Here is a 57,671-nt window from a genome sequence, read left to right as displayed (position 1 = left end):
ATGTTTATAGAAAACTATATTTTGGAGATTTAGAAGGTGATAATGTATATCACTTTACTTATGCTGATTTGGACAACAATAATCAACATTCTGACTCCATTAAAAAGAGCGATTATCCCGACAGATACTTTGTGTACTATGATTTAGCAAGTAACAGTGTGAAGAATTTGGAGCCTTCTAAGGCAGATTGGGATGTTGTCTTTACTAACTACTATACTTATGCAGCGGGTTACAATCCTATATTAAACCAAATGCAATGGCAGTATATGTCAGTTTCTGGTTCACTTCAAAAGAAGGGAGTAAAAGTAGCAAGAATAACTGATGTACACCCTGACTCTGCTTGGTCTGCCGTAAGAAATTTTTCCGAGAATATTGATAATATCGGATATGACTGGAAATTATTTAAAAACACTTATGTTTATGAAGACTCACTGTCTTTTGTGATTGACAACGGTGGTGATACGCTTTATTTATTGCATTTCAACAAATACGGTGGTTCTGCTAATGTGAGAATGAATTTTCAATTCCAAAAACAAGCAAAACCGTCAGGTCCTGTTGATGGAGTGGCAAGTATCTCATTGTCAAATGTTAGAACTTATCCAAATCCTGTAACTTCAACATTGTTTGTACAAACTGAACAAAATGCTCAGGTTGAGGTGTTAGACATGAACGGCAGAGTGCTTTTAAACTCAGTTATTAGCCCGGCTAACAACAAAATTGATATGTCTGCTCTGAACAATGGTTTGTACATACTCAGAGTCATCCAACAAAATGAAGTATTTACTTCAAAAATTATAAAAACGAATTGACAACTGATTGGTTAATAATTAATAAGATGAATGCAATGCGAGCCGTACAGAAATTGTGCGGCTTTGTTGCTTTATTTATATTTTTCAACCATACAGCCACTGCTAAATCAGTTGTGGACAAAGACTCGCTTACTCCTGCACAAGATACCATTCTAAACCCAATTGTCATTACCGGGCAAGGGAATAGTGTGCGAGCCAACCAAAGTATTGTCAAATTCAGAGTGCTTACGGGTGAGACTTTCAAACAAATGGCTGCTGTAAATTTGGGAGATTTGCTTGGCAGACAATCCAACATCAGGATTTCCAATGACAATATGCTTGGCAGTTCAGTATCATTACAAAATCTGTCAGGTCAGCAAATCAAATTTTTGGTGAACGGAATGCCCATCACCGGACGCGAGAACGGCAATATCAATCTCGACCAGATTAACTTAGAAGATGTAGATAGAATTGAAATTGTTGAAGGTCCAATGTCTGTTATCTATGGTACTGACGCACTTGGCGGAGTAATTAATGTTATTACAAAAAAGCCGGTTCTCAAGAAGACTTCTGCTACTGCATACAGCTATAACGAAAGTATTGGTAATATTAACATTGGTGCCTCGGCTGCACAACCTTTGGGTGAGAAAGCTGTCATTCTGGGCGGGCTTGCCCGAAATTTCTTTGCAGGAATTCCTACCGACAATGGAGAAAGAACCTATTTGTGGAAGCCCCGAGAACAATGGTTTGGTAACATCGGCTATTTTAGAGAATCCAAAAAAGCAACGTGGAATTTTCGCTCTGATTACTTGCATGAAACCTTACAAAACAAAGGGAATCTTGTGCTTACTCCCATATCTGCCTATGCTTTTGATGATTATTTTATTACCACCAGAGGGGTTCACAGTGTAAATACAATCTTCAATATCAGTCCCAAAATCAGGGTTGATATGATTAACGGAGTTTCACATTACAAAAGGGAAAAAAGAGTTTACAGAAAAGACATGGTTAGTCTGGAACAAAACCTCATTGATAATGTTGATGAGAACACCAATAATCTCTTTGTGAATGTGATGGCAAGGGCTGTTTTTAGCAATAGGAATAAAGGCAGAGTAAACTATCTTGCAGGTTATGATTTTAACTATGATTTGGCAATTGCAGACAGAATAGACGGAGACAAACTCAGCATGGGTGATTTTGCGGTTTTTGCTATGGTGGATTATAATTTTAATAGATATCTTAGAGTACGGCCGGGATTGCGCGTTGCCTATAATACGATTTTTACATCCCCTTTAACACCGTCTCTCAATATAATGTGGGAGCCAAATAAAAAATGGCAGGTGCGAGGCTCTTATGGCAACGGATTTAGAGCGCCCTCTCTCAAAGAACAGAAGCTTCTCTTTGTGGATATCAACCATAATATCAAAGGGAATCCTAATTTGACACCGGAGTTTTCTCACAACATTCAATTAGGCGCAAGTTTTAAAAACTCACATAATAAAGTTGCCTACTCTTTCGGAGCAAGTTCTTACTACAATGATGTACGTGATATGATAGGTTTGGTATTGATTGACAAAGCCCAAAACCTTTACTCTTATGAAAATTACGGGCGCTTCCAAGGTGGCGGGATGATGTTTGAACATAAATTATTTTACAAAAAACTTTATTTAGAAATGGCTGCAGGAGGAATGATTGTGCGAAACCAATTCAGTAGTCAAACCGGAAAAGATTATTATCTTACACCTGATATCACCGTGTCTGCAAGCTATGATATTAAGAAAACCGGTGTCAAAGCCGCATTGTTTCTCAAGCATAATGGCAAGTTTGTAAACTATATTATGAATGAACAAGGTGCTGTGAGCGAATATTTTTCAGGTGCAATGACTTTTATGGACTTCACACTTTCTAAAGGATTTTTTAAAGATAAGCTACAAGTTGTGAGCGGTGTTAAAAATATATTCAATGTACGCAATATTACCAATATCAATCCTTTTAATAGTTTTCACGGCAATGGTAGCAGTATGATGCTTTCTCCGGGACGTTCGTTTTTTATCAAAATTTCTTACACACTTTAAATGAAAATTCATTGCCGCATACTGATATTAAGCCCTTTGTTATTGCTGCTTAGCTCTTGTTTCAAAGAAGATAAACCCCTTACCCTGCCACAAACTGAGTCAGAGGTAATGTCGGTTTATATGGGTGATGCATATCAAAATCAATTGTTTTTCAAATTAGAAGATTTAACCTATTCCAAAAAAGACCTTAATGACTGGGATTTAGCTTTTGATAATATTACCAATCAGTTTAAGGTTGTTTCCAACTATGGTCGTAATATTTTTGTAGCACGCACCAATATTCATAACCGAAATGAACTGAATACAATCAAGCCGGCTCAGATTCCGCTCAAACAGTGGTTATATGATTTTCCTAATGGAAGCATTGATAGCAATGCCTTTGGCGATTGGACTAAATTGTACGGAAATAATATGCCTTATCATATCCTTGATATGGGGCGCAATCTCAGTGCGGCACAACGTTATTATTTTATCAAAGTACTTGAAGCCGATGAAACTCATTACAAAGTTGAATTAGGAAAATTGTCAAGTCCTGATTCTGCTCAAACCATTGATTTTGCGAGAAACAAAGACCGAAATTTTACTTATCTCAATATACGGAACGGACAGATTGCTACCGATTATGAACCGGATAACAATGAATGGGACTTTGTGTTTACACGCTATCGCTTTATTTTTTATATAGACCCCAACCCCACAGAACCATTCCCTTATCTTGTTACCGGTTGTTTGCTTAACCCTCACAATGTTTCAGTTTCTATAGATACTGTCATTGGTTATGACAAAATTAACTTAGCTGTTTGTCAACACAAAGATTACACAACTCGACAAGATATTATTGGATATGCTTGGAAGACCTTTGATTATACTGTCTCTTTTGATTATACCATGAATCCAAACACAGTCTATATTGTTAAAAATACTAAAGGGGATTATTACAAACTGCGCTTCCTCGATTTTTATAACGAAAACAAGCAAACCGGATATCCTAAGTTTGAAGTTGAAAGGGTGGTAAAATAAATTTTTGCTACTTCAATTCGCTTGCTTTTAGTAAAGTTGTAATATTTATTTTTATTAAATAACTTTTACTTGCTGTAATTATTTTTTTCTTTTTCCATTGTGCCACTTCGTTCTTGTGGCTTTGGTCGCTTGAGTTGCTTGTGTTTATTGTGTTATTTAGGATTGATGTTTGAAAATGCAAGTATTTTCAGGGATTCTGTTCAATATGATTTGTTTTTAGAGTGATTTAAGCAATATTGTTAGGGCAATATGTTTGTGTTATAGATTTAATTACTTTTGCTGAATATACCGTATTGATTATAAATATTAAATATGAAAAAATCATTTTTACAAATCGTATTTGTCTTCGGATTTTGCACACTGTTGACATTTCCTAATGTTAATGCACAAACCCAAGTTGCCGAACATAAATTCTCATTAGGAATGGGTGACGCTTCAGGTGATTATGAGGACAGAGGTAATGCCGTTGCAACAGACAAAGATGGCAATGTCTATATCACCGGCAGTTTCGAAAGCAAAGTTGATTTCGGGATAGACCCTAATAACCCGCCTTCACTACTTACACTTTCTTCGAATGGGGATAAAGATATATTTCTTGCAAAGTATGATAAGCTTGGCAATCTCATTTGGGCACGTAGTTTTGGAGATACGAAAACAGATGAAGGCTTGTCTGTGGCACTGGATGGAGATCAGAATGTAATTATCACGGGATATTTTATGGCAACTGTGGATTTTGACCCTTCCAATGGAAGTAATCTTACATCTAATGGAAAAAGAGATATTTTTATTGCAAAGTATAAACCGGACGGTTCTTTTATTTGGGCAAAAGGAATTGGTGATATAGAAGATGATGAGGGTCATTCTGTGGCAATTGATTCTAAAAATTCAATCATTGTAACCGGATATTTTAAGGAGAAACCTGATTTTGATCCTTCCAATGGCAACTATCTTGCATCCAATGGAGAAAGAGATATTTTTATAGCCAAATATGATGATGCAGGTACATATATTTGGGCATTTAATATAGGTTCAACATATGATGATGAAGGACACGGAGTAGCTATTGATTCAAAAGATAATATTATAATCACCGGCTACTTTATGGACAAAGCAGATTTTGATCCCTTGGGTTCAGGAAACTGGTTAAAAGCAGTGGATGACAAAGATATATTCATGGCTAAGTATGAAGATAATAGTAAACATGTCTGGTCTTTTGGTTTTGGGGATAAAGGACCTGAAGCAGGGACGTCTGTTGCTATTGATTCAAAAAACAATATTGCATTAACCGGTTTTTTTAGAGAAAAGGTAAACTTTGACCCTTATGGTTCCGGTGGCTATATTAGCAGTAATGGTGAGCAGGATATTTTCCTTGCTAAATATGATGAATTAGCTAAGTTATATTGGGTGTTTGGCTTTGGAGATGCCAAGTACGATGAAGGTCGTTCCGTTAAATTTGACCCTAAAGACAATATTTTGGTTGCCGGATTTTTTATGGGTTATGTTGACTTTGATCCGGATGGCACCAACAAGAGAACATTGAAAGGCAGGGGTAGTGACAATATATTTATGGCTAAATATGATTCGAAAGGATATATAAAATGGGCATACGATTTTGGGGATGAAAAATATAATCACGCTAATGGGATAACATCCGATGCAGACGGCAATGTATTTATCACCGGTGGATTCTCAGGTAAGATTGATATGAATGCGGATATTGACAAACGTGGAATTAATGTGCTTGTTAACTCTAATAAACCGATGGATATTTTCCTTGCCAAGTATGAACCTCACGCATTGCCAGATCCGTTTATTACTGAGTGGAAAGCAACCGCTGATGGTAAAATTACAATACCGACCAACGGCTCCGGGTACGATTATCATTATGTGATTTCGGACATGAGCGATATGGAGATTAGTCAGAATTTTACCATGCATCAAACCGGAAATTTTCAAATAAGTAATTTAGTGTCTGGACATACTTATAGAATAGAAATCACGGGTTTGTTCCCAAGAATTTATTTTAATAATACCGGAGATACATCTAAAATTACGAAAGTAACCCAATGGGGTAAAATAGATTGGAAGAGTTTTGAAAAGTCATTCTATGGTTGTTCAAAGATGGATGTTACAGCTATAGATACGCCATTATTGAAAAATGTTATTAATACTTCTTATATGTTTAGTGGTTGTACAACACTCAAAGGTATAGGCGCTAACTGGGCATGGCATACCAAAACGATTACCTCTATGATGTTTATGTTTAACAGTGCAAGTTCCTTCAATCAAAATATTGGTTCTTGGGATGTGTCAAATGTTGTAAATTTTATGTGGATGTTTGCCGGTGCAAGTTCCTTCAATCAAAATATTGGTTCTTGGGTTGTGTCAAAGGCAACTTCAATGGCAGCTATGTTCTACAATGCCACCTCCTTTAACCAAAATTTAGGTTCATGGAATGTATCAAATGTTGCTAATATGGGAGATATGTTTCGGGTAGCTAGTACTTTTAATCAAAATATAGGTTCATGGAATGTGTCAAAGGTTACTAATATGTCAAACATGTTTAACTCTGCAACTTCATTTAATCAGAATCTTGCTTCATGGGATGTATCTAAGGTAACGACCATGCAATCCATGTTTGCATTTGCCGGTGCTTTCAATCAAAATTTGGGTTCTTGGAATATTTCGTCTGTTGCAAACATGACAAGTATGTTGTCATCTTCAGGATTAGATTGTAATAATTATGCACAGACTCTTTACGGTTGGGCAAACGGTGGATATGCCCCAAGTACCATTTCATTAGGCGCGGCTTCTGTTAAATATCACCCGGCTGCTCAGACTTACAGGGATTATTTATCTGGCACAAAATCATGGTCAATCACTGATGGAGGCGCGAGTTCGGCTTGTTCTATCGGTGATTTCATTACAGAATGGACAGCCCCGGCTTCCGGTAATTTGACCATACCCACTACGGGAGCCGGTTATAATTATGATGTTTATTGGATGAATATGACCAATGCCGGTGTAGGCGATGGAATGGCTCTTAATCAGACAGGTAGCTACACCATGACAGGTTTGCAGAACGGAGATACGTATAAAGTATATATCATGGGTGATTTTCCTAGTATCTATTTTAATAGCACGGGAGATAAAGACAAAATTACCAAAGTTGCCCAATGGGGTAAAATAGATTGGAAGAGTTTTGATGGTGCTTTCCGTGGTTGTTCAAATTTAGATGTTACGGCAACAGATACACCATTATTGAAAAATGTTTCTAATGTTGAATTTATGTTTAGTGGATGTACTTCACTATTTGGTGTAGGAGCGAATTGGGCATGGCATACTACGAATGTGACTAATATGTTTGCAATGTTTGAAAGTGCACCTAACTTTAACCAAAATATTGGTTCATGGGATGTATCTAATGTGACAGATATGGCTGCAATGTTTAGTTATGCCAATTTCTTTAACCAAAACATAAGTGCATGGGATGTTTCTAAAGTGACTAATATGTATAGCATGTTTAATTCTGCCGCTGCTTTTAACCAAAACATAGGTGCATGGGATGTGTCTAATGTGACTGATATGTATGCAATGTTTAATTCTGCCACTGCTTTTAACCAAAACATAGGTGCATGGGATGTTTCTAAAGTGACTAACTTTCAGAATATGTTTACTGGTGCTAGTGGTTTTGACCAAAATTTAGGAAACTGGGATTTAAGCGGAATTGCACCCGGCACTCCTTATGCACCCTATTTTAATTTTTCCGGTATGGGTTGTGTCAATTATACCCTTACCTTGAGGGGTTGGGTAGCGGGGGGGACTGCCCCAAGCAATATAACATTGGAGGCTACAAGTATTACCTATTCTACTGTGTATGGAACTGCCGCGCACACCGCTTTGGTAACAGGTAAGTCTTGGTCTATCACTGATGGCGGTGCAGACCCCGCTTGTGTTAATGAATGGGTGGGGGTTACCAATTCTGACTGGGCGACAGCCTCAAATTGGATTTTTAAAACAGTTCCCGGCACAGGAGAAGATGTTAAATTCAGCGATACAGCACACTCCAACGTAGTCTTAGACAATAACAAAACTGTGGGTAAGGTGGACTTCAACGGAGCTGACAAGTTAATTGTGTTGGGCAATCATGACCTGACAGCAGGTTCTTTTGTAGGGTCGGATGCAAACAATTATGTAAAGACAAGCGGTACAGGTATAGTTAAAATGACGGTTGCAAATACAGCAACTGCCTTTTTCCCTATCGGCAAGTCTGCTTATAATCCCCTTGAAATTACCAATAATACAGGTTCAGGAGATGATTTTACTGCTAACATTATTGATGAGGTTTATTATGATGGTGCTGGTAATACGATTGTGACCGAGCCACACGTAAAACGTACATGGAATATAGGAAAAGCGAGTGCGAATGGAGGAAGTGGGGTAGATTTTAAATTGTATTGGAATGTAGGTGAGGAGTCTGTAGCAATTACTACTCCTACTTTGAACCATTTTAACTCAGTTACCATGCAATGGGAGATTGCAACTTCAGGCTCCGGTTCGCCTTCGGGAAAAACACTTACGCACACCGGATATACGGGCTCGTTTTCACCTTTTGCAATCGGTGAAAATGCAATTCCTTTGCCTATTGAACTCATTTCCTTTGATGCTGTTCCGGACTATCAACATAACAAAGTAAATCTTATGTGGCAAACTGCTCAAGAAGAAAACAACCAAGAGTTTAGAGTAATGAGAAGTGAAGATGGAGTATTTTGGGAACAAATTGGAGTGGTACAAGGTCATGGTAACAGCTATTCTCAAACCGACTATTCATTTATAGATAATACTCCAAATGTGATAAACTACTACCGACTTGTTCAAGTGGATTTGGATGGAAATACTACACGTAGTCCAATTCGTTTTGTGAATTTTAAACAAATACCCGGTCAAATTTTTAATGTCTATCCTAATCCGGTAAGTGGATTATTTACAATAGAAACCCAAGCCGAAAGCCAATACACGATTACAGATATTCAAGGAAGAATTTTATTAAATGGCGTTACGCAAAATGCAAAGACAAATATTGATATAACTTCTTTCTCCAATGGAATCTATTTCTTGAAGATAGACGGACAAGTTGTCAAAATTGTGAAGGAATAATAACAAAATACGCCAAAGTTAAAGGGCTGTCAGTTTTGACAGCCTTTTGTGTTTTTACACGTACTTATGTTCATAGTCCGTGTCTTTTTAGCCAATGGGTTAGTACAACTACACCCCAGAAGATATTCCAATTGTAGTTTGTTTTTCCTGATTTAAATTCATCAAAAGCTGTTTGCCACTTTTTAGCATCCAAAATATCCGTTTCTTTGAGCATGTAAATAGCGTCTTGCACGTAAGGACTAAGCTCGTTTCGAAGCCAATGATTCCAAGGTAAAACAAATCCCATCTTTTTTCTATTTACAATTTCCATTGGTAATAAATCGGACAGAGATGCTACTAATAGTGACTTAGGTTGTTTTGTCTTTGTTTTGTATGACTCAGGGAGGCTAAGGATATATTCGGCAAGTTGGGTATCCAGAAACGGAGCACGCGTGTCCAATGAGTGCGCGACACTCATCTGCGCGGTATCCCGCAATAGAATTGGAGTCATGTAGTAATTGAACTCTGCCAGCGATATATCACTGAGTATATTTTGTTTGTTTTTGAAAAACTTTTGTGCATTGATGACAGTACGATAACCATTTGCCATGTTTTTGCAATCATCCTTACTCATTAAACTTCTAAATACACCATAAATACTTGCTAAATCAGGTTTGGACAATGAAAGTAACTCTATTGTTTTCTTCTTTCGCATAGTGGAATTATGTCCCAATTGACTCATGAGCATTTTTTTGATAAAAGTGGGCATGCAGTAGAGATATCTCTGTGTTGGTTTGATTTTGCTAAAAATGGGATATCCGCAGAAAAGTTCATCACCTCCCAAACCCGATAATCCGATATCAATGCCGGCTCTCTTGGCTGCTTGTGCAACCATGTAGGTGTTTGCACCGTCCATACTTGGAAAAGCATAAGCATTCAGTATGTTGTCAATTTCTTCCAAAAAAATGTCAGGTTTTAGTCTGATTTCTTCGTGTTTTGTATTGAATTTTTGCGCAACAATTTTTGCGTAATGCGCTTCTGAAAAATTACTTTCATCAAACCCGATATTCACAGTTCTGATTTGCCCTTGTGTGCACTCTCTTGCTGCAGCGGTAATGGCGGTGGAGTCAATGCCGCCCGATAAGAAGATTCCGGTCTTTGCGTCAGTTTCAAAATTTTTGCTAACCGAATCAATAAACAGATTTTTGATTTTGATTTTGCTTGTTTCATAGTTGTCCTCTGTTGTCTGAGTGGAAAGGGGCTGCCAGTAAGGGGTGAAATCAAAAATAAAATTGGAGAATAATGCACTATTTGCAGGAGGAAAGTTTTTGACATTGCGTACAAACGTGTTTTCATCCATTATGGTTCCAAACCTGAAATATTCAGGAAGTCTATCTTTGGCAAATACCGGTTGAAAAAGTCCGGATGCTAATAATCCTTTGATTGTGGAAGAAAAAGCAAAAATGTTTTCATTCAGAAAGTAATATAATGGAGCCATGCCAAACCTGTCACGAGCAATAAAAAGTTCGTACTCCTTTTTGTCAGCAATTGCAAAAGCAACCTTACCCTCAAGGTGCTCTGTCATGCTTGCACCCCAATGGTTGTATGCTGCAATTAAGGTTTCAGCGTCAGAATCCGATTGAAATTCATAATCCGTGAGTTGTTTTCTAAGTGACTTACCATTCAAAAGATGACCATCAGTCACCACAGTATATCTACCGTCTGCGATTGCCGATTCCATTGGGTGCTTGCCAATTTGCGAAATACCCATATTCTGAAAAATCCATGAATTGTACTTGTCTCTTTCACCGTTTCCAATGGCTTGATTCATTTTGAAGAGTATATCTTCGGAGATACTTTCAAGTCCAAATTTGTATATACCGTTAATTCCGCTCACAATTGATTTTGTTTTAAAACTACGCAAATATTCACAAACAGAAATGGATCTAGGGTGTTAATTCGAGCTTATTTTGTTGTTTTTCAGCCACTTTGTAAGCACTATCAGCCCCCAGAAAATATTCCAATTATAGCTTTGTCTTCCTCTTTTAAAATCATCAAAGGCTGATTGCCATTCCTTTGCATTCAGCAAATGGGTTGATTGCAGCGTTTGAATCGCATCTTGGACATACGTTGCAAGTTCATTCTTGAGCCATTGTTCCCAAGGGAGTACAAAGCCCATTTTCTTTCTGTGGATGATTTCAGAGGGCAGTAGGTCATGCAGAGATTCTACCAGCAAAGATTTTTGGACAGCCGTTTTTGTCTTATAAGCATCCGGTAATGTAAGCACAAATTCCACTAATTTATGGTCAAGGAAAGGTACTCTTACTTCCAGCGCATGTTTCATACTCATTTGGTCGGTGTCGCGCAACAAAACCGGTTGTAAATAATGGTAATATTCAGCAAGTGTAATCTTGTCAATAGTGCCACATTTTTGAGTAAAAAATTTAGGGTTGACAATTGCCTGAATATTTCCGGTAAGTCGCATACAATCGCGTTTGCTCATTATACTTCTAAATGTCTCATAGACTTGCGCTTCGTCAGGGTTGTTAAGAGCGAGCAAGTCTCCCATTTTTTTATTTCTTACTTTAGGATTGGCTTTGAGCAGCAGACTTCCGACTTTGCGCAATGGGGTAGGGAGCTTATGCAGTTTTTGCAATGTGGGTTGTAATTGTTTGAAAACCGGATATCCTCCAAATAACTCATCTCCTCCTAAACCTGAAAGTGCCATGGTAATTCCCGCTTTGCGTGTTGCTTGCGAGACTATATAGGTGTTAGCACCGTCAACACTCGGATGGTCGTATGATTGCAGAATATGATCAATTTCTTCCAGAAACAGATTTGGACTTAATTTGATTTCAGTGTGATGTGTGCCAAATCTTTTGGCTACTTGTTTGGCGTAATAGGATTCGGAAAAAGCGGCTTCTGCAAAACAGATATTGAATGTGTTAGATGCTCCCGACAAACAAGTGCTCATAGCTGCAGTAACAGCTGTTGAGTCAATGCCACCCGAAAGGAATGCCCCGAAGGGAACATCTGCCACCAAGCGTTTCTCTACTGCTTGCAAAAAAAGTTCGCGCACTTCTTTCTTGGCGTGTGCATAGCTGATTTCAGTATTGGTTTCCAATGCTGGAGCCCAATAGTTTTGGATGGTCATTGCATTACCGGAAATTTGAGCGAAAGAGGCGGGGCTGAGCATCTTTACTTCTTTGAGTAAAGTATCGTCTCCGGCAATGGTGCCTGAACGGAAAAAGGTACTCAACATATTTTTGTCTAACTGTGGTGTAAAAAGCTTGCTCGCAATCAAGCCTCTGATTTCAGATGAGAAAATGATGTAGTTATTGGTTCGGTAGTAGTATATAGGTTTGATTCCCAGTCTATCGCGAGCAATGAAGAGACTGTTGTCGGCTTTGTCAAAAATGGCAAATGCAAACATTCCTTCAAGGTGTTCCAACATTTGTTTTCCCCATTTGGCGTATGCTGCTAACAATACTTCAGAGTCGGTCGATGTTTTGAAAGGGTAGTCCGCAAGAAGAGATTTGATTTTTTGGTAATTGTAGATTTCACCATTAAATATTAAAACAAACCTATTGTCAGCGCTGAACATAGGTTGATTGCCGGATTCGCTCAAATCGATGATGGAAAGCCGGACATGTCCAAATCCAACTTGGTCTTTTACAAATACGCCACTATTGTCCGGTCCTCTGTGAACAATCGCATTGTTCATTTCTTTTATGACCTGCTCTTCGACAGTACCTGAAGTGAAGTAATATATTCCGTTTATTCCGCACATGGCGCTTGTGTTATGAGTTGTAATAAGGTTTGACTCCAGCCCTCGGGATTGATTTTTTGTGACAAATAAACACTGTGTGCTGACATAGTATTGTATTGTTCTTGGCTCATGGCAGCCATTTGTAACAACTTTTCTTTTAGCATATCAATGTTTCCGGGTAGAAATGTGTATCCGTTTTTCCCTTCTTCCAAAAATGCAGAGGCTGCGCCAACGGCTGAACTTAGCAATAATGGGAATCCTGCGGCTGCAAATTCATGTGCCACCACAGCCCAAGGCTCAAATAAGCTCGGCAAAATAAAAAAGCTACAATCTTTCAGATATTTTCCCATGTCTGCTGGTTGTACAAAACCGATGTGTTGAATGCTTGGATGTTTTATTCTGTTATCAAAACCTTCGCCTGTGCCCAAGCACCATAATTCCCATTCTTTTAATTCGCCTGCTTCTTTCAGTTGTGCAAATGCTGCCCATAAGTTTTCTAAACCTTTTGCAGGAATATAACGTGCCACACAAATAAATCTTTTGGGAAAACCAAGCGACTTAGCCTCCTTAGATTCCTGATTAAATTTGCCAAAAAGTACTGTATCGCCACAATAATAACCGGTCTTGATTTGATTCTCTTTGAAGCCGATTTGCAAGGCATAGTCTTTTTGGGGTAAACCCGGTACCCATGTTTTGTTAAATGTTCGGTGGATAGTTAAGGGTGCGACAAGACTCAAAATACGTTGTTTGAAAATTCCTTTCCAATGATTGTCCATCACCAACACAACCGGGATTTTTTTGTAAAATAGACGGCAAACTGCAAGGTAGTCTTTGTCTATCCATCCGGAACATAGGATTGCATCGGGCGAAAGTTCTTGGACAAACGATGCCAAAGTGGTTTTATTAAAATCCTTTCTGTTGTAAAAATGCAGTTGTTGCTCATTTTCAAACTCAAAAGGGGCTTCTACATTCACAGGATATTTAATCAGATGAATCTCTGCTTGCTTTTGCTGTTGAAGAAAAAAGCGTAATGATGCTGTAACGTACTGTGCAATTTCGGTATAGAGAATGAGGATTTTCACCGTGCGAATCTGGGTTGCAAATGTAGAAAGTATTAAGGATTTGTTATGTTCAAACAGCTTACAAATTCAATATTGTAATTTAGATAATTGTGTTCAATGTATAATTGTAAAACATGAATGCAATCAACCTTGCCGAATTGCACTTATAGTCAAGATTGCATTCCTCTATTATTGCTCCATGATTTAATGGGCGGAACTAATAATACTACTAATAAAGTATTGATTACGCCTAACAAAGCACCGGTCAATACATCTTCTGTAAAGTGCATTCCATTATATATTCTCGAAATTCCTGCTAATAGTGCTAACACAAAACAAAGTACATAAACGCTTGATTTATTAACCAATAAAGCCAAAAAGAACAATCCTGCAAATGCTGTGTAAGTGTGACCGGACGGGAATGACTGCCAATAGTTCATAGTCTGGTAGGGAGAAAAGTGTACTGTTGCAATTTTGTCAATAAAATACTGTGCAGGACGTGGAGTGTTGGTAAACACAAAATTTTTTAGTATAAAAGAGGTAAGGGCATTCGAGGCAAAAACGAGCATAATATTTAGTGTTTGTGGGCGAAATTTTAACCAAACAGAGGCGATAACAAATACAATCATAGGCCATTCGCCCAATTGAGTCATAGAGAAGAAAAATAAATCTGTTACTTGTCCACCAAATCCATTGATTGTATAAAATGTTTGTTCTTTGCCCACAACCCAATACCATGTCCATCCAATGAGCTGACAAACAATGAAAAAGAAAAAAAAAGGATTGCGTACAGAGCTTTTGAGCGTAGGTGTCATTCAGTATCGTGAGCAAAAATAGAGTTTTAATTTTGTCAAGTCATCATATTTCCTTTAAATTGCACCCAAAAGGAGGAAGGATGAGCGAAAGAGTAAAACTAGAAATGGAATTTTTGATTAATTCAGCTCCGGCAGTATTGTATAATTACATCAGTACTGCTTCCGGTTTGTCCGAATGGTTTGCAGACAAAGTAACAGTCAAAGGCTCAGATTCTATGTTTTTTTTGTGGAATGATGAAGGCGAAAGAGAGGCTAGAATATTGAAAAAAGTTCTCAATAAGTTGATAAGATTGACTTGGTTAGATGATAATAAATCGGAGTATTGGGAAATGGAAATCCGCAAAGGGGAGTTAACCGAAGATATTCTGCTGTACGTTACTGAGTTTGTAGATTCCGGTGAAGAGGATGAAATCAGAGAGCTGTGGTCTAGTCAAATTGATGATTTAAAAGAATTGCTGGGAGTTAATTAGTTATATTTCTTGAAAAAGTTAAATACACTGATTCTCAAATCGTTTATAGGTCCCTTTGTGGCTACCTTTTGTATTTCGATGTTCCTTTTTCTCATGCAATTTCTGTGGAAGTATATTGATGAATTTGTGGGGAAAGGTCTTGAATGGCATGTGTTTGCAAGACTTCTGTTTTTTGCAATGGCAGATTTGATTCCGTTTGCGCTGCCTTTGGCGGTGTTACTGTCTTCTATTATGACTTATGGAAACCTGGCTGAAACTTCGGAATTAGTTGCCATCAAAGCTGCCGGAATTTCGCTCAGAAAAGCACTTACACCCAGTTTCGTTGTGATGATTTTTCTTTCCTTACTTACCTTTTATTCTTCCAATATTATTATCCCCAAGGCTAATCTAGAGTTCAAAACATTGCTTTGGGATGTACGCGAAAAAAAACCTGCATTTAATATTAAGGAAGGGGTGTTCTATAGCGAGATTGAAAATTTTTCAATAAAGGTCTCAAAAAAAGAGAGTGACAATCAAACTGTTCGAAATATCATTATTTATGAAAAACAACCGGATAACCCCATGTTAAATGTAATACGTGCAGAATGGGGTGTGATGAAGTTAGCGGATAATGAACGCGCGCTGTTGTTCACGCTTTATAATGGTGTTAGATATGAAGAAATGACCGGTTCACAAGACTATTATAGAACCCGCCCACACAACATTATGAAATTCGCAAAGCAAGTGATGGCGTTTGACCTGTCTCAATTAGATCTCAAAAAGACCGAAAAAGACCTTTACAAGGGTAATTACAGATTTTTAAACATTGTTGAACTCAAAAATGAGATTGATTCATTAAACAAAGATATTTTGCTAAGCCGACAACTATATGCTAAATATGTGAAACCATATTTTGGATTGTATAACGTCAATTACACAGGCAGGGACTCATCTACCGGACTAAGTGAAGCCACAATCATCGAAAATTTTCCAAAAGGCAAACAGAGTAATCTTATTAATACCGCCATGGAGAATGTTCGCAATATCAAAAGTATGGTTGAATCTAATCAGAGCAGTTTGTCCGAACAAAATACCGAAGTGCTGAAATATGAGGTAGAGCGACAAAAGAAGTACACTTTGGCAGCTGTTATACTCGTGTTGTTTTTTCTTGCCGCACCTTTAGGGGCAATAATCAGAAGGGGAGGGCTGGGTATGCCCATGGTGGTTTCTATTCTGTTTTTTATACTTTATTATGTGATTAATATGATTGGTGAAAAAATGGCGAGGGAGGGTATTGTGAATGTATGGTTTGGAACATGGCTCTCTACGTTGGCATTATTTCCGATTGCAGCTTGGATTTATTATAAAGCTGCACAAGATGCAGCACTTTTTGAGGGTGGTTTCTTCAATAATTTAGCCAATAAACTGCGTTTTAGAAAAAAAACTCATACAACTTGAAGAAAGTATTGGTCATAGGAAACAGAATTCCATTCCCTGCCCGTGATGGAGGTGCATTAGCAACTTTGCAAATTCTGAAACTATACGTTAAAGCAGGTTTTGAAGTTGATTTTGTGAGCCTCAATACGAATAAACATTATGTTGCAACTGAAATTATTCAAAGTGAGTTGAACTTTTTATCCTCTGTTCAGACGGTTGATATTAATACAGACCTGAGTGTTACAGGGTTATTAAAGAATCTGTGCTTTACACGTCAATCATACAATCTTGAACGATTCTATTCATACGCATTTGAACAAGCTGTATTAAGACAAATTAAGGATAATAATTATGCCTTTATTCATTTAGAAAGTTTGTTTTCGTGCACCGTATTGCCGATGATTAAAAAACAGACTTCTGCATCTGTGTATGTTAGGGTGCATAATATTGAGCACCAGATATGGAAAAGAATGGCTGAGAGTGCTGATAGTATTGTTAAGAGAATTTATCTCAAAATAATGGCTAACAGATTAAAGAGAGAAGAGTTGTCTTTGTATGCTCTTAGCCATGGACTACTATACATTTCCCATATAGATATGGAATACTACCGGAAACAACTACCCGCAGTGCAACATTTTTATCTGCCCTATATAGTGAATAGTATAGAGGATGGTGATGCACTAAATCAGATTACTCATTCTGTATGTTTTATTGGGTCTATGGAATGGTTGCCCAATTTGCAAGGAATACAGTGGTTTTTGGATAAAGTCTGGAACAATGTGAGAGTTGCAATTCCACAAGCTGTGCTACGCATAGCCGGCAAAGGGATTGGAAATAAGATTCAATCTAATTCTGCCAAAGGTATTGAGGTAGTGGGAGAGGTGCCATTTTCCACTGCCTTTATGAAGCAACATCAAGGATTGATTGTGCCATTATTTTCAGGAAGTGGCATAAGAATTAAAACTATTGAAGCTATGTCAAACGGAGTGCCTGTAATTAGCACTTCTATTGGTGCACAAGGGCTTTCCGTGACAAATAGGGATGATATTTTGATCGCGGATACAGCCAAGGCTTTTGCAAAAGCTGTAATTGAACTGCTGCAAGAGGAATCTTTACGCAATACTATCTCCACTAATGGAAAAGCCTATGTCCAAAAGCATCACAATGAAGCATCAGCGATAGATTTGTTGAGTAAACTTTGAAAAAACTATTTTCTAAAAACCCAGTATTTCTGACCGAAAAAATTCCAGATGGCAGATGCAATTGTTGCACACACAAACGCAAATAGTTTGTCCAATTGAAATGTGATTTCAAAAATGGATTCTTTTAGAGGGTTGTTGATTTGTGTAAATAATTCAAAGTTAGGAACGATTTGCAAAAACAATTCATTGACAGCTACGTTGATGAACAAAGACACTCCGTAGATAGTAAAGAATTTGGATAGTTGGGTAATGCCGGTTTTGCGTTTATCTTTCCATGTCCAAAATTTATTTAGAAAAAAAGTATAAAATGATCCAACAATAAATCCAAGTGCTTTGGCAATGCTCAGCGATTCGATCAAAAATGAACTACCATAATATACCACCAAGTCAACCAGTACCGCAGAGATACCGATAATGAAATATTTAATGACTTGCTTTTGAGAGTCCCTCACGGCTGCACAAATGTAATTTTATTATCTTTAATTGTTGCGTTCCAGCCAATCGGAATAGGAAAATTCTTTGCAATATGTCCTACAGGGAAGTTGCTCGCATAAGGAATATCAAGCTTCTGAGCGTATGATGCTATAATTTCTTCAGCTGATTGTCCAAAAGGTGTTATATTGTCATGCATATTTGTTAAGCCTCCCGAGATAATTAACCGTACACCCTCAAAAAAATTACTTCTACTAAGGGAATTGAACATGCGGTCTATGTGATATAAGTATTCATCCAAGTCTTCAATAAATACAATTCGATTGATGTTTTGAGAGAGACTAACAGAACCCATCAGACTGTAGAGTACAGAAAGATTTCCGCCTGTTATGGGGAGCTTATTGCAATCAACTAATGTAAAAGTTTCAGGTAGAGAGTAGGAGAGGTCTCCGGTTTTTAATAAGTATGCGGTCAATTCTGATGACTTATGAAAATCTGCATTGTCATATTGTGTAAACGAGATTGGCATCAAACAATGCAAGGAAGGAATATTGAACTTGTTAAGTAAATGCTGATGTATTGCGGTGATATCACTGTAACCACAGATCCATTTTGGGTTGTCAATAAGCAATCCCCATTTGATTTGGTCAATAATTTTTGCAGAACCATAACCACCTCTGGCGCAAAAAATAGCTTTAATGTCAGGGTTTGAAAGCAGCGTATTGAAGTCGTTGATTCTTTGCTCGTCTGTGCCGGAAAATTGATGATTGCTTGCAAATAAATTAGATGAAATAATAACTTCCCATTTGTTTTGTTCGCACCATTTTATAAATCCTTGCATCTCGTCAACGGATACTTTGCGTGCCGGGGCTGCAATGGCTATTTTATCTCCAGGTTTTAATTTAGGTAATGGCAACATGATTATTCTACTGTTTCTTTAAAAACAATACCGTATTCTTTTAGTTCATTTAGAATGGGTATATATATTTCAGGAATCACGGGCAAAATCACACCTTTTTTGGGAATCTGTCCGTTCAACAACAATTTTACACCCATAGCAAGTGGTAGCCCAACGGTATCGCTTATGGCGGTGTGCGCAGCATCTTTGCCTTTGAGTGACATGCAGCTGGTGATTGTGTGAGTCGATTCATTGAGCGTATAATCTATCTGATGATACATCACCAATAAGTCCTGATCCTTCGGGTTTAATTGCCATCGCTCAAGTAAAAGCTTTTCTAGAACATCTGCCGGAGTATAGGTGCCTGCGCCAATGATTTTATTGGAATTGAGTTTGAGATATTTAATTTTCTCCCAAGTTGGTTTAGATATAGGCGTGCCAATCAATCCTTCAAAAGCTTTTCTATTCGAGAATGTATTATGTGAATCAGTAAACTTCAAAAAAAAGTCTTTATAAGAATAATTCTTTGGAATAGTAATTTTAGTTGTGTTCTCTGTAATACCCAACAAAATTAAAGCATTCCATGCTTCACAAAAGCCGGTTCTGCGTAGTGTGCCTCTAATGATTGTTGGCACACCTTCAATACGGTAATGTTTGGTGTAATCTAATGAATTCCTATTTGCATATGCTTCATAGGCGCCAAGTTTAGGAAAATTAATATGCCAAAGTTTGTTAAATAAACGTGTATAGGGGACATAATAAGTGAGTTCGGACACTCGATAGCGTGCCATTTCACCTTGACCAGCGGTTACTACATTTTTAGGATTCCATGTAAACTTGTAGTTCCAAGGATTATCATTTTCATTTTTTGGAGACATCAATGCACCTGTAAAACTCTTGAAACTCGTAATGGTTCCTCCTTTCTCCTTGATATCATTGATAATCTTGCACGCAGATAAATGGTCGATACCCGGGTCGGCACCAAGTTCAAATAGGAAGCTTAGCCCATTTTCCTTCGCTTTTTTGTCAAAAGCCATGATTTCTCTTTTGGCATAACTTGCTGTAGCCAAGTGTTTGGAATGTTTGATGCAAAGTTTGGCAACCTTTGGGTGCAGGGCGTGAGGAAGCATGGAAACTACAACAGTTGAATCAACGATAAGAGCCTCAAATTGCTCACTATCGTGTATGTCTAATTGAACGGTTTTAATATGGGGATATGCGGCAGATTTTCTTTTTGCTTCTAATTCATCCAAATCTGCAACAGTCAATTTGATATTATTGGAAGATGTCCATTGTCCCAAGTAAGTAATTAAACTACCGGATGATCTGCCGGCACCCAAGATGAGAATTGATTGCTCCATAAATTTACGGAACAAAATAACGTAAACATTAGCGGACAAAAAATGAATTGATAAATTATTTAACAACAGCTAGATGGATTTTTATTATATCACAAAAAAGCCTTCCCTGTGTGGGAAGGCTTTTCTCAATGTAATTCTATTCGAGGTTTTACTTGCTAATCACCACTTTGTGAGTTAGCACTTGCTTGTCAGCCGTAACGATTTTTACCATATACACTCCGTTAGCCAAGCCCGAAAGGTCGAAACTGTATTCGCTGTTGGAGTTGCTTTCAACTTTGCTCATCATAGTAGCTCCGAGCATGTTGGAAATAGAGATGTTAGCAATTGCAGTGTTATTGTGATTGGTAATTGTAATCACTCCTGTGCTAGGGTTAGGATAAACCGCAAAACCACTGAGTGCGAAGTCTGATTTCACATCAAGATTCTCTACTACTAAGTCAAGTGTTTTTTCACACTGACATCCTTCAGGGGAGGTAACAATCAATTTGACAGGGAATTTACTATCACGCGGGAATTGGTGAACCGGAGATTTTTGTGTAGAAAGCAGTCCGTCACCGAAGTACCATTTATATTCAGCACCTGCTTGTTCAGGTTCAAAAGTATAACCTCTCTGTCCATAAGTCCAATCATGTGTGATATTGAAATTACAAGAAGGAACCACGCCAATCATGATGTTTTTAGAAACAGTGTCAGGACAAACGCCATTTTCAGAAGTGGCAACTAATGTAATCGTATATTGCGTAGGAGTTGCGTTGGTGTATGTGTGATTAGGCGTAATCATCTGGTTGTATGTAGCACCATCGCCCATATCCCAATAATATACCGCTTTGCCAAAACTGATAGTAGTGTTGTTAGAAACGCTGATAGGACTGCCTGCGCAATTCACGTCAGCCAAAGAGAAATCAGCAAGAGGTCTGTACCCTGTTTCCACCACAATAGATTTTGAAGCAGCACAAGCATTATCATAAGTAACAGTCAAGTTAACATTGTATTTTCCGGCTTTGCCGATGTTGAAAGTAGGGTCAGACTTAGCAGATAGACTTCCACCCACGTTCCAGAAATAGTCCACTTGTATGTTATTCGGTTTTTGAATACCGCTGTGGAAAGTAACCGGAGTGTTAGAACATACATCAGAGTATGAGATGTCAATGCCGGGACCCGGAATAACATTAGCCATTTTTACAATAGAATCCACACATCCGAATTGAGTAGTAACTTTAAGTTTAACCCATTGTTGTCCTGCTTGAGAGAATGTTAGTGTAGGGTTCTTGTCAAAAGTTCTGTTTGAATGTTCAGAAGACCATTCGCTTCCCCAAGATGAGAATGGGATAGTAGTCTTATTGAGAATATTAACAGTTTGGTTAGCGCAAATGCTGACCGGTAAGTCAAAGTTAGGAACTGAATTTGGATAGTTGTAAACAGATTTGGTAACCGAATTAGCACATCCTTTATCAGAAGTGGTAGTTAAAGTAACTTCATAAGGTCCCGGAACATTGTAAATGTGTGTCGGACTGTTATCAGTGCTTGTAGTCTCATCTCCAAAATCCCAAGTATATGACAATACGCCTACAGCAATAGTACTTGTATTATTAAACTGCATTGGAGTTGACCCGCATTGATTTTCAAAAGTAAAACCGGCAACGGGGCTCTCAATCACCTCAACAACTTTAATAACAGAATCTGCAAATCCCAAGTCTGAGGTTGCTACCATTTTAACAGTATAGAATCCTTTTGAAGAGTATGTCTTTTGAGGTGCAAAATCAGTAGAAGTAGTTCCGTCTCCAAAATCCCATTTTGTAGATATAATAGTACCCGAAGCTATTTCTGTTAGATTAACAAATTGTAAAACTGTGCCCAAACATCCTCCCGCATCTTGTGTGGCAACTTTGGGCATCGGAGCTACATGAAGGTCGCGAATTATAGTGGAGTCACATTTACCATAAGTCTTATCGGAAACTGTAAATATTAAGTTAACTGCTTTATCAACATCCTCTTCTTTGAACTTGACAGAAACATAAGCATTATTTGAACCTGAAGGAGGGTTGAATGTGTATCGGTTAGTAGGTAATGGTTCGTTGTCAATAGTAGCTGCAAATTTTGCAGACCATGTTGTTCCGTAACCAGTATTACTGTATCCGGTTGGAGGAGAGAAGTGATAAATAAAGGTTTTGTCATGTGTTACAAGGTCAGGAGAACCACTCTTAGGGAATCCGGGGAAAGAAACGTCAGGGATAAAATCAGAACCCGAAGGTAGGGTTGTTACATCAAAATTTACCACTTTGGTATTGTTGGTATTATCCTGATCGGAGCTCAATACAGTAAATGTAAGTGGTTGATTGCCCAAAAGGGTTGGTTTGAGTTTGTAATTTGGAATTCTAAATGTTTTAGTTGTTCCAACTTCGAGAGTGCTAATATCAAAAAATTTAATGGTAATTCCTGCTGCACCCGGCATCGCAACACTTACATCTACAAAAGAGCGTTTTCCGGGTCCATTACTGGTAAGGGTTACGTCAATATCATACTCATTATTATGGCATAAAATACCGGGAGCGTTTACAATCACCGGCTGAACATTCACTACTTCAATATCGGAGTTCTTAGTAGCTAAGGTAATGAATTCTGCATATCCTTGACCATTGTTACCACCTTCTACATTATTTTGCATGAGTCCGCTATTATAAGATCCACCTCCTAATCCGTAATCATATACTTGGTCGCCACCATTATAACCGCCTCCACCGCCTGCACCACATGAGCCACCGCAACTTGCGTGGCAGCCACCGCCCCCTCCAAATCCTCCGTCAGAGCTAGGGGATGAACTGCCTTTTCCGCCTTCACCACCATTTAAAAATGACTTACCGGGAGTAATGCCATAACTGCTCGCGCTACCACCTAAATTACCATCGAGTTTATATCCCCCTCCTGAGGTAGCAATAACGCCTTGTGCCGCACCGCCATTTTGCGTGCCATTGTTGGTTTTTAATCCGGGTTTGCCATCTTGATTCATAGCACCTCCGCCACCTCCGGCAACAATTAATATTGTTCCTGTGGTTTTATTTACAACATAAGTTGCACCACCACCACCACCACCGGATCCCGTATTACCTGATTGTCCAACCAAAATCCAGATTTCTTCTCCGGCATTTAAATCAAAAACCCCTTCCATTATGGCTCCTTTACCACCTACCAACGAGCCTGAGTTTTTGTCTCCTCCTTTGGCTCCGGCAACAGTAATTTGATAAGTGCCGTCATCAGGCACGTGCCAACTCTGAATACCAGCATAGGATGTAACTTGTCCGTTCAATGTAGTTGAGCCATAAGTGGTGTTGACTTGTCCCTGAGTAGGTCCCAATCTGCCGGTCGCCCCGCAATTGGTAAAAGTATAAGTTTGAGCAATTGCTATATTGCTGCAACTCAATACAAGAGCAAGTAGTGTCGCTTTAAAACCCAATACTCTTTTGACCATTTCAAATGGTCTTTTTAAGGGTAATCTATTTTCCTCGAAAGAGGAATTTAGACTTGTGTTGTAGTTGTGTGTCATAATAGTATTATTGTTAATTGTAATTTTAAGTTTGCTAAATTAGTAATTATTCTAATTCAATTGCAATTTCCACCATTTTTTTATTTAAAGGAAAAGCCCCCTTAAAATATAGATATATAAATTACTGTGCATGGATATCAAGCCATAGAAACAAAAAAGCCTCCCAAATCTTGGGAGGCTTTTTTGTAATATAATTCTATACGAGGTTTTACTTGCTAATCACAACCTTGTGAGTTAGCACTTGGTTGTCGGCAGTAACTATTTTAACCATATATACTCCGTTAGACATATCGGAAAGGTCAAAACTGTATTCGCTGTTGGAGTTGCTTTCAACTTTGCTCATTACAGTAGCTCCAAGCATGTTGGAAATGGAGATGTTAGCTATTGCAGTATTATTGTGATTGGTAATTGTAATCATTCCTGTGCTAGGGTTAGGGTAAACCGCAAAACCACTGAGTGCGAAGTCTGATTTCACATCAAGATTCTCTACTACATGGTCAAGCGTTTGTTCACACTGACATCCTTCAGGGGAGGTAACAATCAATTTAACAGGGAATTTGCCATCACGTGGAAATTGGTGAACCGGAGATTCTTGTGTAGAAAGCAGTCCGTCCCCGAAGTACCATTTATATTCAGCACCTGCTTGTTCAGGTTCAAAAGTATAACCTCTCTGTCCATAAGTCCAATCATGTGTGATATTGAAATTACAAGAAGGAACCACGCCAATCATGATGTTTTTAGAAACAGTGTCAGGACAAACGCCATTTTCAGAAGTGGCAACTAATGTAATCGTATATTGCGTAGGAGTTGCGTTGGTGTATGTGTGATTAGGCGTAATCATCTGGTTGTATGTAGCACCATCGCCCATATCCCAATAATATACCGCTTTGCCAAAACTGATAGTAGTGTTGTTAGAAACGCTGATAGGACTGCCGGCACAGTTCACATCAGGAAGAGAGAAATCAGCTTGAGGTCTATATCCGGTTTCAACAACCATAGATTGGGAAGCAACACAAGCATTATCATAAGTAACAGTCAAGTTAACATTGTATTTTCCGGCTTTACCGATGTTGAAAGTAGGGTCAGACTTAGCAGATAGACTTCCACCCACGTTCCAGAAATAGTCCACTTGTATGTTATTCGGTTTTTGAATACCGCTGTGGAACGTAACCGGAGTGTTAGAACATACATCAGAGTATGAGATGTCAATGCCGGGACCCGGAATAACATTAGCCATTTTTACGATAGAATCCACACATCCGAATTGAGTAGTAACTTTAAGTTTAACCCATTGTTGTCCTGCTTGAGAGAATGTTAGTGTAGGGTTCTTGTCAAAAGTTCTGTTTGCAATATTTTCAGAAGACCATTCGCTACCCCAAGATGAGAATGGGATAGTAGTCTTATTGAGAATATTAACAGTTTGGTTAGCACAAATGCTAACCGGTAAGTCAAAGTTAGGAACTGAATTTGGATAGCTGTAAATAGCCTTGGTAATTTCAGAATGACATCCATTATCCGAGATTGCAGAAAGTGTAACTTCATAAGGTCCCGGATTATTATATATATGTGTAGGGTCTTTATCTGTACTACTGTTTTCGTCACCAAAGTTCCAAACATAAGTAAGGGTGCCAGCAGCCAAAGTACTCTTGTTGATAAACTGATATGGTGTTAGTCCACACTGATTGTCAAATGAGAAGTCTGCAACCGGGGTTTCAATCACATTGATTTGTTTGATAACAGAATCAGCAAATCCCAAATCTGAGGTTGCCACCATTTTGACAAAATAGATGCCTTTGGTGTTAAAGGTTTTTTGTGGAGAGAATAAATCCGAGGTTGTTCCGTCTCCAAAATCCCACTTTGTAGAAAGGATTGTTCCGGAAGCAATAGAAGAGTTGTTGATAAACTGAAGTTCAGAGCCTAAGCATCCACCCACATCTTCATAGCTTACATCGGGCATTGGTGCAACATGCAAGTCTCTGGAAATGATAGAATCGCATTTGCCCAAAACAAATTCTTTAACAGTAAAGAAGAAAGTAATGTTTTTGTCAATATCTTCCTTCTTAAGTTTAAGTGTAAGATAACCATTGATACTACCGGCTGGGGGAATAATATTATATCTGTCTGAAGGGAGAGGCTCATTGTCAATAATGCCATAGAAACTTGTACTCCATGTTGTCCCATATCCTGAGTTGGCATACCCTGTAGGAGGAGTAAAATCATATCGGTAGGTTTTGTCATGAGTTACTAATGTTGGCTGATCCACTTTTATGAATCCGGGGAATCCGGCAGCCGGTGTGAAATCAGTTCCGTAAGGTAATGAAACCACATTGTAATACGTGGTAACTAAATTGTTTGAAGCGTTATCTCCATCACTCAATACCTTAGTAATATTCAATGTTAAACCTTGACTACCGGTTGCATTACAAGAAATTTTATCGGGAGCAGCAATTTTGTATGTTTTAGTAGCTCCATTTGCAAGGTCTCTGATGTCAAAGAAATTATATTCTAATTTTGTCATACCCGGAGCAGTAACCTCAAAGTTGATATAAGACGCATCATCGGGTCCGTTGTTTTTAAAAGTAACTTCGTATTCGTATTTTGTTCTAACACACATAGTGTTTGCTATAGGCGTGATGGGTTTAATAGAAACTGCTTCTATGTCAGAATTTCCTACACTAATGATTGTAATGTCAACATAACCATGATCTTTATTCATTTCGTTCAAATTACCCACAACATCACCATTGAAAGTAGAAGAATTATTGTATTTTCCATTGGAAGTATTAAGTTTAAGTGCAGTAGTGAGAACAAAAGAGCCACCGCCACCGCCACTGCCATCAGAAGTGCTGTGGTAGCCGCCACCACCACCTGAATATCCGCCACCACCGCCACCGCCACCGGTGTTACCGTGTGTGCCACCACCACCGCCAAATCCACCTATGCAATTGGGGTCATAACTGGTATTGCCACCTTTTCCTCCATTAATAAATGAGTAGCCAAATGTTCCCCAAGAGGTTGTTGTTCCATTTGTAAAAAAACCACCGCCACCGGCCGCACCATTATTGCTGCAACCTTGGCCTCCGTTGCCATTGGTCCCCGCACTGCCACCACTGTTACACCCGGATTTTTGTGCATCATTATTGGTTACTGCATTTGCATTGTATAATGATGAACTTTGGTCATATCGTCCCCCACCGCCACCTGCAACGACAAGAGGAACATCATCACTTGTGGCGACAAATGTACCGCCACCGCCAGATCCCGAACCGCTTGCGCTAGAGTTGCCTTTTTGTCCTACAAGTATTTTAAGTACTTGTCCTCCAATTAACATTAAATCAGCCTCCATAATTGCACCTTGGCCTGCATTGCTGCTGCTAATAATTCCACCGGCAGCACCGGCAGCTTTTATTCGGTACATTCCAGATGCAGGCACTGTCCAATATTGATAACCATTAAGACAAGTTACTTTGCCATCTAAATTTGTTGATGTATAGGCTGTGTTAATTTGTGCCTGTGATGGTCCTGTTTGTCCGACTGCACCGGCATTGGTAAATTTAAAAACTTGTTGTCCAAATAATGCGCTACTACTTAACAGTACCGCAATGACAAAAGCACTTTTTTTAATGGAAAAACACAAAATTTGCTTGCGTGTAATCCTACTGATAGAGGAGAACTTTCCTCGTGAATTGTAATAGTGATTCATGTTTGATATATTTGATATTTCATTGTTAATTTTAAGTGCGCTAATATAGGTCTTTTTTTAATTGAAATCACTTTTTTTTGCATTTGTACATTTTAAAAGGATAAACGGCTTCAAAGTATAGACTTCTCGGTATCGGATTATAATTCTTAAATCATATCAACAAAAAAGCCTCCCCTATGTGGGAAGGCTTTTTTGCAATATAATTCTATACGAGGTTTTACTTGCTAATCACAACCTTGTGAGTTAGCACTTGGTTGTCGGCAGTAACTATTTTAACCATATATACTCCGTTAGCCAAACCGGAAAGGTCAAAACTATATTCGCTGTTGGCGTTGTTTTCAATATTGCTCATCACAGTAGCTCCCAATATGTTGGAGATAGAGATGTTAGCTATTGCAGTGTTATTGCTGTTAGCAATTGTAATCACTCCTGTGCTTGGGTTAGGATAAACTGCAAAGCCACTGAGCGTGAAGTCTGATTTCACATCAAGATTCTGAACAATATTTTCTATTGTTTTTTCGCATTGGCAACCTTCTGTGGTGGTAATAATCAATTTAACAGTGAATTTGCCGTCATTTTGATATTGGTGATTAGGTTGTTTGTCATTAGACACTTTCCCGTCACCAAAATACCATTTATAGTCCGCATCAGCAATAGGCACGTCAAAGGTATATCCTCTTTGACCATAAGTCCAATCGTGGTTGATGTTGAAAGCACAACTAGGTACAATTCCAACATTTACAGTTTTAGTGAAAGTGTCTGGGCATATTCCATTTTTAGATGTTGCAATCAAGGTTATTTGATAAGAACCAGGGGTTGTATTGGTATAGGTGTGGTTTGGCGTATTGATATCACTATAAGTAGTGCCGTCCCCCATATCCCAATAACTATGATACTTGCCGAATTGAACCGAAGTGTTGTTTGACAATCCAATAGGGTTACCTGCGCATGTAGTAGAAGCAATATCAAACTGAGTGTTAGGTCTGTATCCGGTTTTGACAGTAGAAGACTTATAATCCGAACAACCATTGGCGTAGTTTACAGTTAGGCTCATATTATATTCACCGGCACTATCGAACTGAACACTTGGAGTTCTGTCAGGATAAAGGATTCCGTCAATATTCCAGATAAAACCAATTGAAGTATCAGGGTTGTTAATTCCGCTATGGAACACAATAGGGCTGTTGCTACACACATCAGAAGTGGAGAGATTGATGGCTGGAGCGTCAATCACACTAATTGTCTTGGTCATAGAATCCACACATCCGAATTGAGTAGTTACCTTTAATGTGACAGATTGAGTTCCAACTGAAGAGAATTTAACAGAAGGGTTTTTCTCAAAAGTACTTTTTACTCCTTGTTCGTAATTCCATTGGCTTCCCCAAGATGAGAATTTGATAGTTGTCTGATTATTTAATAAAACAGAACTATTAAGACATGCTTGGGCTGGGATAGTAAAGTTTACAATGGGATTAGGATAATTGTAAATGGATTTGGTAATTTCAGAATGACATCCATTATCTGAGATTGCGGAAAGTGTAACTTCATAAGGTCCCGGATTATTATATATATGTGTAGGGTCTTTATCTGTACTACTGTTTTCGTCACCAAAGCTCCAAACATAAGAAAGCGTTCCGGATGCCAAAGTACTCTTGTTGATAAACTGATATGGTGTTAGTCCACACTGATTGTCAAATGAGAAGTCAGCAACCGGGGTTTCAATCACATTGATTTGTTTGATAACAGAATCAGCAAATCCCAAATCTGAGGTTGCCACCATTTTGACAAAATAGATGCCTTTGGTGTTAAAGGTTTTTTGTGGAGAGAATAAATCCGAGGTTGTTCCGTCTCCAAAATCCCACTTTGTAGAAAGGATGGTGCCGGATGGAATGGACGAATTATTTACAAACTGCAACTCAGAGCCTAAGCATCCACCCACATCTTCATAGCTTACATCGGGCATTGGTGCAACATGCAGGTCTCTGGAAATGATTGAATCACACTTTCCGCTGACAAATTCTTTAATGGTAAAGTAGAAAGTAATGTTTTTGTCAATATCTTCCTTACTAAGTTTAAGTGTAAGATAGCCATTGTTTCCACCTACAGGAGGCACAAGGTTATATCTACTTGAAGGGAGAGGATCATTGTCCATTATGCCATAGAAGCCTGCACTCCATGTTGTACCATAGCCGGAGTTGGAATACCCGGTAGGAGGGGTAAAATCGTATCGGTATGTTTTGTCGTGAGTTACCAAGGTGGGAGCATCTACTTTAATAAAGCCTGGGAAACCGGCAGCAGGTGTAAAGTTTGTACCATATGGAAGCGACACTACATTGTAATTTGTAGTTATTATATTGTTAGTTGTGTCATCACCGTCACTCCAAACCCTAGTAATATTCAGGGTCAGTCCTTGTGTACCGGTAGAGCCAAAACTTACTTTGTCTGAAGCTGGCAATTTATATGTTTTTGATGCACCACTAGCTAAGTCACGAATATCAAAGAAACTGTATTCCAATTTAGTCATTCCAGGAGCTGTAACTTCAAAATCTATAAATGATGCATCATCAGGTCCATTATTTTTAAATGTAACCTCATATTCATATTTTGTTCTCACGCACATTGTATTAACAACAGGAGTAATAGGTTTAATAAAAATTGGTTCTATATCAGCGAGTCCCACGCTAATAACAGTAATATCTACTCTTCCCATTCCGGTATTTGCACCTGCTATATTAACTTGGTTGGTTCCATTGTTAATAGAACCGCCACCGCCTGCCATATAGCCGCCATCGCCACCGGAATAGCCTCCACCGCCACCGCCACCGTTGCAACCGCTACCGGAACCTCCACCACCAAAACCGCCATCTGCTGCCCCACAAGAACCTCCATCGCCACCATTAGCTCCATTGATAAATGATTTACCTCCGTTCCCGTAGTCATTAGCTCCGTTGCCCACTAATCCTCCGCCACCACTTCCCCAAGAGGCAGAAATTGCGCCACCTGTCTCCAAGCCGCCCGAGCGTGGTCCGCAAGAAGAAGTTGAAGAAATTGCCATGGCACCTCCTTCTTTACTTGTTCTTCCATCACAACTGTTCTGGCTTACTGCAGCTCTTGAACCGGCTCCTCCACCTGCAATTACCAAGGGAGTGTTGTCACTATAAGTTACAAAAGAACCACCGCCACCGCCACCATTGCTGCCTGAGGTGCCTTGTCCTTGCTGTCCAACAACAATCTTTAAAGTGGAGCCTCCTATAAGGTAGAATTCACCAGTCATTGACGCTCCTTTACCTCCGTTATATCCACTTTGAGCATTAAATCCTTGCGCTCCAACCGCATTGATTTTGTAGTAACCGGATGCGGGAACTGTAAAAAGCTGAATCCCGTTTGATGAAGTTACTAATCCGTTTAGAGGGGTTAAAGCATAGGCTGTATTAATTTGTGCTTGAGAAGGTCCTTTAAACCCTGTAGCTCCACAATTTGTAAACTTGTACACTAATTGTCCATTGAGTAGTGTTCCACTCATGAGCACAGCCATTGCAAATGTTGTTCTTAATAAAGTGGGGTACTTAAAATGGAGAGAAGTGAGACGTTTTAATAATTCGTAATGTTTTGTCATAATAGTTGAATTTAATTTCAGCCCTCGAATTTGAAATAAGAAAAGGAATAAAACAAGAATTTTCTTAAATATTTTTCTACCAATTGTCTAATCAAATATATAATTGCCTTTGGTTTTGACATTGCAGATAATTATAGCTGATTGAGTTTACCAACCTTCTTTGCCTATCAAAGGCACAAAACTAAAATTATCAAAAATATCAGTTTTGTGCTTACTTGCATCTTGTTTAATGATGCGTACCATTTTTTGGGTTTCACCTGATTTTCCAACAGGGATAACAAGCATCCCACCTTTTTTTAACTGTTTAAAGAGTGCAGGTGGTACTTTGGGTGCACCGGCTGTAACCAAGATTTTATCAAATGGGGCTTCTTCGCTCCACCCCAAAGTTCCGTCTCCAAGTTTTGTGTGGATATCTAAGCCGAGCGTTTGAAATAACTTTGTTGACTTGTGATGTAAAATTTCTATACGCTCAATACTGTATATGTCTGCATCGCAGAGTTTCAGTATAGCTGCTTGATACCCGCTCCCTGTTCCGATTTCAAGGATTTTATCTCCTTTTGCCGGAGATATTAATTGTGTCTGGTAAGCCACTGTATAAGGTTGTGAAATTGTTTGTCCCGCATCTATGGCGAAAGGTTTGTCTTGGTAAGCAAAATGTTCGAATTCAGGAGGAATAAAGAAATGTCGAGGAAGCAATCCCATTGCTCGTAATACATATTCATTGGTAATTCCTTTCTCGCGCAGTGTTGCTATAAGATTGTTCCTTAAACCTTTATGTCGTGGGGTGTCTTGCAAAATTTACACTAAATATAATTGGTTGAAAATAATGACTTTACAGATTGCAAATTAATAAAATTATTTGTACCCGTAAAACAATAAGATGATAAAACTTGGTATTGTAGGAAACAGTAAACAAATTCAAACTGTTACAGAGGTTGCGGAAAAGACCGGTAAATTTATGGTTGTCGGGTCTTATGTCCCCACAGCAAACACATGGGAAGATGCTTATTTTAATTCTGAGTATGAAGTTTTTTTGAAAAATACAGACTCAATTTTCTTTTGTGAAGGTTTGGAGTGGTATTCTCCTTTGGTTGAAAAAGCCATTTATAATTTAAAACACATTTTTTCTCATGAGGTAAACACAGAAAATTATAAAAGATTAAAGGAGTGGTCTAGTCTTGTACATGAAGCAGGTATTACGTTTCATGCCGGCAATCAGTTTTCGGTTACGCCCTTGTTTTTATCGGTATGGCAATATTTGAAGAATTGCAATTGGATTGAGATTGATATCAAGATGCCATTTAAAGATAGGGAGCACTTTCGTGCTATTTTGAGTCAATCCCTTGAACTTACAAATAAGTCTATAAGAGGTGGAGTGGAGAAATTTCATAAGAATGAATCCTATCTGTTCGGGTTAGAATTTCCTGAACATTTCTCTTTGTGGATGGATAGTCATGGTGGAACCAATTGTAAGGTTAATATCAGATATAGTAGGGATGAAAAGGAGTTGAAAGCAGTTTTTGGAACTTCGGAACGTCTTTTTGAATTAGACTTTTTTGAACAAAAAATTTGGGAGTTGCAAAAGAACTTAGATAATAATGCTACAGTTAGTTTGTTTAACAATGAAAATGAATTAGAATTGCAGCAGCTATTGCCCGAGATAAAAAGAGTTCAAAAACAAGTTATCTATTTTGATTCTTTGACCAAAGAACTGCTTAATTTCTGGGATAATATAACCCATCATCTTAGCCCATTGACAGGAATTAATGAACTTGTTGAAGTATCGGAATTGTGTGAAAAGGTTTTCCCTGAAGCTGATAAATATCAAACCTGCTGACGGTTTTTTATTCGTCTTATTCAATATTTGCTTATTGTTTTCTGCGTGTAAAAAGAGAGACGCGGAAATTCCTTCATATTTACATATTGATAAATTTACTTTTTCTACGAATCTGCCAACCGAAGGCAACCCTTCCCAAAATATTACAGATGGGCATGTTTATGTCAATAGCAAATATTTGGGAGCTTTTGAGTTACCTGTAACCATACCGGTTTTAGCAGAAGGGGAGTGTACAATTACTATTTTTCCGGGAATTAAAGAAAATACGTCTTCTGTCAATCGAAAGTCTATCAAGATTTTGCAAGGATACGAAACTAAGGTAACTCTTAAACCCGAAATTATTGATACCATTAAGCCCGCAACTCACTATCGTTCTAATGTTTTTTTTGCATGGATTGAGGATTTTGAAACGGGTGCAATTTCTACGGAATCTTCATCGAAAAATACCACGCAGGATTCAATTCAAATTATTGATAGTGCTGATGCAAATGCATTTAAGAGCCCATTCTCAAAATATTCTGCAGGGATTAGTATGCCTGCGTCTGATCAATCTGTCCTTTTTGAGCAATTTAGTAAGGAAAAATTTATTGTCCCAAACAAGGGTGCTGATGTTTATTTGGAATTAGATTATAAGACAAATATCGAACTACAGATTGGTTTTTACGCAGATAAACCATCAATGTATGAACAGATTCCTTTTATAATTCTTCCACCAAGCAAAGAGTGGAAAAAGGTTTATTTAAATCTTTCCATAGAAACTTCTGTATTAGAAGCGAATACGCCCATTCAGATTTTTTATGGATTTCTGAAATCAGAGGGTAATGCAAGTTTTTCTCCTCAAGTATATATTGATAACATTAAGCTGAGCTACCTGAATTGAATAAGTTACTAAGAATATTTTTGTATGTCTTTTTTGACTGGCTTGCTGCGAGCATTTCATGGATAGCTGTATTCTTGGTTCGAAAAGAACTTATAGAGCCCGCCAGACACGGATATCACATTCCGATTGGAAATGATAAAAACCTGATATTGGGGCTTATCATCATTCCGGTGCTATGGCTTTTTATGTATTGGTTTTTTGGTTATTATCGTCATATTTTCAGACGTTCAAGATTAAAAGAACTTGGACAAACTCTCCTCACCACAATTATTGGTACGCTTATTATTTTCTTTTCTTTGATGTTGGATGATACAATTGTCAACTATAAGAGTTATTACTTTAGTTATTCTGTATTGTTTATTTCACAGTTTGTGTTGACCTATTTGTTTAGATTTCTTTTGTCAAGCTATACCAATTCCCAATTAAATAAGGGACGTTGGGGGTTCAATACCTTACTGGTAGGAGGGGGCGAAAAGGCTTTGCGATTATATAAACAACTTGTTCAATCCAAAAAGTCCGAAGGGTATAAGTTTGTAGGGGTTTGTACCAATGGGGTTTTCATTGAAGAAATGAAACAATTAAATGTGCCGTTTCTGGGTTCCTATGAAAATATTCATCAAATCATTAAAGACCATAAGATTGAAGAGGTAATCCTTGCGTTTGAAAGTTCTGAAATTTCTAAAATCAATAAGGTCATTTCTTCTATTGACCAAGAAAATGTTTTTCTGAAAATTCCTCCCGATGATTATCATATACTTTCGGGTATGGTAAAGATGAACAATATATTAGGTACGGTCCTTATCGAGTTGAATTTCGCGGTAATGAAACCTTGGGAGCAAAATTTCAAAAGGATATTTGATATCATACTGGCTTCTATTGCTTTGGCTCTTGCTTTACCCTTTCTATTATGTATTGCTTTGGTGGTTAAAATAGGTTCTAAGGGTTCCGTTTTTTTTATACAAGAAAGGTTGGGATACAAAGGCAAACCATTCAATATTATTAAATTTAGAACGATGGTTGTTGATGCCGAAAAAAACGGACCACAACTCAGCAGTGATCACGATCCGCGCATTACGAAATTTGGAAAATTTTTGCGCAAATCCCGCTTGGATGAATTCCCGCAGTTTTTTAATGTAATCACAGGCGAAATGTCCATTGTAGGTCCGCGCCCCGAAAGGGATTTTTATGCAAAGCAAATTAAAAATTATGCCCCTCATTATGACCGTTTATATATGGTCAAACCGGGTATTACATCATGGGGACAAGTGAAGTTTGGTTATGCCGAGAATGTGGAACAAATGGTGCAACGCTCTTTTTATGATTTGCTTTACATAGAGAATTATTCATTTGCGCTTGACCTGAAAATCCTTATTTATACTGCCTTGATTATGTTGCAAGGTAGGGGTAAGTAAATTGTCTGATTAGTCTTAGACCGCTTGTAATTTATGCCGGAAGATTGTTCGTATAAATTCATCAATCTGCTGTGGCAAATGTGATTTATAGTTTTAACTTCGCGCCCATACATATATGACAAACGCAACACAAAATTCAGCTAAGAAGGTACATAATTTCTATGCAGGACCTTCGATTTTGTTTCCTCAAACCTATGAAGAATCAATCAATGCAATAAACAACTTTGCAGGCACAGGACTTTCTATACTTGAAATATCACACAGAAGTAAAGAGTTTGTGGAAGTAATGGAAAATGCCCGACAAATTGTGAAAGATTTACTCGGTGTTCCGCAAGGATATCATGTCCTATATTTGGGAGGAGGGGCAAGCACTCAGTTTATGATGACTGCATACAATTTGCTTGAAAAAAAGGCAGCTTATTTGGAAACCGGAAAGTGGGCAGCGAATGCCATCAAGGAAGCAAAAGTATTTGGCGAAGTTGTGCTCGCAGGCAGCTCGGCAGATAAGAACTATAATTATATTCCCAAGAATATTCATATCCCTGAGGATGCTGACTATTTTCACTATACTTCCAATAATACGATTTATGGAACTCAAATAAGGGAAACTCTCCATAGCCCGATTCCTATGGTTTGTGATATGTCTTCAGATATTATGAGCAGAAGAGTTGATGTTTCTAAATATGCCTTGATTTATGCAGGAGCACAAAAAAATATGGGACCTTCGGGAGCTACTGTTGTAATTGTTAGAGAAGATATCTTAGGCAAGGTGAGCAGAAAAATCCCTACTATATTAAATTATTCGACTCATATCAAAAAGGACAGCATGTATAATACCCCGCCTGTATTTCCGGTTTTTGCCATACTTAAGAATCTTGAATATGTTAAAAAGATTGGAGGGGTTGATGAAATGCAGCGCAGAGCCAAAGAACGCGCAGATATGCTTTATGCTGAAATTGACCGAAACCCTCTTTTTAGAGCATTTGTTCCCGAGCAACACGACCGTTCTCAAATGAATGTTTCTTTTTTCCTTGAAGATGAATCTTTAACAGAAGAATTCCTCGCAGCTTGTAAAGAAGCTAAGATTATGGGAATCAAAGGGTATAGAGATTTAGGCGGATTCCGCGCTTCTTTATATAATGCACTTCCTATTGAAAGTGTTCAGGCATTGATAAACGTTATGCAGACTTTTAAATAACAAGAAAAATGAAGATATTAGCCAATGACGGAATTGATGCTGCGGGCAAGAACCTTTTAGAGAAAGCAGGGCATACCGTTGATACAAACAAAATACCACAAGAGGAATTAGCTTCCAAAATTGCTGATTATGATGTTATCATTGTGCGCAGTGCAACCACTGTAACGCGTGAAATTATTGAATCAGGCAAACTCAAAGTGATAGGCAGAGCCGGAGTGGGAACTGACAATATTGATAAAGTTGCCGCCAAAGAAAAAAATGTTGAAGTGATTAATACACCGGCTGCATCTTCAATTTCTGTTGCAGAGCTTGTATTTGCTCATCTTTTTGGCTTGGTGCGTTTTCTTCAAAAATCAAACAGAAAAATGCCCAATATGGGTATGACTAAGTTCAAAGAACTCAAAAAAGAGTATTCCACCGGAAGTGAACTCAAGGGCAAAACAATGGGTATTGTCGGTTTTGGAAGAATTGGACAAGAAACCGCCAAGATTGCTCTTGGCGTTGGAATGAAAGTATTGGCTTATGACCCTTTTGTAAAAAATATTAATTTAGACTTCACTTTCCATTCCGGAATGAACCTTCCCAAAATTACAGTGCCTATCGAAACAGTGTCTATTGAAACATTGTTGAAAGAATCTGATTTTATTTCATTGCACGTCCCCAAACTTGACAAACCTGCCATTGGAGAAGCAGAGATAGCGATGATGAAGACCGGAGCCGGTATTGTGAATTGTGCAAGAGGCGGAGTGGTTGATGAAAAATCCCTCGCTAAAGCCTTAGAGAATGGAAAAATTGCGTTTGCCGGTATTGATGTATTCGAAAATGAACCTCCCGTGAACGACATCCTGCTCAAACAAGATAATGCCTCTCTTACGCCTCATTGTGGTGCTTCAACCAATGAAGCACAAGAACGTATAGGAATTGAACTTGCCGAAAAAATCATTCATTTTTTAAAATAATCCGTTTTGCCTAAGATAGCCCCATTTCGTGCCACTTTCCCGGCAGAAGGACTTGAAAACCAAGTTGCTATTGATTCGAATGTGAGTTTGACAAAAGATGAAATCTCTTTGAAAATACAAGAGAATCCTTTTTCGTATTACCATATTTTTAAACCTCAAGCTCATTTTGCAGGAGAAAATACATTAGAGACATCCTATGGTTTTGGCAAACATTATTTTAAACATCTGAAAGAAATGCAAGTGCTTGTAAAAGAAAAGGAGCCGGCACTTTATGTTTATCAAATCATCAATACCGACCATACTTCTTTCTTGGGGCTGATTTCTACTGTTGATATTCATGATTACGAGTCGGGGGTGATTAAAAAACATGAAAATACATTAACCGAAAAACAGGCAAAACTGTTTAAGCATATTGAAATAACGGGTTTTATTGGTGAGCCGGTTTTATTGACTTACCCTGCACAAAGTGATATTAATAAAATCTTGCATAGTTATTTAGAAACCCGTCCTGATATTGCTTTTGAGTATAATGAAAATCGCCATAAATATTGGAAGGTTCAAAACCCTGATACAATTTCTAAACTTCAAATTGAATTTGGCAAAGTCAATGCTTTCTATATCGCAGACGGGCATCATCGGACTGCTTCTGTCTCTCAATATATAAAAGAGAAAGGACTTCCTTCTTGCAGCATGCTTGCCTTTTTGGTATCGGACGAGCAACTGCGTATTTATCCTTTTTACAGATTGTTCAAAAGCTCTTCCACTATTGAATATCAAGAAATAATTGAGAAACTGAATATTCATTTTGATATTGTCGAGGCTTCCGGAAATGAGCCACTGGGAGCACATGATTTTCTTGTATTATTTAAAGATAAAACCATTAAGGCAAGTTTGAAATCAGATTTCAATTTGCTGAATCTTAGTATAGCAGACAGGCTCAATGTTGCCTTATTAGAGAATCTGATTCTAAAACCGATTTTTAATGTTCAAGACAGTAAGACAGACAGCCGTTTGAGTTTTCTATCCGGCAAAGAGAGTATTGCAAAAGTAAGAACTAAGATAGAGGCGGGGGATGTTACTGTCGCTTTTGCGCTGGCTCCGCTGTTGGCACAAGATATCTTTGAGGTTTCAGATTTAAATCTCATCATGCCACCCAAATCAACATTTGTTGAACCAAAACTACTTTCAGGTAGTTTAATCATGGAGTTTTAAATACTTGTTCTTCCTTTAAACTACTTTTTAAAGGAAATTCACTGATTAAGGAGTTTTTATTGTATAATTTTGTAATCTCATTGCTATGAAGGAAATTGTATTAATAACCGGTGCTCATGGTGTGATTGCTCAAGAACTTTCTCAGCGTTTGAGTAATGCGTTTGAAGTCCGCTTATTGTCGCGTTTTCCCGAACAGAAGAATGAATTTAAATGGAATATTGATAAGCATTTTATTGATGATAATGCGCTTAAGGATATTAGTCATATTGTACACCTTGCAGGAGCAAATGTGCTCGAAAAAAAGTGGACAGAAGCAAGAAGGTCTGAAATCGTTTCAAGTAGGGTAAAATCAGCCGACATGTTGTTGAGATTACTTCAAAATCAGAATCAACATATCAAAACATTTGTCACAGCTTCAGCAATCGGATTTTATGGCAACGAAACCAGCGAAAGGATTTTTGTGGAAGATGATGTTAAAGGGACGGGATTTTTGAGCGATGTGGTGCTCAGATGGGAACAAGCTGCAGACGCTTTTGCAGATGAAGGTATAGCTCAAAGAGTTGTGAAGCTTAGGACCGGTATTGTTCTGTCAGCACAAGGTGGCGCGCTGCCAAAGATGGGAGGCTTTGTTAAGCGCTATATAGGCGCTGCTTTTGGAAGTGGAAAGCAATATATGCCTTGGATTCATGTTGATGATATTTGTGCCATATACGAATTTGTGTTAAGGAATACTATGGCAAATGGGGTGTTTAATGCGGTAGCCCCACATCAACTTACAAATGCAGAATTTATGAAGGTGCTGGCAGAAGTATTGAAAAAACCGTTGATTATGCCCAATATTCCTTCATTCGTATTAAAGAGTATATTAAAAGAATCAGCATCAGCTTTGTTGGAAGGAACAAGAGTTTCGCCTCAAAAGATAATAAATGCCGGCTTTGAGTTTGCCTATCCTAATTTAAAACCGGCTTTAGATAATTTACTTAGTGAAGCTAAATAGATTACAACCTTCATTACTTTCTTTTTGCAATTTCATCCCTGATTGTGGCAGCGCGGAAATAATCTTCCATGTCAAGTGCTTCCTGTAAGAGTTTTTCTAATTCATTAAGCGATAGAAATGTGAGTTCTTCTTTAAATGTCTGAATGCGTGGCGGTTCAAAAGTTTCTTCAGCTCGTTCAGGGGTATCAAAGTCTTTTTTCTGAATGTCCACACCGGTTTCAGCCAACACTCTATCTTCAACGAATATGGGTGCATTGAAACGAATAGCAAGTGCAACACCATCTGAGGTGCGTGAATCAAGTGTGTGAAATGTGCCGTTGTGTTCTAAAATAATTTCAGCATAGAAAACACCATCTTCAAATCGGTTAATGAATGTTTCTTTCATTGTAAACGCGAGTTTAGAGCTCATACTGAGAAATAAGTCGTGGGTATTAGGTCTTTTAAGTGTTTTACCTTCGATAGCCAAGGCAATGGATTGTGCTTCGGGTACACCTATGATAATGGGTAACCTTCGGTTGCCGTTTACCTCCTTCAAAACAAGTTGGTATGTGGAGTGGATGGCTCCCAAAATAATCTCATCCACTTCAACCAGAATTTTACCCATAATTAATGTGATTTTAATTAACTACTCATGCTTGCCTTAGCTGCGGCAATTAGTTTGGGTAATACTTGAAAAGCATCTCCTACAATACCATAGTCGGCAATTTTGAAAAAAGGAGCTTCCGGGTCTGTATTAATCACTACAATAACTTTGCTGGAGCTGACCCCCGCTAAATGTTGAATAGCACCGGAAATCCCGATGGCAATGTTTAAGTTCGGTTTAATAGTGATACCCGTTTGTCCTACGTGCTCGGAATGTGGTCTCCAACCCACATCACTCACGGGTTTGGAACAAGCCGTTGCCGCACCTAAAACGTTAGCAAGCTCCTCAATCATACCCCAATTTTCAGGACCTTTCATCCCCCTGCCCGCAGAAACAACTATTTCAGCTTCTGTGAGCGGAATTTTACCTTGGGTTTTACTTGTACCGATGATTTGGGTTGCCGGAGCTTGAGTACCTATGGTTTCAGAATTGACAGTTAGAGTAGTTACTTGTTCTTCAAGATCTATTGAGTTAGGGGTAAGTGCGATTACTTTAGTTGCACGACTAAGGTTGACAAAAGCAAATCCTTTTCCTGAAAAGGAACCTCTTTTGACAACAAAACCATTTGTGGTATCGGGCAAGTCAATCACGTTGGTTGCAAGACTTGCACCTAATTTAATAGCGATTCTCGGAGCAATTGATTTACCTGTGTAGGTGTTTGAAATAATGAGTACAGAACCCTGCATTGTCTTAAACCCTTGGCTGACAAGCTCACTCCATGATTGGGTATGGAACTCATTGGATGGCGTATTTAATTTTAATACTGTTGAAATGCCATAATTACCCAACTTGTTCAAATCTTCTTGATTCACATCGCCAATGACTATGGCTTTGGCTTCTGTGCCAAGTTTGTTGGCTGTTTTGTATGCATAAGTGGCTGCCTCAAAAACTCCTTTTTTGAATTTGCCTTCTGAATTTTCTGCGAATATTACTACTGACATAATGATTTACTTTTTTAAGGATTAAATAACTTTTGCTTCGTTTCTCAATAATTGTATAAGCTCTTCGGGATGTTCGGGGTCTATCAATTTGACAGAAGCCTTGGGTTTTGGACTTTCAAAGCTTTGAAACTTGCCAAAAGATTCTACTGAAATTGGTTCTATTACGGTCAAAGGTTTTGTACGAGCAGACATTATGCCTCTCATGTTAGGAATTCTTGGTTCACACAAGTCTTTTTGAGCACTCACTACCATTGGAAGTGAACAGCTTAGTTTTTCACTGCCTCCGTCAATGTCGCGTGTCATTGTGGCTGTGTTACCATCTACTTCAATCGATGTGATTATATTTACCGAAGGTAGTCCCAATAATTCCGCTACCAGGCCACACACTTGACCTCCGTTGTAATCAATGGATTCTCTGCCTGTAAAAATAATATCATACCCTTTGTCTTTGGCAAAAGCAGCGATTTGCTCTGCCACAAACTGACCGTCAGTTGCCTCTGCATTGATTCTAAATGCATCGTGCGCACCTATGGCAAGACCTTTGCGTATGACAGCGTCATTCTCTGTAAGCCCTACATGGACAAGACTGACAGTGCCGCCAAGTTTTTCAGTAAGTTCTAAGGACTTGGTAATCGAAACTTCGTCATAAGGATTGATAATAAACTGAACGCCTTGCGTATTAAATTTGGTGTTGTTTTCAACGAATGTTATTTTGGTGGTTGTATCAGGAACCACACTCATGCACACTAATATCTTCATATTATGGATTTCTGTTTAAGTTTGCAAAGTTAGTATTGACAGACCGCAACACAAAATTTATCATAACAAATAATGAACAATCAAAGAGAGCTAAGAATTGCCCAATTGAACAAGCTTTTAGAGCTTACTCCTCACGATGCTTTTTTGCGTTACGCATTGGCATTAGAAATGGTAAATGCAGGTGAATTGGCTACTGCTGAACACATGTTTTTATCCCTCTTGAAAGACAATCCTGAATATACTGCAACTTATTATCATTTGGCTAAACTCTATGAAACCCAAGAGAATATTGGGCAAGCTAAGGTCATTTATCGTCAAGGGATTGAAATTACACAAAAAGTGAGAGATACGCACGCACTTGCCGAACTAAGAAGTGCTTTGAATGAATTAGAGTTTGAAGATTAATTTCAATCATTAAAAATGAGTTTCCACAAGCCTGAGTTTTCCATTAAATTCGCAGCCTTATTTTTTGTTGAAATTTGAGTTACATTATGTCTGAAATTAAAATCACTCTTCCAGACGGCAGTATCAGGAACTACCCGCAAGGTACTACCGGTATGCAGATTGCACAAAGCATTAGCGAAGGTCTAGCACGTGTGGTGTTGGCTGCAAAAGTCAATGGCGAAGTTTGGGATTTGTCGCGTGTCATTGATCAAGATGCCACTTTCCAACTTTTAAAATGGGATGATAAGGAAGGCAAAAGCACGTTCTGGCATTCTTCAGCTCACTTGATGGCGGAAGCATTGGAGGCATTGTATCCCGGAATCAAACTGGGTATAGGTCCGCCTGTTGAGAATGGTTTTTATTATGATATAGATTTTGGACTTTACAATTTTTCTTCTGATGATTTTGAACAAGTTGAAAAAAAGATGATAGAATTGGCTAAAACCAATTCAGCATTCATACGTAAACCAATTAGTAAAAAAGAAGCGATAGATTACTTTACAACGAAACAAGACCCCTACAAAATTGATTTACTCAAAGATTTGGAAGATGGTAAAATTACCTTCTACACACAAGGCAATTTTACTGATTTGTGTAAAGGTCCTCACATTCCTCATACCGGACATGTAAAAGCGGTGAAACTCACTGCTACTGCAGGGGCGTATTGGCGTGGAGATGAAAAACAAAAGCAGTTAACGCGTGTTTATGCTATAACTTTTCCTAAGAGTTCAGAACTGACGGAGTATTTAGTACTTTTAGAAGAAGCCAAGAAGAGAGATCATCGAAAACTAGGAAAAGAATTGGATCTGTTCACGTTCTCCAATAGAGTTGGACAGGGATTGCCTTTGTGGTTGCCTAAAGGCGCGGATTTGAGAGGCAGACTTCAGAATTTTTTGATGCAAAAACAAAAAGAATTTGGATATGAACAAGTGATTTCACCGCATATAGGACACAAACAACTCTATATTACTTCAGGACATTATGAAAAATATGGAGCAGATTCGTTTCAGCCTATTCATACTCCGGCAGAAGGAGAAGAGTTTTTACTCAAGCCTATGAATTGTCCTCACCATTGTGAGATATATAAAGCCAAACCGCATTCTTATAAAGAACTTCCTATTCGCTATGCCGAATTTGGAACAGTATATAGGTATGAACAAAGCGGAGAATTGCATGGATTAACAAGAGTACGGGGATTTACACAGGATGATGCACATATTTTCTGTCGCCCCGATCAGGTAAAAGAAGAGTTCAATAATGTGATTGACATTGTGTTGTATATTTTCAAAACTTTAAAATTTGATAATTATACTGCGCAAGTCTCATTGCGTTCCAAAGAAGACCGTAGCAAATACATAGGTAGTGAAGAAAATTGGGAGCGTGCAGAAAATGATATTCTGGAGGCAACCAAAGAAAAAGGCTTGCCGACTGTGATAGAATATGGAGAAGCCGCATTCTATGGTCCCAAACTTGATTTTATGGTAAAAGATGCTTTGGGTCGCTCTTGGCAGCTAGGAACGATTCAGGTTGACTATAATTTACCGGAAAGATTTGAGCTGGAGTATATAGGAAGTGATAATAAAGCACATCGTCCTGTGATGCTGCATCGAGCTCCTTTTGGTTCTATGGAAAGATTTGTGGCTGTTTTATTGGAACATACAGCGGGCAAATTCCCTTTGTGGCTAACGCCTGAGCAGTATATTTTACTTCCCATAAGTGACAAATTTCAAGAATATTCAGAAAAAGTTTTTAACATACTAAAAAAATACGATATTCGCGGCTCGATTGACGCGAGGTCGGAAAAGACGGGTAGGAAGATACGTGATGCAGAGGTTCAGAAGGTTCCATTTATGCTGATTGCGGGGGAGAAAGAAATGGCTGAAGGTACTGTTTCCGTAAGGCAACACGGAGGTTCTGACTTGGGGAGTATGAAGGTGGAAGAGTTCGCTCAATTGATACAAAAAATAGTAAAAGAAGAATTACAAAACTAAGTACATAATTTGGCAAAAAAGTTTATTGGAAGGGTTATTAAGGAGAACCCACACAAAATTAACGAGTTTATTGATGCATCTCATTTAAGATTAGTAGGTGATAATACAAAGAACTCGATTGTAGAAACATCGGAAGCCCTGAAAATGGCTTACGAACAAGGTTTAGACCTTGTAGTTATTTCTCCTGCGACTGACCCGCCCGTAGCCAAAATTATGGACTACAAGAAGTTCTTATACGAGCAAAAAAAGAAACAAAAGGAAATAAAAGCCAATGCAACGCCTTCGGTAGTAAAAGAAATTCGTTTCGGACCCAATACAGATGACCACGATTATGCATTTAAACTTAAAAATGCAAGATCGTTCATTGAAGATGGAGCCAAAGTAAAAGTTTTTGTTTTCTTTAGAGGTAGAACCATTGTGTTTAAGGAAAGAGGGGAAGCGTTATTGTTGCGTTTTATACAAGAAATAACTGAAGATGGTTTTGCAAAAGTGGATCAAATGCCGGTGTTAGAAGGTAAAAAGATGGTGATTATGCTTTCGCCCGGTAAAATAAAAAGTAAATAATTAATAATTAAAAATAGCTGTAATATGCCAAAGATGAAAACAAATTCCGGTGCTAAAAAAAGGTTCAGCCTTACCGGAACAGGTAAAATTAAAAGAAATAAGGCTTTTAAAAGCCATATTCTAACCAAGAAGACAACTAAGAGAAAAAGAGACTTAGGAAAATCAACACTTGTTGACAAAACCGATGTTTCTAATGTGAAATTCTTATTGGCGATTGGAAAGTAAATCATTTGAAAATTAAACCCGCGCCCGAGCTGTAAGTTTTGTTCATAAACAAACGCTTTGGGAGCAAAAAATAAAATATAATTTATGCCAAGGTCAGTTAATCATGTGGCTTCAAGAGCCAGAAGAAAAAAGGTTCTTAAAAGAGCCAAAGGGTATTTCGGACGTAGAAAAAATGTCTGGACAGTAGCTAAAAATGCGGTTGAAAAAGGATTGCAATATTCTTACCGCGACAGAAAAACCAAAAAACGCAATTTCAGATCATTGTGGATTATCCGTATCAATGCTGCTGCAAGAGAACGTGGTATTTCTTATTCTCAATTCATGCACAAGCTGAAAGAGAGTAACGTTGATATCAATCGTAAAGTGCTTGCAGATTTGGCGATGAACCATCCCGAAGCGTTTGATGCTATCTTAAAACAAGTTTCCTAATTACATAGGATTTATTTGAACTCAAAAGCCTTCATGAAAATGAAGGCTTTTTTTGTTGTTCATAATTTATCTTCAAGTATCTTTGTAATACTGTTCTGAACTTAGAAACACAAACCGCTTATGGCAAAAATTACCAACCTCAACTCACTACAACAACTTGCCGAAGAAGCTGCCATGCAGCCTCAGGAAATGGCAGCCCCCCTAAAAGAGAAACGAAATAAACTCTTTATAGGGATACCCAAAGAAATAACCTATCAAGAAAACAGAACCCCGCTAACACCTTCTGCTGTTCATTTCTTGACTCAAAATGGTCATCAAATATTGATTGAAACCGGTACGGGTGATGCCTCAAATTTCCCCGATATACAATATGCTGAAGCAGGTGCAAACATTGTTTATTCCAAAGAGGAGATTTACAAAGCAGATATTATTCTCAAAATTGCCCCTCCAACCGAAAACGAGGTAGAGTTGATGCAACCCAAACAGATTCTTATCTCTGCGCTGCAAGTAAAAAATATTAACCCAATACTTCTTAAAAAGATGATGCAAAAAAGGATTCTTGCGATTGCGTATGAGTTCTTGGAAGATGAGGTGGGCAGCTATCCTATTGTGAGAGCCATGAGTGAAATTGCAGGACATGCAAGTGTGTTAATCGGGGCTGAATATCTCGGAAGTTCGCACATTGGCAAAGGGAAGCTACTGGGTGGATTTACAGGTATTCCTCCCACTCAGGTTGTGATTTTGGGAGCAGGGTCGGTAGGAGAGTATGCCACCAGAGCCGCCTTGGGATTAGGTGCATCGGTAAAAGTGTTTGACAACGAATTGTACAGACTCAGACGTATGCAAGAGAATATAGGACAACAAGTTTATACTTCAACTCTGCACCCTAAAATTTTGCAAGAAGCACTTAGAACTTGCGATATAGCTATTGGTGCACTCCGTGGAAAAACAGGACTTGCACCTGTGATTATTCCTGAAAGCATGGTGGAGAATATGAAGCCGCTTTCTGTTATTATTGACATTGCAATTGACCACGGTGGTGTTTTTGAAACTTCAGAAATTACTACCCATGAAAAACCCATCTTCAGAAAACATAATGTAATCCATTATTGCGTGCCGAATATTACTTCCAGAGTGAGTCGTACAGCAAGTTATGCGCTCAGCAATATCTTTACTCCTTTATTGATGGAAATGTCTGAATATGGACGTTTTGATGATTATCTTAAACTCATGATTGGAACTCGAAGAGGTGTTTATATATATTATGGTCAACTTACCAATCAGATATTGGGTGAAATGTTTGGTATGAAATATAAAGAGTTAGATTTGATATTGTAATTTGAGTTAAGAATTGGAATCTAAGATTGATATCAGATTACTCTCTGTTAGTGAGATTGGAGAGAAGCTTCAAGGCATGGATGAAAAACCGTTCAGAGCCAAGCAAATCTATGAATGGCTATGGAAATTCTCTGCTCATAGTTTTGACGAAATGACCAACTTGTCTTTGGGATTACGTCAAAAACTCAAAGAGCATTTTGTGATTCATGGGCTTACCACCCTCACTTCACAAAAGAGTGCCGATACTACCATTAAATGCGCTTTCAAATTGTTTGACGGAAATATTGTAGAAGGAGTGTTGATACCCACAGCAACCCGTATGACAGCTTGTGTTTCATCCCAAGTGGGCTGTAGCCTGAATTGTAAATTCTGTGCGACAGGCTATTTGAAACGCGAACGTAATTTAGATGCGGGGGAGATTTATGACCAAGTTGTGGAGCTCAATAGAGCCGCTGTACATAACTACGGTATTCCCTTGTCTAACATAGTCTATATGGGAATGGGGGAGCCGATGCTCAATTATCATAATGTGCTCAAAAGTGTGGAACATATTACTTCCGAACAAGGCTTGGGAATGGCTTCGAAGAGAATTACAGTTTCTACTTCGGGTGTTGCCAAAATGATTAAAAAATTGGGAGATGACGGGGTGAAATTCAATCTTGCCTTGTCGTTGCACGAAGCAGATAATGCCAAACGCTCGGCTATTATGCCCATCAACGATTCCAACCCATTAGAGGATTTACAGGAAGCCCTAAGGTATTTTTACGAAAAAACTAAAAATCAGATTACGTTGGAGTATGTAGTCATCAACAATACCAACGATTCTGTGGAAGATGCCCGCAATGTGGTCAAATTTGCAAGCAAGATTCCTAAGGTAAAGGTTAACCTGATTGAATACAATCCCATAGACAATGCTGATTTTAAGGCTTCGGATATTGCTAAAATGGAGCGTTTTGCAGGTATTTTAAAAGATAACGGGGTGCTGACTGTTATTAGACGGAGCAGAGGAAAAGACATTGATGCAGCCTGCGGACAGTTGGCAAACAAGGCTAAATAATATAATGGTCTTAGGTTTGTTTACTTGAACAAAGATTTAAAATAATTCCTCAAAAAAACTCTATTCTAGTTCCGTTTATGTTATTTCCAATCCATTTTGCCTATATTAGGGAGATTAAAGGGAGTTTGTTGAACAACGCCTGTTGCAGCGCGCTTGGCTGATTCATTGATTTGCGTAAATCATACTGCTTGCAACTTTTTTAATATCTCCATTTTATCCTCTTAATACCTTAGATTTGCAGTCAGTAACAAGCACTCATGGAATATATTTGGAAAGCGCAAGATCAACCCGACAGACGTAAGATAGAACACCTTTCCAACTTGTTAAATATCCCTGAAAAAATTGCTGCACTACTTGTTCAGCGCGGGATTGAAACTTTTGATCAAGCCGAAGCATTTTTTGTTCCCAAGTTCACACAGTTGCACGACCCTTTTTTGATGAAAGATATGCAAGCAGCTGTGGATAGAATTGTCAAAGCTTTACACAATGGCGAAAAAATATTGGTATATGGCGACTATGATGTGGACGGAACAACCTCTGTGGCAATGATGTTCTCGTTTTTGAGAGAGCTTTGGGATGCTGACAAAATTGACTATTACATTCCTGACCGATACAAGGAAGGCTATGGCGTTTCAAGAGCCGGAATTGATTGGGCAAAAGCCAATGATTTTTCGCTCATCATTGCACTGGATTGTGGCACCAGAAGCATTGAGTTGATTGCTTATGCAAAAACCTTAAGCATTGACTTTATTGTATGCGACCACCATTTGCCGGGTGATACTCTGCCGAATACGGTGGCTCTACTCAACCCTAAACAACAAGGTTGTACCTATCCCTACAAAGAATTATCAGGTTGCGGCATCGGGTTTAAGCTTATGCAAGCCTTGGCGCACCAATATAAGTTAGATGAGTCTATAGTGTTGCAATACATTGACTTGGTGTCTGTAAGTATTGCGAGTGATATAGTTGATATGATGGGAGAGAACCGAGTGCTGATGTATCTCGGCTTGGAAAAAATCAATGCGAACCCTTGTGTAGGTATTCAAGCACTGATGCAGAGTTATGCTATCAAAGATAAATATGATGTAAGTGATATAGTATTTGGAATTGGTCCTCGTATCAATGCTGCCGGTAGGATTTCTGATGCCAAAGATTCTGTAAAATTATTAATTGAAAGAGATTTTCATCAAGCCATTAAAGCCGCCAAAGTATTGAATGAACACAATTCAGAGCGAAAAGATAAAGATACAGAGATTACTCAAGAAGCATTGGAACGGATTCAACAAAATGAAGCTTGTTTGTCCAAACGTTCAACCGTTCTCTTTGGAGAGCAATGGCACAAAGGCGTTATAGGCATAGTAGCAAGCCGGTTGATTGAACATTATTACAAACCCACTATTATTTTTAGTGAAAATGACGGCATGCTTACCGGTTCTGCTCGTTCGGTCAAGGAATTTGACATCCATGAAGCCATCGGTGCATGTAGCGAATATGTGGTGCAGTTTGGAGGACATAAATATGCTGCAGGGCTGAGTGTGAAAAGAAGTGATTTTGAAGCCTTTGCGCTCAAATTTGAAGAAGTCGTACAAACTACCATGCCCGAAAGTGCCCGCTATCCTTCAATAGATTATGATGTAGAGCTTAATTTTTCTGATATTAATGACAAATTTATGCGTCTGTTAGACAGGTTTAAACCATTTGGACCCGGCAACATGTCGCCTGTATTCAGAACAAATAAAATTATAGACACCGGTGGTTCTAAGGTGCTGAAAGAAAAACATTTAAGAATGGTGGGCAAACAAGATGGACTAGTCTTAGACGGAATAGGATTCGGAATGGCAGACCGTTATGATTTCATTCGTAACCGAACTTATTTTGACAGTTGTTATTCCTTGGAGTGGAATAAATTCAATGATAGAGTGAGTGTTCAGCTTAAAATCAAAGACATCAAACCATGCAATTAAGAGCAGAAAATTTAGTAAAAACCTATAAAAAGCGTACTGTTGTAAGCAATGTGTCGGTTGAGGTGAATCAAGGCGAAATAGTGGGCTTGTTAGGTCCTAACGGTGCAGGGAAAACTACTACCTTCTATATGGTTGTGGGCTTGGTTAAAGCTGATGATGGCAATGTGTTTTTAGACGAAAAGAATATTACCAAACTCCCCATGTACAAACGGGCGCAAATGGGGATAGGATATTTGCCGCAGGAAGCCTCCGTTTTTCGCAAACTTACGGTGGAAGACAATATTAAAGCCATTCTTGAAATGCGTAAGATGAGCAAGGAAGAACAGAATGAAAAACTTGAATCTTTGTTAAATGAATTTAGTTTGCAGAAAGTACGTAAAAACCCCGGAATGGTGTTGTCGGGAGGAGAAAGACGCAGAACTGAGATTGCACGTGCGCTTGCATCCGAACCCAAGTTTATTCTGTTAGACGAGCCTTTTGCCGGTGTGGACCCTATTGCGGTTGAAGATATTCAAGGAATTGTAGCTAGTTTAAAAACCAAAAATATTGGAATCCTAATCACTGACCACAACGTACAAGAAACATTGAGTATCACAGACAGAGCCTATCTGTTGTTTGAAGGAAAACTGTTGAAACAAGGAACAGCCGAAGAATTAGCCCATGATGAACTCGTGCGAAAGGTATATTTGGGGAAAAACTTTGAACTTAAACGCAAAGATTTTTCAGGTTTCAGGACAAACTCAGAATCATAAAAATTTATGTTAAACAGTAATTATAAAAGACTTCTTATGAAGGAAGTCAAACAAAACCTTAGTGTTAAGATTGAAGAGTTAAAAAAGATGCTTGCCGATATTGATGAAGCAAGCGAGGGCGAAGAAAAGAACTCCAGCGGAGACAAATATGAAACAGGAATTGAGATGTTGAAGCAGGAGGGTGAAAAACTGGGGGCACAACTCGTTGACACTATCAAAATGGCGGATGCGATGGATAGAATGGCAGTGAATCAAAATGATGTAATTGGCTTTGGGTCTGTTGTTCAGACTAATGACAAAATATTTTTTATTTCAGTTCCGGTAGGGAAGGTGTCGGTAGAAGGAATTGAAGTGTTGTGTATTTCCGGAATGGCACCCATTGCTATGGCGGTGAAAGGCAAAAAAGCAGGCGAGAGGTTCTTGTTCAACAATATAGAAGTTGATATTGTGCAGGTTGCATAATGAATTCTGTATCTATGCAATGATGAAAATAAAATTGTGCTGAGGCTTACCAAGCCCAAATCAAATTCACATAAAAATTCCTTCCCGGACGTGGAATGCGATTCCAGTCAGAGAAAGTGGTATAATAGGTATCAAGAATATTTTCTATTCCGGCTTTAACACTTAGGTCTTGATTTTTCCATTTAAATGTTTTGGAAGCTGCCAAGTCAAAGAGTGTGTAGGCTTTAACCGGAGTTTCACCAAAGTTAGGATTGAAAGCGGTGTTTTGTGCAGCACCCGTAATTTTGGCTTCTACATCAAAAGCCTTGCTTCTGTATAAGAGCGAACTTGTATAAGAAAAAGGTTGTATCAGTGGAAGCTTGCCAACTTGTGTACCCATTCCCCTGCGATAGCTCACACCGGAAGCCCAAACCCAATGCTTGTGCATAGTCCAAGTGGCTTCCAGCGAAGTGTTGAATATGTTTGCATGAGGTATTTGCTCATAAACCCTGATTCCGTTGGCTGCAATAGTCATAGGGTAGTAATTTGAGTTAGGCAAACCGATGATATAGTCTTGAATATAGAACCAAGCTGCACTGAATTTGCTTGTAAATCTTTGAGATTTGAATGATATTTTTGTGTTCACATTAGCAGATTTCTCGTTTTTCATTAATGGATTCCCGATATAGTCATATTTATCAAAACTGTTAAATAAATAAAACCCGTATCCTTCAGAAACATTGGGTGCGCGTTCTCCGTATTCCGCACCTGCAACAAAGTTCCATTGACCGGGCTCATATATGAATGAACCGGCAAATCTTTTCAGCAATCTGGTTTTGGATGTCAACATTTCAGGATAGAATATCTTTAAACTATTGAGACCAAATTCACTGTTAACAATGTTGTTATGCAGAGCAAATCCGGTATTCAGCGTAAATTTTATTTTTTCAGCAAATAGAATATAATCTTCAAATGAGATGTCTGCATAGTATGTGCTGACATCGGGCCAAGTAAGCATGAACATAGGGGGATTGTTCGGATTGGCAGGATACATAGTCATTTCGGCAAGTGAATTGTTGATATGCCCGTTTAAGTTGGTTTTCCATAAGTGTTTTCTACTTTTCCCTTGAATCAAAGAATAGAATCCCATTGTATTACTCCAACCTGGCATGTCCATTCGGATAGGCACATCAGGACGCTCGGAGTCATCCATTATATGTTTGACATTATTGTAATAAAACTTTGTTTTCCATAAACCAATGTCGGGTGAAAGATGGTGTCTGATATATTCCAATGAGCCAATAAATGCTCGCGCAGATGAAACATCCATTGGCAGCGCAGGATAACCTATATTGGTTGCAAGGTCGTAAATGACTGATGCTTCTATTTCTTGATGCTCATTAATACTGTAGCCCATAATGGCAGATGCGTTATATTTGGTAAATTGAGAATGTGCAACTTCTATGTTTCCTCCGGCTTTATAATTGCCCGCATCCCTGAATGTAAAGTCTATATCCGAGAAAAATTTAGGACTTGAAAATGCGAAACTCGCACCGCCTATTTTATGATAGTTGACAGATTCAAAGCCCGTAAATACAGTTCCGCCCAATTTTTTTTCTCCAAAACTCCCTTTGCGCCTCACAAGGTCAAGGCTCCCGGCAATGGATGAGCCTCCAAATGAACCTGATTGTCCGCTGTGAATAGAAGCGCGTGACAGGTTTGTAACTTCAACATAAGAAGTAACAGGGTCCATTTTGTCTGTGCATGCACCGTATATGCGCATGCCGTCAATCGTTATTACACTTCGCTCAGAACTCATGCCGTTCAGAAAAGGCTCCCATGCATACGCCCCTCTGCGAATCATATTGATGGATTTGTTGGCTTCTAAATAGCCGTCAATCCCCATCAGAGGTTTTTGATTATTGTCTTTGGCGTTCTTTTTAGTGATTATCTGTACTGCATCAAGAAATTTATTTTGAATAGAGTCTTCTGTGTTTTCTTGTGCGAATGCGCTTGCAGTACATAAAAAAATACAAAAACTCAGGATAAATCTCATGTCTGTTGTGCTTGCAAATATACAAGAACAAGGTATCTACTTTCGAGTGAGAAACGGCAGATACCTTGTAATTGAATTGTTAATGAATAGGATTAAAATTCTACCTCAAAGAATAGACTGCTGCTCTTAACATCGCCTTCTATTTTTTCACCTTTGATAACCGTATCGGAGCCGTCCTCTACAATGAGATTGATAGTCCAATATCCTGTCATTGTGAAATTAACCTTGCCAACATATATTCCTGAGCAACAATCTTCCACAAGGTCGATATTGTTAGGAGAGCTATGATTTCCCATGTCCGGCATTCTGGGGTCGATTTTAATCTTGAACCCTTCAACACGTTGAAATTCGTTCATACTTTTTTTCTTGTACAATACAACTTTCATGTCGTTCACGCCAATCTTGGGTTGAGAAGGTTCTACCATTGCAATCACATACTGACTGCTATCGCTGCCTTTGAAAGATTTGACGACTTGTTTAGGTGCAGCTTCAACCGTTATTTTACCGGTTGCCGTATAATCTTTGCCATTGATTGCGTAATTCAAAGTGAGTTCCCAATATTCCATGTCATTGCTTGCCATCTGAAAAACAATGTTGCCCACGTAGGTATTTTCTGCACCGACTTTTTTGACTATTTCGGATGCAGGACAACTGTGAGACATACCTGTCATGTGCATCATGGGAATCCATGTTGCTGTTGCGTTGTTGACAAGGCTCCCGTCTGCATTTTTGATTTGAAAATATATTTCGTTGTATCCGGTTTGTATTTTTCCTGCAAGTGTATAGAGATTGATTTTATGATTGTCATTCTCGATGGTAGCTGTTAGTTTGAGACCTTCGACCTCGTTGTTTTGTTTTTTGGGTTGGTCATCTTTGGTTTCTTTCTTACATGAGGTAAATAATATTGATGCTCCTAAGAATAACATCATGGGAATTAGCATCATTGATTTGATTGATTTCATTTTTTGTTTTTTATTAGTTTTTATTTTTGTTGAAATGCGCTTGTACATTGTCCGAAACATGAAAGTCATGTTGGATTCAATGTCTTCTTAACGCTCAATACCTGCACATTTTCAAAAAAGGTATTCAGGTTGTTTTGAAATTAAAAAACTAAGAAATCTGTGGTGGATGAAAGATGGAAAATGTGATATTAGAACAAATACCTATACAATCTGGTATTAACAGGTCTTTTGCGTCTTTATTGTTGTTGCATATAAATAAGTCTGCGAGGCTGTTATTATTTGCAAATAATTGAAATTCTCTTACTTTTAAATCAGGAAACTGCTGTTCTTGTTGCTTTTCATTTTCTTTGAGTTCATGGTTGAGATAACATTTTCCTTGGCATTGGGAGTCTTTAACCATTCTGTTTTCACAAAGTGTTTTAGCAATCAAATCTCTTTGGATATAAAAAGAAGCTATAATCCAAAGCTGGGCTGTGCTTTGCAAGACCACACAAGCAATCAATAGATATGTGACTAAATGCTTCTTCATAACTTGAATTCGACAGCAAAGTTATGGCTTAGTTATAGAGATGTCTATGACATTTATCAGCATTTATGCAATGTTTTATAACCACTTATATAGCGTTGCTTAGGTTCAGTTCAACTAAGGGTTTTTCAGCAACTTTGAGAGGAAGTGGAAAATAGAAGCAATTAACTTTGAAAAGAAGCACCAACGCCAAATTTAGTAAAAGTTGATATCAGGCACATCGCATTGCTACAATGCCACGTTGGTAGCAAGTTTTGTCTCATTCCATCAACTCTTCTTTCAGACTGTTCCAGGTCTTGTTAGATAGAATTGGTTTATATTTAGTCAATTTAACTTTGCTATACTCAATAATGTATTCAGCTCGTTCTTTTGAGTCAGGATGTGTGCTAATCCATGTCAAATATTTTGTTGCTTCATGCTCCTTGTCGGATAGTTTGTAAAGAAAGTTTGCAAATGGTTCTGGATTTACCTTTGCTTTTATCAGATAATCAACTGCTTTTATGTCTGCTTCTTTCTCTAAACTTCTGTCAAATGCTGATGAAGAAAGCATTTTTGCCGTTTCCTTTATAACTTCTCCTCCGCCATTGCCTGTTGTCATTGATATTAACACTGAAAGACCGATTTCTTTGACAAGTTTTTTCATCACATGATTAAGTTCAATGTGTGCAATTTCATGGCAAATAACACCAGTCAATTCTTCTTGATTATCGGAATTTAAAATAAGCCCACTATAAACTATTAGGTGTCCATTTGGCAATGCAAAAGCATTGATGTCATCTTTTTTGAGAATATGAATTTTAATTTTTTCTCTGTCAATTTTATTTGTCTTACAAATAAGTGTTACAATGCTATCAACTGAATTTATTACAAGAGGATTTTGGCTTTCCTTTTCGGTCTTTTTAAAAACCTCCCAAAAAAGTTCGCCCAATTTTTGTTCTGTTTTGTCTGTAACTTGCTGAACTTTAAAAACCTTTACCCAATCAATTTGTGTTAAGGCAAACCATGTTCCCAAAAAAAGAATAACTGTTATTATACCTTGAATAATGGTCTTTTTCATGATTTAGATTTGCAAATTAAGTTTGTCAATGAACCATAAAACCACCACTCTACATGAATTCCTTTTCGTGTTTGAATGGCTATATATATTGTTGCAATAAATTCAGTTAAATTGAAAATTATTACTGCAATTATGTAGGCAATATACTTACTTGTAATCGTTTCTTCTGTGAAGATTATTGAAATAGTCCACCAGAATCCATAGCTATTTATGAAAAGCATTGATAATTGCGATAATAAAGCCTGTGTGCAATGCCAACGAACAAAATATGTAGATTTTCGATTGCCTAAATAAAATATCAGTGTGGCTATCAGATTTACAATTGGTAAAGGAAGTCCGACTATAATTGCAATTAAAGACATCAAATAACTACTTGAAGCTGTCTCTGCTTCATGTTCCCCAGGTTTATAGCTGAATTTTTTTATGTGTATCATAATCCTTTTAAGATATTCCAAACCCAATTGATAACAATAAGTAAGATTAAAGGAACTGCATACTTTGGTCTTTTAAGGTAAGTTTCTACTTTTTGATAGAAATTAAATAATGTGTTGCTTCTCATTGTAAAGTCCGCAATAATCCAAATTGGGCTAATTAGCATGATTAAAGCAATTAAATAGCCAAATGGATTTAAAGTAAATGCTCCAATGAAGTCGCCATTTGTCAATGAAATGATTGAGCGAGTTGAGCCGCAGGAAGGGCAGGGTAAATTTGTTGTGTGCTTTATTAAACAAACTTCTACTGATTTGCTTTCAGCTAAGTTTTTTGTGATGTTAAAGTAAAGCCAAATATACCCTGCTAAACATGCTATAAGCAATGTAGAATACAGCCTGTTCCTGTCAATTGACATTAATACAAAAATTGTTGAATTTGTTGTAGGTTTTTTTCTCTTGTAGCTTTTTGAATCATAAACCAATCAATAATTGCCCAAATACCCATACCGCCACAAGTTAAAAGTTTACCAACTCCAAGACCCGTATCTCCAATCATAAACCGGTCAATGCCTAAGCTGCCTGCTAAGAGTGAAACAATAAGAGTTGTTGTTGGGTCTTTGAACTGAGCTGTTGATAACACAGCCCATTTTGAGTCATCAAGTGCGAGTAGTTTCTCGCGAATAATGTTCATTTGATGAGCTTCAAAGAATTTTCCATTTGACATGATAAACATGTCGACTTTTTGTGCATCCATTTTTTGCCTTTTTTATTTTTATGTTGTCCTACTCGTATGGCTTTTCGGTTACGCCCCGTTTTTTAAATGATAGCCGGTCTCCATTTGACTTGCAATGATATTTTTTTTTTTAATGAACTATCATAAATTTATTAGACTTATTTTCTTACAAGTCGTTGTAGTTTCATGAAACATGCTGCTAATGTCACTCCGTCTAATAACTTAATTTTCTCATTGATTCATTCGCAAGACAATGCATATAACTCCCATTTAAGACACTTAAAACGAGATTTATTTTAGAAGTTAGTATCACATTTTTTGGAAAAGAAAGTGTCGTAAAATGCTTTAAAATGAGTTATCAAAACCAAAAAATAAAGGACAAGTTATTTGAGGAACTTTTTTGGAGTGCTTAGAGACAACACCAACCACGGCAGTCCGTCTAATAACCTAATTTCTCTCCGTCTAATAACCTAATTTCTCATTAATTCTTTCGCAATACTATGCAAATAACTCCACTTTCAGGAACTTAAAATGAGATTTATTTTAGAAGATGATCCCCG

General features: G+C 38.1%; 45 protein-coding genes (1 of these 45 running past the window's edge). 24 read left to right on the top strand and 21 right to left on the bottom strand.

Annotation, left to right across the window (positions count from 1 at the left end; all coding sequences use genetic code 11):
- The 4 genes from M9892_00225 to M9892_00210 form a co-directional block, all read left to right on the top strand.
- Positions 1–809, top strand: the 3' portion of a protein-coding gene (locus tag M9892_00225) for a T9SS type A sorting domain-containing protein (protein ID MCO5252774.1). Its footprint begins 496 nt before the window's first position; only the last 809 of its 1,305 coding nucleotides appear in the window; its start codon lies off the left edge, out of view; it ends in the stop codon at positions 807–809.
- 26 nt (positions 810–835) lie between these two features.
- Entirely contained in the window at positions 836–2,863 is a 2,028-nt protein-coding gene (locus M9892_00220) for a TonB-dependent receptor (protein ID MCO5252773.1), read from the top strand.
- Positions 2,864–3,883 carry an HmuY family protein gene (locus M9892_00215; protein ID MCO5252772.1) on the top strand — a complete coding sequence of 340 codons (1,020 nt, stop codon included), beginning with the start codon at positions 2,864–2,866 and terminating at the stop codon, positions 3,881–3,883.
- A 312-nt stretch (positions 3,884–4,195) separates the two neighbouring features.
- Complete coding sequence (locus M9892_00210) at positions 4,196–9,040, top strand: BspA family leucine-rich repeat surface protein (GenBank protein ID MCO5252771.1); 4,845 nt, start codon at positions 4,196–4,198, stop codon at positions 9,038–9,040.
- Between the two features lie 70 nt (positions 9,041–9,110).
- Here the strand turns inward: M9892_00210 and asnB (M9892_00205) are convergent, their stop codons facing one another.
- The 4 genes from asnB (M9892_00205) to M9892_00190 form a co-directional block, all read right to left on the bottom strand.
- Positions 9,111–10,916, bottom strand: a complete 1,806-nt coding sequence (asnB, locus tag M9892_00205; protein ID MCO5252770.1) for an asparagine synthase (glutamine-hydrolyzing) — start codon at positions 10,914–10,916, stop codon at positions 9,111–9,113.
- A 57-nt stretch (positions 10,917–10,973) separates the two neighbouring features.
- Positions 10,974–12,809, bottom strand: a complete 1,836-nt coding sequence (gene asnB / locus M9892_00200; GenBank protein MCO5252769.1) for an asparagine synthase (glutamine-hydrolyzing) — start codon at positions 12,807–12,809, stop codon at positions 10,974–10,976.
- Positions 12,797–13,870, bottom strand: coding sequence for a glycosyltransferase (locus M9892_00195; GenBank protein ID MCO5252768.1), 1,074 nt, complete (start codon positions 13,868–13,870; stop codon positions 12,797–12,799). The genes asnB (M9892_00200) and M9892_00195 overlap by 13 nt, the downstream gene beginning before the upstream one ends.
- A 149-nt stretch (positions 13,871–14,019) precedes the next feature.
- Complete coding sequence (locus M9892_00190; protein MCO5252767.1) at positions 14,020–14,664, bottom strand: phosphatase PAP2 family protein; 645 nt, start codon at positions 14,662–14,664, stop codon at positions 14,020–14,022.
- Between the two features lie 80 nt (positions 14,665–14,744).
- On the opposite strand from M9892_00190, the gene M9892_00185 reads away from it, so the two are divergent.
- From M9892_00185 to M9892_00175, 3 genes are read left to right on the top strand one after another with little or no spacing between them, the layout of a single operon-like run.
- On the top strand, positions 14,745–15,134 hold the full coding sequence (locus M9892_00185) for an START-like domain-containing protein (protein MCO5252766.1): 390 nt from the start codon (positions 14,745–14,747) through the stop codon (positions 15,132–15,134).
- Positions 15,135–15,143: 9 nt separating this feature from the next.
- A complete protein-coding gene (locus M9892_00180; protein ID MCO5252765.1) occupies positions 15,144–16,571 on the top strand; it encodes an LptF/LptG family permease in 1,428 nt (475 codons plus the stop codon).
- On the top strand, positions 16,568–17,752 hold the full coding sequence (locus M9892_00175) for a glycosyltransferase family 4 protein (GenBank protein MCO5252764.1): 1,185 nt from the start codon (positions 16,568–16,570) through the stop codon (positions 17,750–17,752). The genes M9892_00180 and M9892_00175 overlap by 4 nt, the downstream gene beginning before the upstream one ends.
- A 5-nt stretch (positions 17,753–17,757) precedes the next feature.
- Here M9892_00175 and M9892_00170 read toward each other — a convergent pair whose 3' ends face one another.
- From M9892_00170 to M9892_00140, 7 genes are all read right to left on the bottom strand, one after another.
- A complete protein-coding gene (locus M9892_00170; protein MCO5252763.1) occupies positions 17,758–18,204 on the bottom strand; it encodes a GtrA family protein in 447 nt (148 codons plus the stop codon).
- A complete protein-coding gene (locus tag M9892_00165) occupies positions 18,201–19,103 on the bottom strand; it encodes an LD-carboxypeptidase (GenBank protein MCO5252762.1) in 903 nt (300 codons plus the stop codon). The genes M9892_00170 and M9892_00165 overlap by 4 nt, the downstream gene beginning before the upstream one ends.
- 2 nt (positions 19,104–19,105) lie before the next feature.
- Entirely contained in the window at positions 19,106–20,443 is a 1,338-nt protein-coding gene (locus M9892_00160) for a saccharopine dehydrogenase NADP-binding domain-containing protein (protein MCO5252761.1), read from the bottom strand.
- 148 nt (positions 20,444–20,591) lie between these two features.
- Positions 20,592–23,984, bottom strand: a complete 3,393-nt coding sequence (locus M9892_00155; protein ID MCO5252760.1) for a PKD domain-containing protein — start codon at positions 23,982–23,984, stop codon at positions 20,592–20,594.
- Positions 23,985–24,192: 208 nt separating this feature from the next.
- Positions 24,193–27,687 carry a PKD domain-containing protein gene (locus M9892_00150; GenBank protein MCO5252759.1) on the bottom strand — a complete coding sequence of 1,165 codons (3,495 nt, stop codon included), beginning with the start codon at positions 27,685–27,687 and terminating at the stop codon, positions 24,193–24,195.
- 217 nt (positions 27,688–27,904) lie between these two features.
- Positions 27,905–31,303, bottom strand: coding sequence for a PKD domain-containing protein (locus M9892_00145; protein MCO5252758.1), 3,399 nt, complete (start codon positions 31,301–31,303; stop codon positions 27,905–27,907).
- Positions 31,304–31,450: 147 nt separating this feature from the next.
- Positions 31,451–32,101, bottom strand: coding sequence for a protein-L-isoaspartate(D-aspartate) O-methyltransferase (locus tag M9892_00140; protein MCO5252757.1), 651 nt, complete (start codon positions 32,099–32,101; stop codon positions 31,451–31,453).
- An 82-nt stretch (positions 32,102–32,183) separates the two neighbouring features.
- Here M9892_00140 and M9892_00135 point away from each other — a divergent pair, with 82 nt between their 5' ends.
- The 7 genes from M9892_00135 (at position 32,184) to M9892_00105 (ending at position 39,798) form a co-directional block, all read left to right on the top strand.
- Entirely contained in the window at positions 32,184–33,140 is a 957-nt protein-coding gene (locus M9892_00135) for a hypothetical protein (protein ID MCO5252756.1), read from the top strand.
- Positions 33,097–34,020, top strand: coding sequence for a hypothetical protein (locus M9892_00130; GenBank protein ID MCO5252755.1), 924 nt, complete (start codon positions 33,097–33,099; stop codon positions 34,018–34,020). The genes M9892_00135 and M9892_00130 overlap by 44 nt, the downstream gene beginning before the upstream one ends.
- Positions 34,017–35,432: a sugar transferase gene (locus tag M9892_00125; GenBank protein ID MCO5252754.1), complete on the top strand. Its 1,416-nt coding sequence runs from the start codon at positions 34,017–34,019 to the stop codon at positions 35,430–35,432. The genes M9892_00130 and M9892_00125 overlap by 4 nt, the downstream gene beginning before the upstream one ends.
- 115 nt (positions 35,433–35,547) lie before the next feature.
- Positions 35,548–36,630, top strand: a complete 1,083-nt coding sequence (gene serC / locus M9892_00120) for a 3-phosphoserine/phosphohydroxythreonine transaminase (GenBank protein ID MCO5252753.1) — start codon at positions 35,548–35,550, stop codon at positions 36,628–36,630.
- 8 nt (positions 36,631–36,638) lie between these two features.
- The gene (locus M9892_00115; GenBank protein ID MCO5252752.1) at positions 36,639–37,589 is read left to right on the top strand and encodes a D-2-hydroxyacid dehydrogenase; all 951 of its coding nucleotides are present in this window, start codon (positions 36,639–36,641) and stop codon (positions 37,587–37,589) included.
- Positions 37,590–37,595: 6 nt separating this feature from the next.
- Positions 37,596–38,801, top strand: a complete 1,206-nt coding sequence (locus M9892_00110) for a DUF1015 domain-containing protein (GenBank protein ID MCO5252751.1) — start codon at positions 37,596–37,598, stop codon at positions 38,799–38,801.
- 85 nt (positions 38,802–38,886) lie between these two features.
- The gene (locus M9892_00105) at positions 38,887–39,798 is read left to right on the top strand and encodes a TIGR01777 family oxidoreductase (GenBank protein MCO5252750.1); all 912 of its coding nucleotides are present in this window, start codon (positions 38,887–38,889) and stop codon (positions 39,796–39,798) included.
- Positions 39,799–39,811: 13 nt separating this feature from the next.
- On the opposite strand, the gene M9892_00100 is transcribed toward M9892_00105, so the two are convergent.
- Genes M9892_00100 through M9892_00090 form a run of 3 tightly spaced genes read right to left on the bottom strand, consistent with a single transcriptional unit; the run spans position 39,812 to position 42,141 of the window.
- Positions 39,812–40,402, bottom strand: a complete 591-nt coding sequence (locus M9892_00100; GenBank protein MCO5252749.1) for a bifunctional nuclease family protein — start codon at positions 40,400–40,402, stop codon at positions 39,812–39,814.
- A 17-nt stretch (positions 40,403–40,419) separates the two neighbouring features.
- The gene (locus M9892_00095; protein ID MCO5252748.1) at positions 40,420–41,382 is read right to left on the bottom strand and encodes an electron transfer flavoprotein subunit alpha/FixB family protein; all 963 of its coding nucleotides are present in this window, start codon (positions 41,380–41,382) and stop codon (positions 40,420–40,422) included.
- A gap of 21 nt (positions 41,383–41,403) precedes the next feature.
- Positions 41,404–42,141: an electron transfer flavoprotein subunit beta/FixA family protein gene (locus M9892_00090; protein ID MCO5252747.1), complete on the bottom strand. Its 738-nt coding sequence runs from the start codon at positions 42,139–42,141 to the stop codon at positions 41,404–41,406.
- 72 nt (positions 42,142–42,213) lie between these two features.
- Here M9892_00090 and M9892_00085 point away from each other — a divergent pair, with 72 nt between their 5' ends.
- The 10 genes from M9892_00085 to M9892_00040 all read left to right on the top strand — a co-directional run bounded on the left by M9892_00085 (position 42,214) and on the right by M9892_00040 (position 51,367).
- The gene (locus tag M9892_00085; GenBank protein MCO5252746.1) at positions 42,214–42,546 is read left to right on the top strand and encodes a hypothetical protein; all 333 of its coding nucleotides are present in this window, start codon (positions 42,214–42,216) and stop codon (positions 42,544–42,546) included.
- Between the two features lie 86 nt (positions 42,547–42,632).
- The gene (thrS, locus tag M9892_00080) at positions 42,633–44,576 is read left to right on the top strand and encodes a threonine--tRNA ligase (GenBank protein ID MCO5252745.1); all 1,944 of its coding nucleotides are present in this window, start codon (positions 42,633–42,635) and stop codon (positions 44,574–44,576) included.
- Positions 44,577–44,585: 9 nt separating this feature from the next.
- Positions 44,586–45,140: a translation initiation factor IF-3 gene (gene infC, locus M9892_00075; GenBank protein MCO5252744.1), complete on the top strand. Its 555-nt coding sequence runs from the start codon at positions 44,586–44,588 to the stop codon at positions 45,138–45,140.
- A 24-nt stretch (positions 45,141–45,164) separates the two neighbouring features.
- Positions 45,165–45,365 carry a 50S ribosomal protein L35 gene (gene rpmI, locus M9892_00070; protein ID MCO5252743.1) on the top strand — a complete coding sequence of 67 codons (201 nt, stop codon included), beginning with the start codon at positions 45,165–45,167 and terminating at the stop codon, positions 45,363–45,365.
- Between the two features lie 84 nt (positions 45,366–45,449).
- On the top strand, positions 45,450–45,794 hold the full coding sequence (gene rplT / locus M9892_00065; GenBank protein ID MCO5252742.1) for a 50S ribosomal protein L20: 345 nt from the start codon (positions 45,450–45,452) through the stop codon (positions 45,792–45,794).
- Between the two features lie 120 nt (positions 45,795–45,914).
- Positions 45,915–47,132, top strand: a complete 1,218-nt coding sequence (locus M9892_00060) for an alanine dehydrogenase (GenBank protein ID MCO5252741.1) — start codon at positions 45,915–45,917, stop codon at positions 47,130–47,132.
- 13 nt (positions 47,133–47,145) lie between these two features.
- Positions 47,146–48,189: a 23S rRNA (adenine(2503)-C(2))-methyltransferase RlmN gene (rlmN, locus tag M9892_00055; GenBank protein MCO5252740.1), complete on the top strand. Its 1,044-nt coding sequence runs from the start codon at positions 47,146–47,148 to the stop codon at positions 48,187–48,189.
- A gap of 257 nt (positions 48,190–48,446) precedes the next feature.
- Complete coding sequence (gene recJ, locus M9892_00050; protein MCO5252739.1) at positions 48,447–50,153, top strand: single-stranded-DNA-specific exonuclease RecJ; 1,707 nt, start codon at positions 48,447–48,449, stop codon at positions 50,151–50,153.
- Entirely contained in the window at positions 50,144–50,905 is a 762-nt protein-coding gene (lptB, locus tag M9892_00045) for an LPS export ABC transporter ATP-binding protein (GenBank protein MCO5252738.1), read from the top strand. Before recJ ends, lptB begins: the two co-directional genes overlap by 10 nt.
- A 36-nt stretch (positions 50,906–50,941) precedes the next feature.
- Positions 50,942–51,367: a hypothetical protein gene (locus tag M9892_00040; GenBank protein MCO5252737.1), complete on the top strand. Its 426-nt coding sequence runs from the start codon at positions 50,942–50,944 to the stop codon at positions 51,365–51,367.
- A 46-nt stretch (positions 51,368–51,413) separates the two neighbouring features.
- Here the strand turns inward: M9892_00040 and M9892_00035 are convergent, their stop codons facing one another.
- The 7 genes from M9892_00035 to M9892_00005 all read right to left on the bottom strand — a co-directional run bounded on the left by M9892_00035 (position 51,414) and on the right by M9892_00005 (position 57,132).
- Positions 51,414–53,402, bottom strand: a complete 1,989-nt coding sequence (locus tag M9892_00035) for a TonB-dependent receptor (protein ID MCO5252736.1) — start codon at positions 53,400–53,402, stop codon at positions 51,414–51,416.
- Positions 53,403–53,494: 92 nt separating this feature from the next.
- Entirely contained in the window at positions 53,495–54,364 is an 870-nt protein-coding gene (locus tag M9892_00030) for a FixH family protein (GenBank protein ID MCO5252735.1), read from the bottom strand.
- A 148-nt stretch (positions 54,365–54,512) separates the two neighbouring features.
- Positions 54,513–54,893 (bottom strand): hypothetical protein, encoded by a 381-nt coding sequence (locus tag M9892_00025; protein MCO5252734.1) that lies wholly within the window; start codon positions 54,891–54,893, stop codon positions 54,513–54,515.
- Between the two features lie 256 nt (positions 54,894–55,149).
- The gene (locus M9892_00020; GenBank protein MCO5252733.1) at positions 55,150–55,947 is read right to left on the bottom strand and encodes a M48 family metallopeptidase; all 798 of its coding nucleotides are present in this window, start codon (positions 55,945–55,947) and stop codon (positions 55,150–55,152) included.
- Positions 55,944–56,381 (bottom strand): DUF4870 domain-containing protein, encoded by a 438-nt coding sequence (locus tag M9892_00015; protein ID MCO5252732.1) that lies wholly within the window; start codon positions 56,379–56,381, stop codon positions 55,944–55,946. Before M9892_00015 ends, M9892_00020 begins: the two co-directional genes overlap by 4 nt.
- Positions 56,378–56,617 carry a DUF2752 domain-containing protein gene (locus tag M9892_00010; protein ID MCO5252731.1) on the bottom strand — a complete coding sequence of 80 codons (240 nt, stop codon included), beginning with the start codon at positions 56,615–56,617 and terminating at the stop codon, positions 56,378–56,380. Before M9892_00010 ends, M9892_00015 begins: the two co-directional genes overlap by 4 nt.
- A gap of 176 nt (positions 56,618–56,793) precedes the next feature.
- The gene (locus tag M9892_00005) at positions 56,794–57,132 is read right to left on the bottom strand and encodes a TM2 domain-containing protein (GenBank protein ID MCO5252730.1); all 339 of its coding nucleotides are present in this window, start codon (positions 57,130–57,132) and stop codon (positions 56,794–56,796) included.
- Positions 57,133–57,671: the final 539 nt, after the last annotated feature.

The sequence above is a fragment of the Bacteroidota bacterium genome (assembly GCA_023957335.1).
Taxonomy (GTDB): domain Bacteria; phylum Bacteroidota; class Bacteroidia; order NS11-12g; family UBA955; genus JALOAG01.
Note: the sequence above shows the minus strand (reverse complement) of the source record. Positions and strands in the feature narration are given on the sequence as shown.

Coding starts and splice junctions, on each gene's coding strand:
- M9892_00220 (MCO5252773.1), top strand. CDS start 836: ATGAATGCAATGCGAGCCGTACAGAAATTGTGCGGCTTTGTTGCTTTA.
- M9892_00215 (MCO5252772.1), top strand. CDS start 2,864: ATGAAAATTCATTGCCGCATACTGATATTAAGCCCTTTGTTATTGCTG.
- M9892_00210 (MCO5252771.1), top strand. CDS start 4,196: ATGAAAAAATCATTTTTACAAATCGTATTTGTCTTCGGATTTTGCACA.
- asnB (MCO5252769.1), bottom strand. CDS start 12,809: ATGTGCGGAATAAACGGAATATATTACTTCACTTCAGGTACTGTCGAA.
- M9892_00190 (MCO5252767.1), bottom strand. CDS start 14,664: ATGACACCTACGCTCAAAAGCTCTGTACGCAATCCTTTTTTTTTCTTT.
- M9892_00185 (MCO5252766.1), top strand. CDS start 14,745: ATGAGCGAAAGAGTAAAACTAGAAATGGAATTTTTGATTAATTCAGCT.
- M9892_00165 (MCO5252762.1), bottom strand. CDS start 19,103: ATGTTGCCATTACCTAAATTAAAACCTGGAGATAAAATAGCCATTGCA.
- M9892_00160 (MCO5252761.1), bottom strand. CDS start 20,443: ATGGAGCAATCAATTCTCATCTTGGGTGCCGGCAGATCATCCGGTAGT.
- M9892_00155 (MCO5252760.1), bottom strand. CDS start 23,984: ATGACACACAACTACAACACAAGTCTAAATTCCTCTTTCGAGGAAAAT.
- M9892_00150 (MCO5252759.1), bottom strand. CDS start 27,687: ATGAATCACTATTACAATTCACGAGGAAAGTTCTCCTCTATCAGTAGG.
- M9892_00145 (MCO5252758.1), bottom strand. CDS start 31,303: ATGACAAAACATTACGAATTATTAAAACGTCTCACTTCTCTCCATTTT.
- M9892_00135 (MCO5252756.1), top strand. CDS start 32,184: ATGATAAAACTTGGTATTGTAGGAAACAGTAAACAAATTCAAACTGTT.
- serC (MCO5252753.1), top strand. CDS start 35,548: ATGACAAACGCAACACAAAATTCAGCTAAGAAGGTACATAATTTCTAT.
- M9892_00115 (MCO5252752.1), top strand. CDS start 36,639: ATGAAGATATTAGCCAATGACGGAATTGATGCTGCGGGCAAGAACCTT.
- M9892_00105 (MCO5252750.1), top strand. CDS start 38,887: ATGAAGGAAATTGTATTAATAACCGGTGCTCATGGTGTGATTGCTCAA.
- M9892_00100 (MCO5252749.1), bottom strand. CDS start 40,402: ATGGGTAAAATTCTGGTTGAAGTGGATGAGATTATTTTGGGAGCCATC.
- M9892_00095 (MCO5252748.1), bottom strand. CDS start 41,382: ATGTCAGTAGTAATATTCGCAGAAAATTCAGAAGGCAAATTCAAAAAA.
- M9892_00090 (MCO5252747.1), bottom strand. CDS start 42,141: ATGAAGATATTAGTGTGCATGAGTGTGGTTCCTGATACAACCACCAAA.
- M9892_00085 (MCO5252746.1), top strand. CDS start 42,214: ATGAACAATCAAAGAGAGCTAAGAATTGCCCAATTGAACAAGCTTTTA.
- thrS (MCO5252745.1), top strand. CDS start 42,633: ATGTCTGAAATTAAAATCACTCTTCCAGACGGCAGTATCAGGAACTAC.
- rpmI (MCO5252743.1), top strand. CDS start 45,165: ATGCCAAAGATGAAAACAAATTCCGGTGCTAAAAAAAGGTTCAGCCTT.
- rplT (MCO5252742.1), top strand. CDS start 45,450: ATGCCAAGGTCAGTTAATCATGTGGCTTCAAGAGCCAGAAGAAAAAAG.
- M9892_00060 (MCO5252741.1), top strand. CDS start 45,915: ATGGCAAAAATTACCAACCTCAACTCACTACAACAACTTGCCGAAGAA.
- recJ (MCO5252739.1), top strand. CDS start 48,447: ATGGAATATATTTGGAAAGCGCAAGATCAACCCGACAGACGTAAGATA.
- lptB (MCO5252738.1), top strand. CDS start 50,144: ATGCAATTAAGAGCAGAAAATTTAGTAAAAACCTATAAAAAGCGTACT.
- M9892_00040 (MCO5252737.1), top strand. CDS start 50,942: ATGAAGGAAGTCAAACAAAACCTTAGTGTTAAGATTGAAGAGTTAAAA.
- M9892_00035 (MCO5252736.1), bottom strand. CDS start 53,402: ATGAGATTTATCCTGAGTTTTTGTATTTTTTTATGTACTGCAAGCGCA.
- M9892_00030 (MCO5252735.1), bottom strand. CDS start 54,364: ATGAAATCAATCAAATCAATGATGCTAATTCCCATGATGTTATTCTTA.
- M9892_00025 (MCO5252734.1), bottom strand. CDS start 54,893: ATGAAGAAGCATTTAGTCACATATCTATTGATTGCTTGTGTGGTCTTG.
- M9892_00020 (MCO5252733.1), bottom strand. CDS start 55,947: ATGAAAAAGACCATTATTCAAGGTATAATAACAGTTATTCTTTTTTTG.
- M9892_00015 (MCO5252732.1), bottom strand. CDS start 56,381: ATGATACACATAAAAAAATTCAGCTATAAACCTGGGGAACATGAAGCA.
- M9892_00005 (MCO5252730.1), bottom strand. CDS start 57,132: ATGGATGCACAAAAAGTCGACATGTTTATCATGTCAAATGGAAAATTC.